Here is a 54,812-nt window from a genome sequence, read left to right on the forward strand (position 1 = left end):
CCGGTGTGAGCGCCGTCGGCTCGCTCGTCGTCACCGTCGTCATGGTCCTGGTCCTCACGTTCTTCTTCATCAAGGATGGGCCGCGGTTCCTGCCGATGGTGCGCCGGGTCGCGGGCCGCAACGCGGGCCGTCACCTCACCGAGGTGCTCACCCGCAGCTGGAACACCCTGGGCGGGTACATCCGTACCCAGGCGATCGTCTCGTTCGTCGACGCGGCGCTCATCGGACTCGCGCTGGTGATCCTCGGCGTGCCGCTGGCGTGGGCGCTGGCGGTCATCACGTTCATCGCCGGCTTCATCCCCATCGTGGGTGCGTTCACGGCCGGCGCGCTCGCGGTGCTCATCGCGCTGGTGGCCAACGGTTTGACCACGGCGATCATCGTGCTCGTCGTGATCATCGCGGTGCAGCAGCTGGAGGGCAACGTGCTCCAGCCGATCCTGCAGTCCCGCGCCATGAACCTGCACCCGGTCGTGGTCCTGCTGGGCGTCGCGGCGGGTGGCACCCTGTTCGGCATCATCGGCGCGTTCCTCGCCGTGCCCGTGCTGGCGGTGGTCGCGGTGATCCTGAGGTACCTCGGCGAGCAGATCGACCTGCGCACGGGCGACGTCACGGCATCGGATCTGGCCTCCGCGACGGATGAGGGCCGACTCACGGCGTGGCTCGGCGAGATGTCCAGCTCGCGGTTCGCTCCGCTGCGCAAGAGCAGCAGCGCGATCATGGCCGGGATGATCGACGAGAAGCCCCACATCGCCGCGACGGGAACCGCGGGCGGGCGCGTCGCCACGGGCACCGGCGAGAGTGTCGGGGACGACGACGACAACGCCGCCACCGCTCCCGGCGGCGACGATCTGGTGCCGACACAGGGTGAGCTTCCCGAGCCCGGCCCGGTCGATCCGGACGCCGTGACCGGTAACCGCCCGTCGCCCGCGGAGCAGAAGCCGAACCCGCTGCGCCGCTTCGGTCGATTCCTCGCTCGCAGGCTCGAGGGTTAGAGTCTTGTCCCGTGAGTAGACGCAGGAGTGGACGGGTGCCGGCGGACGAGAGGTCCGTCGTGTCCTCGATGCGTGGACTGCCCGCATGGACTGCGGTCCTGCTGACGGTGGCCATCTCGCTGACCGGGGTGGCGATCGATTCGCTCTCCGGTGAGCTCGGTGCGGCGTTCACCGTCTTGTTCTTCGTCGGCTGCGTCCTCGCGGTGTTGATGGTCTCGCGCCGTTCGCTGTTCGTCGCCGGCGTGCAGCCGCCGATCGTGATGGCGATCCTGGTGCCGCTCGTCTACGTGATCGCCGGCGTGGGCGGGGGCTCGGGGCTGTTCTCCCGCACCCAGATCATCTCGATCGGTCTGCCCCTGGCCACCCGGTTTCCCCTGATGATCACCACCACCGTCGTGGTGATCGCGCTCGCGCTGATCCGCGCCTACGTCCTGGAGCCACGGAACTCGCGGCCCGTCGCGCGTCCCCAGCGGAGCGCCCCGGCACACGCCCGCCGCTGAGGCCGGGCGCGCCCGGGGCGCGTCGTGTCGGAGAGGCCGATCAACTCCCGCGGGAAAAATCCGATCAGGCCTTGTTCTTCTCGGTGATCCGGAGCTCGCGCGGCAGCGCGAACGTGATCGTCTCCTGCGCGGTACGTACGGTGTCGACGTCGTTGTAGCCGTGCTCGGCGAGCAGGTCCACCACACCGCGCACGAGGATCTCGGGCACCGAGGCGCCTGAGGTGACACCCACGGTGGTCACTCCCTCGAGCCACGACAGGTCGATCTCCTTGGCGTAGTCCACCAGGTGTGCGTCGCGCGCGCCGGCCTGGAGGGCCACCTCGACGAGGCGCACCGAGTTGGAGGAGTTGGTCGACCCCACCACGATCACCAGGTCACAGTCGGGGGCCATCGCCTTGACCGCGCTCTGCCGGTTCTGCGTGGCATAACAGATGTCGTCCGAGGGTGGATCGATGAGCGTGGGGTACTTCGCCTTGAGGCGACGCACCGTCTCCATGGTCTCGTCCACGCTCAGCGTGGTCTGGGAGAGCCAGATGAGCTTCTCCGTGTCGACCGGCACGTCCAGGGCGTCCACGGAATCGGGTCCGTCGACCAGGGTCACCACGTCGGGTGCCTCACCCGCGGTGCCCTCGACCTCCTCGTGCCCCTCGTGGCCCACGAGGAGGATCTGGTAGCCCTCGCGGGCGAAGCGCTTGACCTCGGTGTGCACCTTGGTCACCAGCGGGCAGGTCGCATCGAATGTGCGGAGCTCGAGACTCTTGGCACTATCGCGGACGGCGGGGGAAACGCCGTGTGCGGAGAACACGAGGTTGGCTCCGCGGGGGACCTCATCGGTCTCGTCGACGAAGATCACGCCACGGTCGGTGAACTGCTCCACCACGTACTTGTTGTGGACGATCTCCTTGCGCATGTACAGCGGGGCACCGTGCTTCTCCAGTGCCTTCTCCACGGTCTCGACGGCCCGGTCGACACCGGCACAGTAGCCACGCGGTTCCGCGAGAAGCACTCGCTTGGTTGCCGGTTCGGCGATCATGTCGGTCTGCTCGGTCATGACCCCAGGGTACGGTTCATACTGGATTTCGACCATTACGTCTCCGGGCCTCCCCCGGCAGGAAGGTTCGCATGCTCCGCCCCCTGTTCCTCACCCGTGCCACGATCGGCCTCGCCGCCACCGCGGTGGAGGGTGTCGTGGCGCTGCCAGGTCGTGCGGCGGACGCGGTGTCCACGATTCCCGGCGTCCCGGTCAAGCTCGCCGGCTCCCTCGTCCAGTCGTACCTCCACGCAGGTCAGCGGCTCACCGATCTCGCGGTCAAGGGTGACCGGGTGATCGCGGCAGTGTTTCCCGCGCGCACCGACCAGCCCGAGTGGGCGACGTTCGACGAGGACCTCGTGACCGACGATCCGATGACCGGCGAGGCGGATGCGGGTGGCGCCGACGTCCCGTCCGGCCGCGTCTCCCCCCGGCACCCGTGAGCGGCTCGGCACCCGGGGCCAAGAGCAGCCCGGAACAGCCGTGGCCGGTGCGGGTCGTCTCCGACCAGATCGCCGCGTGGATCCACCGGCTGGGCGCGGTCTGGGTCGAGGGCCAGATCACCCAGTTGAGTCTGCGCCCGGGCACACGCACCGCGTTCCTGACGCTCCGGGACCCGTCGGTCGACAACTCGTTGACCCTCACCTGCCCGCCTCGCCTCATCTCCGAGGCGCCGGTGCCGGTCACCGAGGGCAGCCGGGTCGTGATCCGCGGCACCCCGCGCTTCTACACTGGTCGCGGCTCATTCTCGTTGCAGGTCTCGGAGATCCGTCCGGTCGGCGTGGGCGAGCTGCTCGCCCGGATCGAGCGGCTCAAGCAGGCCCTGTCCGCCGAGGGGCTGTTCGATCCGCGTCTGAAGCGCCCGCTGCCGTTCCTGCCCGCCTGCGTGGGTCTGATCACCGGACGCGCGAGTGCCGCCGAGCGCGATGTCGTGGAGGTGGCCCGGGGTCGCTGGCCCGACGTCCGGTTCGCGGTCCGCAACACCGCCGTCCAGGGCGTCTCGGCGGTGCCCCAGATCCTCGATGCGCTGGCGGAGCTCGATGCCGACCCCGTCGTCGACGTCATCATCCTCGCGCGCGGCGGCGGCTCCGTCGAGGACCTCCTGCCGTTCTCCGACGAGGCGCTGATCCGTGCCATCTCCACGTGCCGCACGCCGGTGGTCAGCGCGATCGGCCACGAGCCGGACTCCCCCCTGTCCGATCTGGTGGCCGACCTGCGCGCCGCCACGCCCACCGACGCGGCCAAGCGGGTCGTTCCCGACGTGGTCGAGGAGCGGCGCCGCATCGCCGAGGCGCGCGCCCGTACCGCGCGGGCCCTGCGCGCCTGGGTGGACCGCGAGCAGCACCAGCTCACCGCGGTGCGTTCCCGCCCCTGCATGGCCAACCCGCACGGACTCGTGGACTCGCGAGCCGAGATCGTGGCCGAGGCACTACGCGCCGCCCGCCGCGACATCACCCGCATCATCGACTCGGAGTCCACGTCGCTGGGCCACCTGTCAGCGCGACTGACCACCCTGGGCCCGGCGGCCACGCTCGCCCGGGGCTACGCGGTAGTGCAGTCCGTGGCGGGCCCGAACGACGGCCGAGTGGTCTCGTCCATCGCCGACGCCCCGCCCGGCTCGCAGCTGCGCATCCGGGTCTCCGACGGCGCACTCTCCGCCGCGGTGCTCGGCGCCACCCCGGCCGCCGGCCGTCCCACCCGGGCACCGGATCCCGACCCCACCTCGCCCACCTCCCCCACCTCCGAGGAGCAGTCCTGATGTCCGACGAACAGATCCCCGTCTCCGAACTCGGATACGAGAAGGCCCGCGACGAACTGATCGAGGTGGTGCGGATCCTCGAGGCCGGCGGACAGGACCTCGACTCGTCGCTGGCGCTGTGGGAGCGGGGCGAGGAGCTCGCCGCGCGGTGCACCGAGCACCTGGACGGCGCGCGCAAGCGCATCGACGCGGTTCTGGGCGAGGACGACGGAGCCGACGCCGACCGCGGCTGAAGCTGGCGGCCCCGACCGGGTGCCGCTAGCCGGTAGGCAGCGGCTCGGAGTCCTGCACCGCGGTGGCCATGGTCTCGAAATCGGAGTTCGGCGCGGAGCCGGTCACGGCGACCCGCGTGTCTCCGGTGTCGAGCACCCAGACAGGACGCACGTCGTCCCCGTTGTAGACGGACCACTCGCGGCCCGAGATCGGCACCATGGTGCGGCTCGGACGCGGCTCGCCGTCGACCATCCGGACCACGTCCTCCGGCGCGTCGGTCTGGACGAGCTCGATGTAGCTGCGCTCCCCCGTCACCCAGCCGACGTGGCTGGAGGTGAATCCGCCCAGCGACTGGACGCGACCGGAGTTCGACGTCCATCCCTCGGGGACCTCGGGCGAACGGATCGGGAAGTCGAGGGTGCGGGCGTCCTCGGCGAGCGACGCCGCGGCGTCGAACTCGCGGATCGGGCCCTGCTCCGGCCCGGACGGCGAGAAGGCGCATTGTCCGGCGACGCCGGCGAAGACGCCGACGATCACCATGAGCACCACCACCGACCAGAACATGTCGCGGTTGCCCTGCAGGATTCTCGGTTTCGCCTCGGCCACGACCGCCAGTATCCCACCTCGCCGCCGCGCGACCGACGGTCGGTCTACGGCACTGCCCCCGACGTGGAACAATGAGTGTCGACCACCACAGCCGAGCCGCGCCCGTCATCGCCCGCGCGCGGAGCCAATCCGAGGAGCCCGACGATACATGTCTGACGCCAAGCGCCCTGATCGAAATCTCGCCATGGAGTTGGTCCGCGTGACCGAGGCCGCCGCGCTGGCGGCCGGCCGCTGGGTCGGGCGGGGTGACAAGAACGGTGGCGACGGCGCCGCGGTCGACGCGATGCGCGAGCTCATCTCGACGGTCGAGATGGACGGCGTCGTGGTGATCGGCGAGGGCGAGAAGGACGAGGCGCCCATGCTCTACAACGGCGAGCGGGTCGGCACCGGCTCCGGGCCCGCCGTCGACGTGGCCGTGGACCCGATCGACGGCACGCGCCTCATGGCCGAGGGGCGCCCCAACTCGATCGCCGTGATCGCGGTGGCCGAGCGCGGCGCGATGTTCGATCCGTCGGCGGTGTTCTACATGCGCAAGATCGCCGTGGGCCCCGAGGCCGTCGGCAAGATCGACCTGGCCGAGTCCACGGAGTGGAACATCCGCTCGGTCGCCGAGGCCAAGAACATCGATGTGGGCGACCTGACGGTCTGCGTCCTGGACCGCCCCCGCCACGCGGAGCTGATCGCCGAGATCCGCGCCGCCGGCGCCAAGGTCCGTCTGATCATGGATGGTGACGTCGCGGGTGCGGTCGCCACCGCCACCGACGGCAGCTCGGTCGACATGCTCATGGGCGTCGGCGGTACCCCGGAGGGCATCATCGTGGCCTGCGCCATGAAGTGCATGGGCGGCGAGATCCAGGGCCAGCTGTGGCCCCAGGACGACGCCGAGCGTCAGAAGGCCGTCGACGCCGGTCTGGATGTCGACGCCATCCTCACCACCGACGACCTGGTCAAGGGCGACAACTGCTTCTTCGCCGCCACCGGCATCACCAACGGCGACATGGTGCGCGGCGTCAGCTACCGCGCCAACGGCGCCATCACCCGCTCTCTCGTCATGCGCTCTAAGTCGGGCACGGTCCGCCACGTCGAGGGTCGCCACAAGATGGAGAAGCTTCGCGAGTTCTCGGCGGTCGACTACGGCCAGGACGCCTGACACCACCGGCTGACGGTTCCGTCCATAAGAGCGTTCCGCACACGTCGTCCAAGAAGGCGTGTGCGGAAAGCTCTTTTCGTGGCGGGCGCGCGCAAGAGCGCGCCGCTCCCCTGCGGAGAGCGCCGGGCGCGCCTACTCTGGCGAACATGGCCGATCAGAGTGGATTCCGAATCGAACACGACACGATGGGCGAGGTGCGGGTGCCCGTCGACGCCTTGTGGCGGGCGCAGACCCAGCGCGCCGTGGAGAACTTCCCCGTCTCGGGCCGGGGCCTGGAGCGCGCCCAGATCCGCGCGCTCGGTCTGCTCAAGTCCGCGTGCGCGGCCGTCAACGGCCAACTCGGTCTGCTCGACCGGGCAAAAGTCGATGCGATCGTGGCGGCCGCCGACCGGATCGCCGAGGGCGAGGTGGACGAGCACTTCCCGGTGGACGTGTTCCAGACCGGCTCGGGAACCAGTTCCAACATGAACACCAACGAGGTCATCGCCTCACTGTGCGCCGACGCGGGCGTGACGGTCCATCCGAACGACGACGTGAACATGTCGCAGTCGTCGAACGACACGTTCCCCACGGCAACCCATGTCGCGGCGACCGAGGTCGTGATCGGCGATCTCATCCCGGCGCTGACCGTGCTGGCCGAGTCCTTCGAGGCCAGGTCGGAGCAGTGGCGCGAGGTCGTCAAGGCCGGCCGCACCCATCTCATGGACGCGGTCCCGGTGACGCTGGGCCAGGAGTTCGGCGGGTACGCCCGTCAGATCCGGGCCGGGATCGAACGGGTCTGCGCGACACTGCCCCGCGTGGGCGAGTTACCGATCGGCGGCACCGCGGCCGGCACCGGACTCAACGCCCCTGACGGCTTCGGTTCGGCGGTCGTCGAGGAGCTGCGCTCCCTCACCGGGCTGGAGGAGCTGCGGTTGGCCGTGGACCCCTTCGAGGCGCAGTCCGCCCGCGACGGGCTGGTCGAGCTGTCGGGCGCACTCCGCACCGTCGCGGTGTCGCTGACCAAGATCGCGAACGACATCCGATGGATGGGCTCCGGCCCCATGACCGGCCTGTCCGAGGTGCATCTCCCCGACCTGCAGCCCGGATCCTCCATCATGCCAGGCAAGGTCAACCCTGTCCTGTGTGAGACGGTCGCGCAGGTCGCCGCACAGGTGGTGGGCAACGACGCCGCGGTCGCCTGGGCCGGTGCCAGCGGAGCGTTCGAGCTCAACACCGCCATCCCGCTGATGGCCCGCAATGTTCTCGAGTCGGTGCGGATCCTATCGACCTCGTCCGAGTTGTTCGCGCAGCGGTGCATCGACGGGATCGAGCCGGATGCCGACCGGATGCGCCGGCTGGCCGAATCCTCCCCGTCGATCGTCACCCCGCTCAACTCAGCGATCGGCTACGAGGAGGCCGCGCGTGTGGCCAAGCACGCCCTCGCCGAGGGGATGACGATCCGCGAGGCCGTCATCGCGCTCGGTTTCGTGCCGGATCCGTTGAGCGAGGAGGAGCTCGACCGTCGGCTCGACGTGCTGGGGATGACCGGGCTCGACCGCGAGCGCTGAGACGACGACCTCCGGGTGTCAGCCCCCTGCCCGGCCCTCTCTCCCGGCCGGGTGGGGTGCTGACGCGTGGGTCAGGCCGCGCGGATGCGCCGCAGCTCCCCCGGGGTGCCGTCGGGATGGAACTCCTCGAGCATCGTGGTGACGAGCTCGGCTATCGCCGACCGCTCCGACCGGCTCAGCGTGACGTGGGCGAACAGCGGGTGCCCCTTGAGCTTCTCGACCACCGCCTGGATCCCGTCATGCCTGCCGACGCGCAGGTTGTCGCGCTGGGCGACGTCGTGGGTGAGAACGACCCGGGACCCGCTACCGAGGCGGGACAGCACGGTGAGCAGGACGTTGCGCTCGAGTGACTGCGCCTCGTCGACGATCACGAACGAATCGTGCAGACTCCGCCCGCGGATATGGGTCAGGGGAAGCACCTCGAGGATGTCGCGGTCCATGACCTCGTCGATGACGTTCTCGCTGACCAGGCCCTCGAGCGTGTCGAACACGGCCTGCGACCAGGGTGACATCTTCTCCGACTCGCTGCCGGGCAGGTAGCCGAGTTCCTGACCGCCGACCGCGTAGAGGGGCCGGAACACGACGATCTTGCGGTGCCGGCGCCGCTCGAGAACCGACTCCAGTCCGGCACACAGGGCGAGTGCCGACTTGCCCGTGCCCGCGCGACCACCGAGGGACACGATCCCGATCGACTCGTCCAACAGGCAGTCGATCGCGATGCGCTGCTCTGCGGAGCGCCCGCGCAGGCCGAATACCTCGACGTCGCCGCGGACGAGCCGGAGCCCACCGTCGTCGGTCACCCGCGCCAGTGCCGACGAGGATTCGGTCTGCACGCGTACGCCGCAGTGCACGGGCGTGGCGGCGTCGAGTCCGGCGGCGCGGGCCGCCAGGGGGCTCACCCGTCCGTCGGCGAACAATCCGTCGACGAGCTCCTGGGCGGTGGGCAGATCGTCGACGCCGCGGTACCCGGTGAGCACGACGTCCTGGGCGTGGTACTCATCCGCCGGCAGCCCCACGGACCCGGCCTTGACGCGCAGCGGGATGTCCTTGGACACCAGGACGGTCTCGGCGCCCTCGGCCCGCAGGTTGAGCGCGCACGCCAGGATGCGGGAGTCGTTCCCGGTGTTGCGGAAGCCCGAGGGCAGGACGGACTGGTCGGTGTGGTTGAGCTCGACGCGCAGGGTGCCGCCGACATCGGTGACGATGAGGTCGCCGTCGAGTCGGCCGTTGCGCAGCCGCAGGTCCTCCAGCAGACGTAGCGCCTCGCGGGCGTAGTAGCCCAGCTCGGGGTGGTGACGCTTGGCCTCGAGTTCCCCGATCACCGCGATGGGCAGCACCACGTGGTGCTCGGCGAAGCGGGTGACGGCCCACGGATCGGACAGCAGAACCGAGGTGTCGAGGACGTAGGTACGTACGGTGTCGGTCACGGCGCGCTCCTGACCCGCGGCACCCGCAGGCGGTTCGGGATGGACCGGTCGGGCCAGGTCACCGGGTGGTGACGGGGCCGGGTGCCGGCCCCCTCCCGATCGCGTTCGTCGATCATCGGCTGGGACCTCCCGACGGTCGGCTTCCCCACCGACCGTTGGGCCTGACGCTACGCCGGAATCACATCCCTGTAGTTAAGTTGAGGTGAACTCCGCACTCCTGCCAGTCCGCTGTCGTCACTCGACCATCAGGCGGACGGTCTCGGCGACGAGCGCGGGGCGGTCCGCGCCGTCGATCTCGACGGTGACGAGGCTGTTGAGCTGGACGCCGGAGGTCTTGCGCTGCAACGAGGTGAGTTCGATGCCGGCCCGGATCCGGGACCCGACGGGCACGGCAGCAGGAAAGCGGACCTTGTCGAGCCCGTAATTGATCATCATCCCGAAGCCCCGGATCTCCATGACCTCGGCGCCGAGCAGCGGCACCAACGACAGGGTGAGATAGCCGTGCGCGATGGTCGCGCCGTAGGGGCCCTCGGCCGCGCGGACCGGGTCGACGTGGATCCACTGGTGATCACCGGTGGCATCGGCGAAGGCGTCCACCCGCTCCTGCGTGATCTCCATCCAGGAGCTGTAGCCGACGTGCTCCCCTATCGCGGCCTCGATTCCCGCGATCCCCTCGAACACCCGGGGTGCTGTGGTCATTCCAGTCCTCCTCGTGCGACGAGTTGTGCCGCGATGACGTTGCGTTGGATCTCGTTGGTGCCCTCGCCGACGATCATCAGCGGGGCGTCGCGGAAGTAGCGTTCGACGTCGAACTCGGTGGAGTAGCCGTAGCCGCCGTGGATACGGACCGCGTCCAGCGCGATCTCCATCCCCACCTCGGAGGCGAACAGTTTGGCCATGCCCGCCTCCATGTCGCAGCGCTGGCCCGCATCGAACTTCCTCGCGGCCGACAGGGTCAGCTGCCGGGCGGCGGTGAGCTTGGTGGCCATATCTGCCAGGTGGTGTCCCACGGCCTGGTGTTTCCAGATGGGCTGGCCGAACGACTCGCGCTCCTGCGCGTAGTCCAGTGAGTCCTCGAGCGCGGCCGCCGCCACGCCGAGGGCCCGGCTCGCCACCTGGATCCGTCCGGTCTCCAGCCCCGTCATCATCTGCCCGACGCCCCTGCCCCGCTCTCCGCCGAGGATCCGGGTGGCCGGGGTACGGTAGCCGTCGAACGAGAGCTCGCAGGTCTCCACACCCTTGTAGCCGAGTTTGGGCAGATCGCGGGAGACGGTCAACCCGGGCCCGTGCTCGACCAGCACGATCGACATCCCGCGGTGCCGGGGAGTCGCCTCCGGGTCGGTCTTGCACAGCAGCGCGATGAGCCCGGACCGGCGGGCATTGGTGATGAACATCTTGGCCCCGGTGATCACAAGGTCGTCGCCGTCCCGCCGGGCGACGGTGGTCATGGCCTGCAGATCGGAACCCCCGGCGGGCTCGGTGAGCGCCATCGTCGCGCGCATCTCGCCGGTCGCCAACAGAGGTAGATAGGTTCTCTTCTGCTCCTCGGTCCCGAACCGGGTCAGCAGTGTCGCGACGACCGTGTGTCCACCCAGCGCGCCCGCCAGGGTCATCCAACCGCGCGCGAGTTCCTCGGTCACCTTCACGTAGCACGGCATGGACACCGGGGTACCGTCGTACTCCTCGGAGACGGCCAGACCATAGATGCCGATCTGCTTCATCTGCTCGATCCAGCGCTCCGGGTACCGATCCGCCTGCTCCATCCCGCGGACGGACGGCTTGACCTCCCGGTCGATGAAGTCGCGGACGGTGGCGATCAGATAGGTCTCTTCGTCGCTCAGCTCCGACACGCGCGCCCCGCTCCACTCGTCTGGCCTCTGCCCGTCCGGGACCAATGTACGACATAATCATTCGCATGGTTACAGCCCGAGACGATGAACCGGGAAGGAGTCCCGTCCGCTTCGGCGGCCCGTTCTTCGACGACCTGCGGAAGGGGCAGATGTTCCACAGTCCGTCGCTGACCCTCACCGACGGACTCGCCGCCGCCCACCAGGCTGTTCTGGGCGACCGCCTCCGGCTCCCCCTCGATCGCGTGCTGGCCACCGCGGTCACCGGTGGACCGCTCGCCCACCCGGGCCTGGTCACCGATGTCGCGATCGGTCAGTCCACCGTCGTCACGCACCGGGTCAGAGCCAACCTGTTCTACCGCGGGCTACGCTTCCACCGCTTCGCCCGCATCGGCGACACCCTGACGACCCGCACCGAGGTGGTGGGACTGAAGCCCAACCGCAACAGGGACGATCGCCCGCCCACCGGATTGGCGGTCCTGCGTATGACGACGACCGACCAGCACGAGCAGACGGTCCTGGATTTCCACCGCTGCGCGATGCTGCCCCGACGGTCCGGCACGGGCGAGGGAGATCCTGGCACAGCCGACCAGCCCGACGACCCGGCCTCGTTCGGCCACGAGCCCCGCTCCACCTGGTCGGTCCCGGACGACTGGGATCTCACCGCGTATCCCGCTCTCGTCCCGGGTACGGACGAAGGAGCCCCGACCGCCGGCACGGTCCTGCGATCGGGCGCCGATGTGGTCTCGAGCGCGCCGGAACTCGCCCGTCTCACACTCAATCTGGCCGAGGTACACCACGATCACCGCGCGGCCGGCGGGCGCAGACTGGTCTACGGAGGGCACACCATAGGACTGGCCCTGGCCCAGGCGACACGCATGCTGCCGTCGATGCTCACCGTCCTGGGCTGGCAGTCGTGCGACCACACCGGACCGGTCTACGAGGGGGACACGGTGTCCAGCGATGTGATCATCGGCGAGAGCACGCGGTTGGACGGGGGCGGCGCCGCACTCGAACTGCGATCGCTCGTGCGCGCCCACCGAAGCGACGGGGATGTCGACGTCCTGGATTGGGCGTACACCGTCCTGATGCCCTCATGACCTCCTCCCCCGGTACGCCCCGGAGAGCCGGCGGCGTCACGCGCCCGCAGAAGACGGCTCTGCTGGTGGCCAAGCAGATCATCGAGGACATCGCCCGGCGCGGCAACACCGTCGGCGACCGCCTGCCGCCGGAGCACCTCATGCTCGAGGAGTACGGCGTCGGCCGCGGAACGCTACGCGAATCGTTGCGTTACCTGGAACTCCAGGGCGCGATCACCCTCAAGCCCGGGCCCGGTGGCGGCCCGATCGTCCAGCAACCCGACGCCGGGACCCTCGCCGCCTCCCTGAGCCTGCTCCTGCAGTTCGAGAACGCGCCGTTCGCCACGATCATGGAGGCGCGCTCGGTCATGGAACCCTCCATCGCGCGACTCGCGGCGCAGCGGATGAGCCCCGAGGCCCTCGAGGAACTCGGCGCCAACGTCGACGCTCTTCGTGCCGGGAGCGCGGACACCGCCTCCTTCACCGCCGAGTCGGAGCGCTTCCACGCCCTCATCGCGTGGGGCTCGGGCAACACCTTGTTCGGGTACCTCTTCGACGCGATGGTCGGCATCCTCGCCGGGGCCACGATGGGGATCCGGTACCCGAGGCGGCAACGCGACCACACATGTGCGATCCACGAGGAGATCTACACCGCGATAGCCGCCCGCGACGCCGACGCCGCCTCCGAGCTCATGTCCAGACACATCACCGACCACACGGTCTACCTGGAGAAGCGGTACCGCTCGGCGCTCGAGCAGCCGATCCGCTGGGACCTGGGCGGCTGAGCCGCCAGCGGCGGCCTCAGATGTGTCGGCCGCCGGTGACCTCGAGGACCGTGCCGGTCATATAGCTGGACATGTCGCTGGCCAGGAACAGCACCACCCGGGCCACTTCCGCCGGCTCGGCGGCGCGGCCCATCGGGATCTCCTTCATCTTCTCGTCCCATATGTGTTCGGGCATCGCCAGCGTCATGGCGGTCCGGATGAGCCCGGGCTGCACGGCGTTGACCCGCACTCCGGCGAACGCGACCTCCTTGGCCGCGGCCTTGGTCAGCCCCACGATCCCCGCCTTGGCGGCGGAGTAGTTGGTCTGGCCGACCAGTCCGACCTTGCCGGAGATCGACGAGATGTTGACGATCGCGCCGGACCCGTGGGCTCGCATGCGGCCGGCGGCGGCGCGGGTGCCGTTCCAGGTCCCCTTGAGGTGGATCGCGATGATGTCGTCGAACTGCTCCTCGGTCATCTTGCGCATCGTCGCATCCCGGGTCACCCCGGCGTTGTTGACGAAGACCCCGAGGGGGCCGAACGCGTCCTCCGCGGCGTCGATCATCGCCTCGACTGCGACCCCGTCCCGAACATCACAACGGATGTAGCGGGCCACGCCGTCACCGCCGAGCTCGGCGACGGCCGCGGCGCCGGCGTCGTCGTCGATATCGCCGAGGACCACCCGCGCGCCCTCCTCGATGAAGGTGCGCGCGATCTCCAGCCCGATTCCACGGGCGCCGCCCGTGACCACCGCGGTTCTGCCCTCGAGAAGTCCCGTCATGTCCCCTCTTTCCCGTCGGGTCCCAGCTCCGCCAGGACCGCCTCTGTGTGTTCCCCGAGCGCCGGAACCGCGCCCATCGGCAGCTCTACGTCCGCAAACGTCCGAGGGTGTACGGCCCGGCGCCGCCGTAGCCGGAGATGGTGACGACGACGAGACCGTCCCTGCGCGCACGGAGTACGTCCGCCCAGTGGCAGGCCGCTCATCCGGGTCCCGCCGCTCTGACCGCGGCGCGCACCAGACCGCCTCCGATGATGAGCTTCTGGATCTCGCTCGTGCCCTCGTAGAGGCGCAGCAACCGGATGTCGCGGTAGATCCGTTCGACGGTCACGCCGCGCATGTAGCCGGTCCCGCCGTGGACCTGGACACCGAGATCGGCGACCGTGCCGGCCATCTCGGTGCAGTACAGCTTCGCCACGGACGGCGCGATCCGGCGATCCTCCCCGGTCACCCATTTGTCGGCTGCGTCGCGGACCAGCGCCCGTCCGGCCATGACGCCTGTCTGCATCTCCGCGAGCATCGCCTGGACCAGCTGGAATTCGCCGATCGGCCGGCCGCCCTGGGTGGTCGCGGCGGCGTAGGCGACGGATTCGTCCAGAACGCGCTGCGCGGAGCCCACGGCCACGGCGGCGATATGAACCCGGCCGCGGGCGAGCGAGGTCATGGCCGCACGGTAGCCGGCATCCACGTCGCCACCGACCACCGCGGAGTCCGGCACCCGCACACCCCGGAACACGACCTCGGCGGTCCAGGCGCCCTCCTGGCCCATCTTGACGTCCTTCGGCCCCACCGAGACGCCCGGTGCTTCCGCGGGGACGAGGAACACGGCGATCCCCGTGCCCGCCGCGTCAGCGGGCCGCGTGCGGGCGAACACCACGAACAGCCCGGCCGAGGGGGCGTTGGTGATGAATCTCTTGGTCCCGTCGATCACCCAGTCGTCGCCGTCCCGGACCGCCCTGGTCGCCAACCCGGCGGGGTTGGACCCGGCGCCGTCCTCGGTCAGGGCGAAGGACGCGATCACCTCGCCGGAGGCGATCCGGCCGAGCCACTGTCGCTTCTGCTCGTCGGTGCCGAAGTCGACCAGCACCTGGCCGGCGATGCCGTTGTTGGTCCCGAACTGCGACCGGACGGCCAGGCTGGTGTAGCCGAACTCCATCGCCAGTTCCACGTCCTGCCGCAGGTCCAGCCCCAGCCCGCCCCACTGCTGCGGGATCGCGTAGCCGAACAGTCCCATGTCGGCCAGAGCGGCCCGGGTGGCCTCGTCGATCGCATCGGCGTCGGCGAACTCCTGCTCGCGGGGGACCAGTTCCGTCCGGATGAAGTCCCGCGTCGCCGCGAGGATGTCCGCGAAGTCCTCGGCCCCGACCTCCATCGTGCCCTCCGCCCGTTCGTCCTACTCGAGACCGATTCGCCCCGGCCCGAATGTACGCTAGCAACTATTATCATCGTTTGTGATCCGCCGACAGCTCCGCGGCAACTGAGTAGTGTCGCCACCATGAAGGCCGCCGTATGTGTCGAGACCGGATCGCCGCTGGTGATCGAGGACATCCCCATCCCCTCCCCCCGCGCGGGCGAGGTGCTGGTACACAACCATGCCTGCGGGGTCTGCCACACGGACCTGCACGTGATGAAGGGCGAGGTCGGCTTCCCACTGCCGGGCGTGTTGGGCCATGAGATCTCCGGCATCGTCGCCGAGGTCGGCGCCGGGGTGACCAACGTCGGGCCGGGTGACCGGGTGGTGGGCTCGTTCATCATGCCGTGCGGGACCTGCGAGAACTGCGCGCGCGGGATGGAGGACCTGTGCTCGACGTTCTTCGCGTACAACCGCCTGCGCGGCACGCTGTACGACGGCGAGACCCGCCTGCACCGCCCCTCCGGCGAGCCGCTGTCGATGTACTCGATGGGCGGGATGGCCGAGTACAGCGTCACCCCCGCCACGAGCGTGTTCCGCCTGCCGGACGAGCTCGACCTCACCGACACCGCGATTCTGGGGTGCTCGCTGTTCACCGCCTATGGTGCGGTTCGCAACGTGGGTGAGGTGCGGACCGGTGAGTCGGTGGCGGTGATCGCCGTGGGAGGGGTCGGACAGAACATCGTGCAATTGTCGGCCGCCAGTGGCGCCGAGGCGGTCGTCGCCATCGATGTCGACGACGACAAGCTGGCTCTCGCCCGTCGAATGGGCGCAACACACACCGTTAATTCGTCCCACACCGATGCCGCCGAGGCGGTCGCGGAGATCACCGGCGGCCGCGGGGTCGACGTGGCGTTCGAGGCCCTGGGCTCGGCGAGCACCACCACTCTGGCCGTGGACATCACCCGGGAGGGCGGCCGCGCCGTCGTCGTCGGCATCCCTCCGGCGGGAACCACCCTCGACGTGGACCTCGCCCGCATCGTCCGGCGCAAGATCCAGATCAAGGGCTCCTACGGGGCCCGCGCCCGGCGCGATGTACCCGACCTCATCCGCATGCTCGCGGCGGGCAAGCTCGACCTGAGCGGCGTCATCTCACGGCGCGTGGGCCTCGATGAGGCGCCCGACACCTACGAGGCGCTGGACCGCGGCGAGATCCTCGGCCGCGCGGTGGTCCTCACCGGCGGTGTCGGGTAGCCGTACCCGCCTGACGCCCGCGTCCTTGACCCCGGCGCTCCTGACTCGCACCGTCGATCCATCGCGTCCTCACCGCATCCCTACCGCATTTTTTCCGCATCCCTACTGGCATCTCCACCGCATTCCCGCGGCCTGCCCACGGCACAAGCTCATCCGGCAGAGGGTTTGGCACAAAGTCACTCGAGCTATGTGAGCCGAATCCACTTCTCGATGAGGGGCGGCACCGAACGCCGGCGTCTGACGCCGCGACCCCGGCCGCCGTTGACGGGCGACCGGGGTCGAAATGTGATGCTGCCGGCTCGTGCAGCGAGGCTCAGAGCAGCTCGATGATGGTGGCGTTGGCCTGGCCGCCGCCCTCACACATCGTCTGCAGGCCGTACTTGATGCCCTGGTTACGCATATGCGCGATCATGTCGGACATCAGGCGGCCGCCCGAGCCACCGAGCGGGTGACCGAGCGCGATCGCGCCGCCGTTGGGGTTGAGCTTGGCCGGGTCGGCGCCGGTCTCGACGAGCCACGCCATGGGCACGGACGCGAACGCCTCGTTGACCTCGAACACCCCGATGTCGTCAATCGACAGACCCGACTTCTGCAGGGCCTTGGCGGTCGCCGGGATCGGGGCGGTCAGCATGATGACCGGGTCGTCGCCGGCCAGCGTCGCGGTGTGCACCCGCGCGATGGGCGTGCACCCGTACTTGGCGGCGGCCTCCTCGCTCATCACCAGCACGGCCGAGGCGCCGTCCGAGATCTGCGAGGCGTTGCCCGCGTGGATGACACCGTCCTCCTTGAACGGGGTCTTGAGCCCGGCCAGGCCCTCCACGGTGCTGCCGCGGCGGATGCCCTGGTCGGTGTCGAACATCCCGTCGGGGGTCTGAACCGGGATGATGTGACCGGCGAAGAAGCCGGCATCCTGCGCGGCGGCGGCCTTCTCGTGCGAGGCCACCGCGAACTCGTCGAGCAGGGTGCGCGAGAAGCCCCAGCGCTCGGCGATCATCTCGGCACCGACGCCCTGGTTGGGGGCTATGCCGTTGTAGCGGGTCATGAACTTCTCGCCGTACGGGAACGACTCGGCCGAGACGTGCGACCCCATCGGGACGCGGGTCATCGACTCGACGCCACCGGCGACAACGACGTCCTGGTAACCCGACTCGATCACCGCGACGGCGAAGCTCACTGCCTGCTGCGACGAGCCGCACTGGCGGTCGATCGTCACACCGTTGACCGTCTCCGGCCAGCCGGCCGACAGAGCAGCGGTCCGGGCGATGTCGCCGGCCTGCTCACCGGCCTGGGTGACACAACCCCAGATGACGTCCTCGACCGCGGCCGGGTCCAGGCCCGCGCGCTCGACGAGCCCGCTCAGCACCGTGCCCGACAGGTCGGCGGGATGAACGCCGGCCAGACCGCCCTTACGCTTACCAACCGCACTGCGCACGGCCTCCACAATCACTGCACCCATATGGTGTTCTCCTTGTCCGAAATGGCCCCGGCACGGGCCGCGGCCCCGTTAGTGGGACATCCTAGTAGTGGCCGTGTGTCGGCGGTGGGCTGTTCTCAGCCGATGTACGGCGGGGTCCTGCGCAGCTCACCGCGCGCGATGGTGCGGCGATGCACGGCGTCCGGGCCGTCGACGATCCGCAGCGCCCGCGCCCACGCATAGAAGTACGCGAGCGGCGTGTCGTCCGAGACCCCGGCGCCACCGAAGATCTCGATCGCCCGGTCGATCACCGCGCAGGCGACCTGCGGGGCGATCACCTTGATGGCGGAGATCTCGAAGCGCGCGTCCTTGGCACCCACGGTGTCGATCATCCAGGCGCAGTGCTGCACCTGAAGACGCGCCTGGTCGATCTCGATGCGCGAATTGGCGATGTGCTCCTGCACCACACCCTGATCGGACAGGTAGCCGCCGAACGCGTGACGCGACTTGGCACGATCCACCATCAGGGCCAGAGCCCGCTCGGCCATGCCGATCGCCCGCATCGCGTGGTGGATACGGCCCGGCCCGAGCCGCGCCTGGGCGATCGCGAACCCCGCGCCCTCCTCACCCAGTAGATTCTCGACCGGCACGCGGACGTCCTTGAACACCAGTTCGCAGTGGCCGTGCTGGTCCTGGTAGCCGAACAGCGGCAGGTTGCGCTCGATGGTCAGGCCCGGAGTGTCCCGCGGCACGAGCACCATCGACTGCTGGCGGTGGGTGTCCGCCTCCGGGTCGGTCTTGCCCATGACGATGAGGATCTCGCAGCGGGTGTCGGCCACGCCGGTGATCCACCACTTGCGGCCGTTGATCACGTACTCGTCGCCTTCGCGGCGGATGACGGTCTGCACGTTGGTGGCATCGGAGGAGGCCACGTCCGGCTCGGTCATGACGTACGCCGAGCGCATGGTGCCGGCCTTGAGCGGCTCCAGGTAGGCGGCCTTCTGCTCATCGGTGCCGAACAGGTGGAAGGTCTCCATGTTCCCGGTATCCGGGGCCTGCGAGTTGATGGCCTCGGGGGCGATGACCGGCGACCAGCCGGTGATCTCGGAGACGGCGGCGAACTCAAGATTGGAGATCCCCGACCACTCGGGCAGGAAGAGGTTCCACAGCCCGCGCCGGCGGGCCTCGGTCTTGAGGTCCTCCATGACAGGCGGGTAGGCGTTGTCACCATGCTCGCGCAGGTATTCCTTCCACACGGGCTCGGCCGGGAAGACATGCTCGCGCATGAACTCCCACATGTTCTCCTGCAGCTCGAGGCTGCGCTGGCTGTGTGCGAATTCCATTGGCACTACTCCTGTTTCAGGTGGCTGGTTCAATGCAGAGTCGGTTCAGTGCATAGTCATGCCGCCGTCCACCACGAGCGTGGTGCCCGTGACGAACGATGCGGCATCGGAGGCGAGGAAGAGCAGGGCGGCGTCCAGCTCGGGCTGGAGGCCGAGACGGCCGAAGATCGTGCTGCCTGTGATGTCGGCGAGCATCTGCTCGGGGATCTCGTCGGTCATCTCTGACGCGAAGTAGCCGGGTGCGAGCGAGTTGACCCGGATGCCGCGACGGCCGCCCCACTGCGAGGCCAGGTCCCGGGTCAGGCCCATGACGGCGGCCTTGGTGGCCGAGTAGGCGGCCTGCGGTGCGAAGCCGGCGGTCAAGCCCAGCACGCTGGCCACGTTGACGATGCTCGAGCCCGGGCCCATGACCGCGGCGCACTCCTTGGCAGCCCAGAACGCCCCGCCCAGGTTGACGTCCACAACCGAGCGGAACTGCTCGGGGCTCTCCTTGAGCGCGGGCACGGCCGTGCCGAGGCCGGCATTGTTGACCAGCACGTCGATCCGACCGTGCTCGGCCATAGCGGCGCGGACCATCTCGGCGCACGAATCGGGGTCGGCCACGTCGCAGGCCACGGTGGAGGCCACCGCGCCGCGCGAGCGCAGTTCCTCGGCCAGCGCCTCGAGCCGTTCCTTGCGGCGGGCGGCCAGCACGACGGTGGCCCCCGCCGAGGACAGCGCGCGGGCGAACCCGGCACCGAGTCCGGACGAGGCCCCGGTGACCACCACGACGCGACCGTCCATCCGGAACCGGTCCAGCACGGGCACCGCGGTCTGCGGCCCGGTGCGGGGATCGACAGGTGCGGGCACTGCGGGTGAACTCGCGGTGTCGGAGTCGGTCATCAGTTGGTCCCCTTCCGGGAGTCGAGGATCGAGTGGCCGTGGTCGACCAGGTCGCGGATCTGCGGACCGATGTCGCCGAAGTCCTGACCGGCCATGTCGCCGGCCAGCGAACGGGTGGCCACGCCCTGGGCGATCGCCGCGAACTTGAACGTGGCGAACGCGAGGTACCAGGGCATGTACGACGGGTCGGTGCCGGTGGCCGCGCAGTAGCGGTCGAGCAACCGCTGCGGCCCCGGCCACCCGGGCTCGGTGGTGATGCTGGGGATCAGCGGCACCTCGGGCCCGTCCGGGTCGCCCCAGTACAGGACCGTCTGCGCGAGGTCGGCGACGGGATCGCCTAGCGTGGACAGCTCCCAGTCCAGGATCGCGAGGATACGGCCCGGGTCGTCGGGCGCCACGACGTAGTTGTCCAGGCGGTAGTCGCCGTGGATGATCCGCGACGACGGCGAGGTGGGCATGCTCTCCCCGAGCCGGGCCGCCAGCTCGGGCAGCCGATCGGCCCGGACGGAGTCGACCGCCTTCTCGGACTGCCCGAGCCACCGGCGCAGTTGCCGCTCGAGGTAGCCGTCCGGGCGACCGAGATCGGCCAGGCCCACTGCGTTCTGATCCACCGCGTGGAGCGCGATCAGAGCGTCGATCTGCGCGTCGGCCATGGCCGCCTTGTCGTCGTCGGACTCGGCGAAGCCCGGCGGCAACGCGTCGCGGATGACGTGGCCGACCACCTTCTCCATCACGTAGTACGGCACGCCCAGGTCCTCGCCGGTGGTCTCGTTGAGCACCACCTGCGCGACCGGGACGTCGGTGTCGCCCAACCCGATCTGGATCCGCGCCTCGCGACCCATGTCATGGGCGCTGGGCAGCAGCTCGCCGGTGGGCGGCCTGCGCAGGATGAGTTCGCCGGCGTCCGAACGCAGGGTGAAGGTGAGGTTGGACTTGCCACCGGCGATGAGCTCGGCCTCGAACTCGGTCCAGGCCTTCTCACCGGTCGCCTCCGCGATCTTGGGGCCCACCACGTCGGGCCGGAGCAACTCGTCGACGGGCAGCCCCTCGGACTCTGTGTCTGTCTGGGAAGTGGTCATGAACTACGATCCTCGCGGTCGATGGACGGATGTGTGGCCGGTTCGGGCGCGACTAGCCGCGGCCGACCGTGTGCAGGTTGTCGCCCCGCGTCTCCTTCATGATGGCCGTGGCGATGATGGTGCAGACACAGAGCACGATGATGTACGCGCTGATCAGCCAGTACAGGTCCCACTGGATGAACTGGGCGTTGAGATAGGGAGCGCTTCCGCCGAACACCGCGACGGACAGCGAGTACGCGAACCCGATCCCGGCCGTGCGCATCTTGGTGGGGAACGCCTCGGACATGAACGAGGACAGGATCGACCCGGCCGCGGCGACCAGGGTCATGGCGATGAGCGAGGCCACGAACAGGGTCCACGGGCGGTCGTCGATCATGCCCATGAGGAAGGGGGTCGTGACGATGGTGCCCACCGCGAAGATGAAGATCACCGGACGGCGGCCGATGTGGTCCGACAGCAGGCCCCACAGCGGCAGGGTGCACAGCGCGATGAGCTGGCTGGCGAAGATCATCCAGAAGGCGGAGCCGGAGTCCATGTCGCGCTGGGTGATGGCGAACGTGGACGCGTACGAACTCCAGGTGTAGTGGGCGACCGTGATGCCCGAGACCATGGTCACGACGAGGGCGATGGCGCGAGCGAGGCGACCGCGGGAGAACGTGGTGACGACGGCGGAACCGGCGTCGGACCCGGCTCCCGTGGCCGCGGCGGCGCTGTCGGCGGCCTCGGCGGCCTCGGCGGTGTCGAACACCTCGGACTCCTCCATGCCGGACCGCAGGTACAGCACGAACAGAGCGAACACGGCGCCCAGCAGGAACGGCACGCGCCAGCCCCACGAGCCGACGGCCGACTCGCTGAGCAGCTCGGTGATGCCGCCGCCGATGCCGTAGGCGATCACGGTGCCGCCCATGATGGCCACAAAGACGAGACTGCCCCACATCCCGCGGCGGTGCGGCGGCGCGATCTCGGCGACGTAGCTGTACGCCGTGGCGGACTCACCGCCGTGCGCGAAGCCCTGGACCATGCGGCAGAGCAGCAGGAGGGCGGATGCGAAGACACCGATCGTCCCGTAGGTGGGCAGCAGTCCGATCAGCAGGCTCGCCGCGGCCATCATCAGCATGGTGACGATCAGGACGTGCTTGCGTCCCTTGACGTCGGCGATACGGCCGAAGACGATGCCGCCCAACGGACGCATGAGGAACCCGACGGCGAAGACGGCCAGGGTGGCGAGCAGCGCCGAGACCGGGTTGTCATTGTTGAACATCGCGGCGGCGATGAACGGGGCGAACACCGCGTAGGCGGTCCACTCGTACCACTCGAACAGCTGGCCGGTGGTACTCGCGGCCAGCGACTTGAGGGCGCCGGGGCTCTTGGTGGCCGTCACGGGCGCGGTGGGCTGCCCGGGGACTTCTGGACGGACTGTGGCATCAGCCATGTCGGTTCCCTTCGATGGGGTGAGGGTGGGTGAGGGTTCGGGGCGGGACATCAGGGCGTGTGTGCGTCGCGGAGTTCGCGACGCCGGATCTTTCCGGTCTGGGTCTTGGGCAACTCGCCCACGACGTGGACCTCGGCGGGCCGCTTGTAGGCCGCGAGCCGCTCGCCCGCGAAGGCGGCCAACTCGTCGGAGGTCGCGGTGCAGCCCGCCTTGAGGGAGACGAACGCGACGACCTTCTCGCCGCGGTACTCGTCGGCGAGCCCGACCACCGCCGCCTCGAAAACCGCGTCGTGCTCGTAGAGCGCGTCCTCGACCTCACGAGGCCACACCTTGTAGCCGGAGGAGTTGATCTGGTCCTTGAGCCGGTCCACGAGGTAGACCCAGCCGTCGGCGTCCATGACGGCGACGTCGCCGGTGTGCAGACGACCCCCGGGCATGGTGGACGCGGTGGCCTCCTCGTTGCGCCAGTACCCGGAGACGATCTGCGGGCCGGCGAGCACCAGTTCGCCCTGGTCGCCCGGCGGGACCGGGCGGTCGTCCGGTCCGACGACCTCGGCGGCGATGCCGGGCAGGGGAACGCCGATCGAGAGGGTCCCGCTGGCTGGGTCCACGGGTGCGCGCCGACCCGGCGGCACCGCGATGACACCGGAGGTCGTCTCGGTCATCCCGTAACCGTTGTGGATGTAGTGGCCGAACCGTTCCGCGAAGCGGTCGACCGTCGACGGCGGGATGGGAGCACCGCCGCTGTAGAGGGTCTTGACCGCGGCGAAGTGCTCGGGCCCGGCCTCGTCCAGTCGCATGAGCGCGTTGTAGGCGGTGATCGAGCCGATGGTGAACGTCACCCCGTGCTCGCGGAAGGCGTCGAGGACGATCTCGGGACGGAAACGCCCGGCGAAGACCAGGGTGGTGTCCGTGATCAGCCCGAGGGTCGCGTTGATCACCGCGCCGGTGATGTGGAACAGCGGGGCGATCGCGAGGACCACGTCCCCAGGGGCCACGTCCACGAAGTCGGCGAAGCTGCGCGCCACCGCCACGACGTTGGCGTGCGAGTTCATCGCCCCCTTGGGAGGGCCGGTGGTTCCGGAGGTATAGGTGAGCAGCGCCAGGTCATCGGGCACGACCTCGACCGGCGCCGGGGCCCTGCCCGCGAACCGCGTCATCAGCTCGACCAGGTCGCCGTCCGCGGACGCCGGGGCCCGATCCCCGTCGGTGAACATCCGGGGATCGTCACGGCTCTGCAGGTCGCGCTCGCTCGTGCCGAGAATCCAGCCGACCTCGGTTCCGACGACGGCCTCGCGGATCGCCGGCACGTCACGGTCGGTGGCGATCACCCCGATCGCGCCGGAGTCCTCGACCGGCAGCCTGAGCTCGCGGCCGAAGTACATCGGGTTGAGGACCACCGCCGCCGCCCCGATCTTCCATAGCGCGAGCATCGCCAGTGCGTACTGCGGGATGTTCTGCAGGTGGATGCCGACACGGTCCCCGGCGCCCACACCGCGATCCTGGAGACCGGCGGCCAGGGCGTCCGCCCTGGCGTCGACCTCGCGTGCGGTGAGGGCGGTGTCGAAGTAGGCGATCGCGCCCCCCTCCGGGTGAGCGTCGACCCGCTCGGCCCACGCGTCGATCAACGTCGTGGGTCGGGTGACCACTCCCTCGTCGAGCCCCGGGCGGTACATCTTCTGCCACGGGCGCGAGTCCGTACGGCTCATCCTCGACCTCCGTTTTCGTTTCCGACTCTGCACTATCCCGACCGATCGATCGCTCGGTGTGAGATAGTGTTACCCACACCACATCCGGTGTCAAGCGCGGGGGCCGGGACGTCCCGAGGATCGAGGAGAATGAACTTATGGACAACTGGCGCGAGTTCGGAACCGACGAGCTGACACCACCGTTGCGGGCCGCCCTCGGCGTCTTCGCCCGGCACGGTTATCACGGCGCCTCCATCAGGACGATCGCCGAGGCCGCCGGTCTGTCCGTTCCCGGGCTATACCACCACTACAGGTCCAAGCAGGCGATCCTCGCAGCCCTGGTCGATGCGGCGATGGCCGAGATGCTGACGCACACCGCCGCGGCGGCCGAGGACGCCGGCGACTCCCCCGCCAACCGGTTCGCCAACATCGTGGAATGCCTCGCCCGCTTCCACATGGCCCGGCGCGATCACGCCTTCGTGGCGTCCACCGAGATGCGCAGCATGGATCCGGACGTCCGGGCTCATCACATCTCGCAGCGAGACGCTCAACAGACGATGATCGAGGACGCGATCCGCGCGGGAGTGGACGCCGGCGACTTCACCTGTCGCCACCCCGAGGACGCGGCGCGCGCGATCGCCTCCCTGTGCGTCTCGATCGCCTCCTGGTATCGGCCCGGCGGGCCCCTGACGGCCGATGACGTGGTGGCCCGGCACCTCGGCTACGCGCGGGCGATGGTCGGCGCGACGGAGGCCTGAACCGCGTCCGGCCAGGGCCGATCAGCGGCTGCGACGCCCCTTGGCCCGACCCGGCTGACCCGCGCGGCCGGACTCGCCGCCCCGGCCGGCACGCTCCGCCCGCCCCCGAGCCTTGGCCGCGGACTTCTCGCGGGCCGAACGCTTCTCCCGCGGCGGTTCCGCCCCGCCGCGCGAACTCGCCGCGGAACGCCCGCGGACGATCCCCACGAACTCGTCGATGAGCTCGTCCCCTTCCCGCGTCGCGGACCACGCCACCCCCATCCGGGTAGCCGGGACGCCGTCGAGTGGACGGACCACCACGTCCCGCCGGCTCAACGCTCGGGCATACGGCAGGGGCAGGACGAGCAGACCCACGTTCGCCGCCACGAGGTCGACGGCAGCGGAAACCTCATCCAGGGTCGCGGTGGTCGTGTCGAGGGGATCGAGCCACCGCTCCCCCGCCAGGTCGTCGGCGTTCAGTGAGTCGAACGCACCGATCTCGTGTTCCTGCTCCGCGAGCACCGACATCGTCTCGGTGTACAGCGGCACACGCAGCATCCCGGGCGGCGCCGACCGGGGCGCGTCGGCGGGCTCACGGAAGAAGATCACGTCGAACCCCTCGGCGCCCGCCGCCGCGGCGAGTGTCGCCCGCGGATCACCCACGCGCCTCGCGGTGGCCGGCACGTCGCCCCGGCGCTCGCGCCAACGGGTCAGCCACTTGTCGGGCTGTACCCCCGGGACATAGCCGACCGACAGGGCCCCTCGCGCCGGATCGCGCTCCTCGTTCACCCCAACACGGTAGCGTGCGCGATATTGAACCGAATTCAGTATTCAACCGCGACCGCCGAGGAGAAGCCTGTGACCATCACCTTCAGGACCGTTGAGGAGTACAGGAACTCCGCCGGCACCGACCTCGGCGTCGGCGACTGGTTCACCATCACCCAGGAACGGATCAACGACTTCGCGGACGTGTCCGAGGACCACCAGTGGATCCACGTCGACACCGACCGGGCAGCCTCATCGGGGATCGGCTCCACCGTGGCGCACGGCTATCTCACCCTGTCGCTCATCCCCCGGCTCAGCGCCGACCTGTTCACCTTCGACGCCGCGGGACGAGCGATCAACTACGGACTCGACAGGGTCCGGTTCCCCTCGTTCGTCCGACCCGGCGACCGCCTCCGGGCCCGCGGACGAGTGGAGTGGACCCGAGGGATAGACGCCGGCGGGGTCCTCGGTTGCGTGCGCTACACGATCGACATCGAGGGCCGGGACGCCCCCGCGTGCGTCGCCGACGCACTGATGGTGGCGTTTCCCGCCTGACGCCGACGCGCGACGCCCTTTACTGAACCGAGTTCGGTTTATACGACGCGTGGCGAGCCGACCGCCGACACACACCACCGAGAGGGCACCACATGGAACGCTTCACCGACCGGATCGTCCTGATCACCGGCGCCACCGGAGGAATCGGCTGGGAGATCTGCAAACGCCTTGCGGGTGAGGGCGCCGTCGTCGTCGCCGCCGATCTCGCCGGCTCCCTGGTGACGGACCTGGTCACCTCGCTCCCCACCCGCCCCCATCTCGCACTCGAGCTCGACGTCTCCTCCGAGGACGACTGGGCCGCGGCGGTGCAGCGCACCCTCGACGCCCACGGCCGGATCGACGCCCTGGTGAACAACGCCGCGATCGGCAGCATCAAGACGGTCGAGGACGAGACCCCCGAGCACTGGCAGCGCGTGATCGACGTGGACCAGACCGGCGTGTGGCTCGGCATGAAGCACGCCGGTGGCGCGATCAAACGCACCGGCGGCGGGGCGATCGTCAATGTCTGCTCGATCCTCGGCAGCGTCGGCGGATTCGGCAACAGCTTTGCCTACCACGCGGCCAAGGGCGCGGTGCAGACCATGACGAAGAACGCCGCCCTCCACTGGGCCACGAAGGGCGTACGGGTGAACTCGCTGCACCCGGGGTTCATCGAGACCCCGCAGCTGCTGGAGCGATTCGAGGGTTCTGAGCGCCACCGGGGAATGCTGGCCAACACCCCCATGGGCCGGCTCGGGACGCCCGCCGAGATCGCCGGCAGTGTCGCGTTCCTCGCCTCAGACGATGCCGGGTTCATGACCGGCGCGGAGGTCTACGCGGACGGCGGCTGGACCGCGCGCTGACACGGGCCCCACGGCACGAACGGCCCGCGGGCCCCTCCCGCGGGCCACCGGGGTCAGTTCGCGATGAAGTGCTTCACCTCGTGCTGCACGTGATCCACCACCGCGTCACCGCGCGCGACCAGCACGTCCAGGTGCGCCATCGTCTCGCAGGTCGCGATCATCTTGTTGAAGTCGTCCAACTCCGCGAACATCCGCTCGCGGCGGGTCCACGGAAGCGAGGCGGCCACCTCGAGTCCGGTGACACCGGGGGCCGCGAGAAGGACCCGTCGGGTCGCGTCGAGTCGGGCATCGTGGTGATCCAGCAGCTCACGGACCCTCAGGTGGACGCTCCCGCCGGTGGCGCCGTGCGCCGGCAACATAAGCGAGTCGGGCCTGGCGAGCATGTCCTCGAGCGAGGTCAGGTAGTCCTCGAGGGGGTTGTCCCACCCACCCAGCTCGAAGCCGATCGACGGGGAGATCCGGGGAAGCACATGGTCGCCGGTGAAGGTCACCCCGAGACCGGGATCGTCGAACACCAGGTGCCCCTTGGTGTGGCCGGCCGTCACCGTGGCCCGCATGGCGCGTCCCGCCACCGACACGGGCCCGGGCTCGGTCCACTCGTCCGGCAACTCCCAGTCGCGCTCGAACCATTCCTCGGTGCGACTCTGCGCGAGCGCGGCCTCGGCGACCCCCGGCGCCCCGGCACGCCGCAGCTGCTCGAGCGAGTCCGCCGGGACCGTGTTGGCCAGCGCCCGGAGCGCGGTGAGGCCCGACTGCTCGAGCCGGCCCAGATGAACCCGGGTCCCGACCTGCCTGCGCAACTCGGGACCCATCGTGTAGTGGTCGCGGTGGATGTGGGTCACGTGGACGTCGGTGACCTCGCCCAGCCCCACGTCGATCGACCGGAGGCCCTCCGTCAGGATGTCGAGATTGCCAGGCACGTTCCACCCGGCGTCGATCAGAGAGACCCCGTCGGAGCCCTCCACCACGTACACGTTGATCGCGCGCAGGCCGTCGTGCGGCATGGGCAGGGGGATACGGTGAACCGAGTCGGCCACCCTGTAGCACCCGACCTCGGCCCAGTCCACCCCCTGCACGGTCACTCCCCCGAGACCATGAGCTGCTCGTCGCCCATCACCATGATGGCCCGTCCGCCCATGGAGCCGACGTGCTCGGCCGCCTTGGCCCACTCCGGGCTGGAGAGCATCTTCTCGTAGGCCTCCTTCGAGTCGAAGGACAGGACCGAGACGCCGTCCCAGCCCTGCGAATGTCGGTTGGGACCGGTGTCCCCGACCGCGGTGTGGGACCAGCGGCGCAGTCCCGGCAGCGGGTAGGTCACGTCGGCGTGCTCGCCGCGCCACCACTCGATGAACTGCTCGTGTGTCCACTCACCTGGCTTTGACGCCATGACGATCAGGTTGTACATTTCATCCTCCGGATTTGAATTCACTTCAGGCTGTGAGTCCAAGGTACCACCCGGACAGAGCCGTCGAGGTGGAAGCGCCTCAGTGCACCAATCGGACGCAGGCGTCGGTGACCGACTCCGCGATCTCGGACAGCTGACGGCCGCCGCCCGGGCGATACCAACTCCACACGGAGTTGATGAGACCAAGGACGAAGCGGCCGAGCTCCTTCTCGTCGCGCTGCGGGAACTCCCCGGAGTCCATTCCGCGCCGGAGCAGGTCCGTCCAGTCGTTCTCGACCACACGTACCATCTCACGCGCCCGGATCCGCTCGTCCTCCTCGCGCTCCGACGACCTGGGGGACGCCAGCATGTCGATGTGGTTGAGCAGGATGCGTGCCGAGAGCGCCTCGGTCTCGGTGATGTCGTAGGCGCTCGCGATCACGGCCCGAAACGCCGACCCCGCGTCGGCCGAGCCCTCGACCGCGGCCTCGAACCTCTCGTGGTAGCGCGTCAGCTCCATCCTCATGATGGTCAGCAGGCAGTGCGCCTTGGACTCGAAGTAGTGGTACAGCGCCGTCTGGCCGATGCCGACCTCTTTGGCGACCGTGGCCCATTTCGTGTGCTCGTAGCCGACGCTGCCGAAGTTGGCCACGGCTGCATCCAGAATGACATTGCGCTTGGAGCGCGGACTCTCGGTTCTCCTTGTGGCCGCCATGTGGCACTCCCCCCAAACTCGGTGTATTCCTTAAGGTTAGGTGAAATTGAGTTCAACTCAAACACTATCGGCCGGAAACGTGCTCCCGGGGCGTCAATGCGGAGCATCTTCGGCGAACGACGCCGCGAGGTTCGCAGCACCGGCACGATCCAGCTTCCCGACCCGCGACTGCGGCAGTGACTCCACCGAGATCACGAACTCCGGCCACTTGAATTTGGGGAAGTCCGCCGCGTCGAGTTCCCGCCGGATCTCCTCCAGCCCCGGGGCCTGACCGTCCGGCACCACAAGCGCCGCGGCCCTCTCCCCCAGAACGGGATCCGGGACGGGGACCACGCACACCTGATGGACCCCCGGGATCCCGGCCAACGCCGCCTCGACCTCGTTGATGTCGATGTTGCGGCCGCCGCGGATGATGAGATCCTTCTCCCGACCGCGGATGCTCACGCAGCCGTCGTCGAAGATCACGGCGCGGTCGCCCGTCGCGAGGAAGCCGTCGGGGGTGACGTCCGGTGCGACGGGCAGACCTCCGCGCGCATAGCCGAGGAAGACCGACGGCCCCTTGACCTGGAGCGAGCCGACCTCACCCGGGCCGAGCACGCGGCCGTCCCCGTCGACCACCCTGGAGACGGTCCCGGGGAACGGCCGGCCGTCGCGCGCGAGACGCACCTCCACGCCGTCGTCCAGGAGCGGGGTGGTGTGCCCGAGCGCCTCGGACATCCCGAACACCCGCAGGAACGTGGTGCCGAGCCTGAGTTCCGCCGACCGCAGGGAGTTCTCGTTCATGGGTCCGCCGCCGACTGTCATGGCCTTCATCGCCGACAGGGCGCCGTCGGCCCCGTCGACGAGCGTGAGCTGCAGTGCCATGGTCGGCACGAGCATCGTCCACGCGACCGCGTTGTCGCGCAGCACGGCGACGGCGCGCTCGGGGTTCCACTTCGCGTCGGCCACCATGGCCCCACCGAGCATCGTGGGCAGGTACATCCCGAAGCAGATGGCGGCGGCTGACGACAGCGGCACGAGCGCACCGATCGCGTCACCCGGCTCCAGTCCCACCGCGTCGATCGTCGACTGACCGGCGTACCGCAGTGCGTCCTCGGTCTGGATGACGCACTTGGGGCGACCGGTCGAGCCGGAGGTCATGGCGGCCACCACGCCGCCCTTCCAGTGTTCGACGCCCCGGGTCCGCCCGTCCGCCGGTCCGTGGACCTCCCAGCCGGCCAGGGCCTGACCCGAGAGGACGAACCCGTGCCCTTCCAGACCCCACACCTGTCCGAGCGGTCCGTCGGCCACCACGACGTCGGGCCGGAGGTCCGCCATCGCGATGTCGAACTCCGACCTGGTGGCGTGCCCGCTCATCACCGCGAGCAGTCCGCCGGTCAGTCCTACCGCGACGGCCGCGGCGACGGTGCGCCACGAGTTGTCCGCGCGGACCAGCACCGTGGCGGGGCCGTCGGTCGCCGCCTCCAGTACCGTCGCGAGCTCGCGGGCGGCCCGGACCACCTCGGTGATCGTGTGCGTGCCCTCGCCGTCGACCACAGCGATGGCGTCCGGGGTTCGGGTTGCACGTTCGGTGACGTCCCTGGCCAGCTGCTTCATGGTCGCGTTCTCCTTGGGTGTGTGAAAGGTGTGGGTGGGGTGTGAGGCCGGCGATCGGGTCCGAGTGGGCGGGGGTGACCTCTCAGGGGACGACGACGAGGCGGCCGTCCGCCCGGCCGTGGCGCAGATCCTCGTAGGCGTCCAGGACCTCATCCAGGCTCCGCGTCTCCACGACGGCGGACAGCGTCCCGGCCGCGGCGAGGTCCACGACGTCCTGCAGGTGCCGGTGCGGGCCCCAGAAGGGGGCCTCGACGCGCCACCCGCGGGGCAGTGAGCCCTTCTTGTCGACGTTCAGGTGCCCGCCGGCCGAGCCCACCACGACCAGGGTGGCCCCGCTGGCCATGAGTCCGTCGGCGGCATCCAGAGTCTGTCCCGCGCCGACGAAGTCCAGGACGAGGTCGGCGCCGGTGTCGCCGGACACCTCGGACACCAGTGCCGCGGCCTCGGCGACCGAGGCCACCGCGTGGTCCGCGCCGAGGCGCAGCCCGAGTTCCCGGGCGGTCCCGCGGGGGACCACGCCGATGATCACCGCGGGCGCGCGGTCGGCGAGCACCTGCACCGCGAGGTGGCCGAGGCCCCCGATCCCGACACCCCGGCTGCGGCCGCCGATCCCATCCCCTTCATCGCGCCGTCCACCCGCCGTCGACCGTGAGGACGTGCCCGGTGACGTAGCTCGAGGCGTCGGAGGCGAGGAACAGCACCGCGCCGTCCACCTCACCCGCCCGGCCGCCCCGGCCGAGCATCGAGTTGCGTCGCACCCAGCCGGCCGACTTGTCGTTGGTGAACAGGCCGTCGGTCATCTCCGTGTCGAACCAACCCGGCACCACGGCGTTGACCCGGACACCCCGCCGGCCCCACTGGCCCGCGAGCTCGCGGGTGGTGCCGATGACCGCGGATTTGCTCGCCGCGTACCCGGCGCCACCGATCGGGGCGGTCGAGACCAGGCCGACCACCGAGGAGATGTTGACGATCGACATGCCCCGGTCCTCGGGCAGGGCGTTGACCGCGGCCACCGAGAGATGGAATCCGGAGGTGAGGTTGACCCGGAGGATGTCGTCGAACTCCTCGGCGCTCTCGGTCAGTGCGTCCGGGGGCCCGGGGCGTCCGGCGTTGTTCACCAGGATGTCGACACCGCCGTCGATCTCGGTGGCGACCGCGATCAGTCGCTCTCGATCGGCGGGCACGGTGATGTCGCACTCGACCGGGACGAGGCCCGGCAGATCGGCCGCGAGCGAGGCCAGCCGGTCAGCCCGCCGGGCCGCCGCCACGACGGTCGCGCCCGCGGCGGCGAGGGTGCGGGCGAACCCGTCCCCCAGTCCGGAGGACGCTCCCGTCACCACGGCCACGCGTCCGGACAGGTCGAACATTTCCGCGGGCGTGGGCATCAGTAGACCGCCGTCCGTCCGCCGTCGACGGGGATGATCGCGCCGGTCGTGTACCCCGCCTGATCCGAGGCCAGGTGGACGACCATACCCGCGAGCTCCCGCGGATCGCCGAGCCGCCCGGCGGGCAGCCGGTTCACGACCAGTCCCAGGAACTCCTCGTCCCAGTCCGCCGCCATGTCCGAGGCGAATGCACCGGGCATGATGCAGTTGACCCGGACGGTCGGTGCGTATTCCTGGGCGAACGCCCGGGTCAGGGCGTTGAGTCCGTTCTTGGCGGCCGCGTACGTGGCCTCCTGCGGGCTCGGACGCTCGGCGCCGATGCTCGAGATGTTTATGATCGAGCCGCCGCCGCCCTTGACCATCCGGTCGCCGGCTACGGCCATCAGTCGGAACGGTCCCTTGAGATTGACGTCGAGGGTCTTGGCGAACAGGCCCTCGGAGACCTCGAGCGAGGTCGGGGCCAGCGGCGCGATGCCGGCGTTGTTCACCACCACGTCGATCGACCCGTGTCGGGCGACGATCGCGTCCACGGCGCGCTCGATCGCGTCCCAGTCACCCACGTGCAGGGCGAGTGGGTGGGCCGGGATCCCGGTGGCCTCGGTGATCTCCTCGGCGACCGCCGCACACTGGTCCGCCTTACGGCTCGAGACGATGACCGTCGCGCCGGCCTCCGAGAGGGCCAGCGCCGTGGCCTTCCCCAGCCCACGGGTGGCACCGGTGACCAGGGCCACCTTGCCGTCGAGTAGTCGGGGTGAGGTGCTCATCGCTCGCTCTCCTTCGAGGGGGTGTACTTCTTCAACTCCAGCCGGGCCATCGTGCGCAGGTGGACCTCGGACGGGCCGTCCGCGATCTGCAACGCCCGGGTCAGGGAGTAGAAGCGCCCGAGAACGTTGTCGTCGCTGACACCGGCGGCACCGTAGGTCTGCACCGCGCGGTCGACGACCCGGTGGGCGGTCTCCATCGCGCTGATCTTGATCGCGGCCACATCCGACCGGGCCGCGGCGTTGCCTTGGGTGTCCATGAGCCAGGCGGCCTTGAAGGTGATGAGCCGGATCTGGTCGATCTCGATACGGCTGCGGGCGATCCACTCACGGATGACACCGCGCCTGGCGAGCGGCTCGCCGAAGGCGACCCGGTCGGTGGCGCGCTGGCACAGCATCTCCAGTGCCCGCTCGGCGATACCGATGGCGCGCATCGCGTAGTGCATCCGGCCGGGGCCGAGCCGGCCCTGGGCGATGGCGAACCCGCCGCCCTCCTCACCGAGCATGTTCGTCACCGGGACGCGGACGTTCTCGAAGAGGACCTCGCCGTGGCCGAGGCGGTCGTGGTAGCCGAGCATCGGCAGGTCGCGCACGACGGTCACGCCTTCGGCGCCCATCGGGACGAGGATCATCGACTGCTGGCGGTAGGTGGACTCGTTCGGGTCCGATTTGCCCATCACGATCATGAGTTTGCAGTCGGGGTCCAGCACTCCGGAGGCGTACCACTTGCGTCCGTTGATCACGTACTCGTCGCCGTCACGGATGATGCTGGTGGAGATGTTCGTGGCGTCCGAACTGGCGACGTCCGGCTCGGTCATGGCGAACGCCGACCTGATCTCGCAGCGCAGCAGTGGTTCGAGCCACTGCTTCTTCTGCTCCTCCGTGCCGTACAGCGCGAGGATCTCCATGTTCCCGGTGTCGGGGGCGGAACAGTTGATCGCCTCGTTGCCGATGAGCGAACGGCCGACGATCTCGGCCAGCGGGGCGTACTCGAGATTCGTCAGCCCGGCCCCGAGGTCGCCGTGCGCCATGAAGAGGTTCCACAGGCCCTGCTCGCGGGCAGTCTTCTGGAGGTCCCGCATCACTCGGGGCTGCTCGTGGGGGTTGTCGTTCTCGGCGATCTGCCGGTCGTACACCTGTTCGGCCGGGTACACGTGTTCATCCATGAACACCTGAAGCTTCTCGGCGAGCTCCGCCGTGCGCGGGGAAAACGCGAAGTCCATGATCTGTCTCGTTTCTGAAGGTGTCGCGTCAGGCCAGGCGTTCGATGCCGGTGACGATGAGTCGGTTGATCGTGTCAGGCAGCTGCTCTTGGGCCGGATCGTGATGCCGACCCTCGCGGTGACGTCGCAGGTTGTGGCCCATGATCGCGGCCATCTTGAACCGGCCGAGCGCGTCGAACCAGGTGAAGTCGGTGAGCGGGCCGGCCGCGGTGCTGTAGATGTCGATCAGTTCCTCGGCGGTGGGCAGGCCCTCCACCACCCGGCCGACTCCCGGGAAGTTGGTCCCGTCGGCGAACACCAGGAACCATCCGAGTTCGACGCGGGGGTCGCCCGGGCTCCAGATCTCCCAGTCGATGAGGGCTGCAGGCTCGGTGCCGTCGGACAGGATGTTGCCCAGGCGGAAGTCCCCGTGCACGAGGACGGGATCCACCGCGTCGGGGACCCGGGCGGCCAGCAGCGACTCGAACCGCTCGGCGTCGGGCACCAGCTCCGGCGGGACCGCCGCCATCGTGCGCGCCCAGCGCTTGAGCTCAGCCGTCGGCGAGAGCACCTCACCGTCGACGGGCAGCGAGTCCAGCGCCACGCCGTGCAGGACCGGGAGGATCTCGGCGGCACGTCCCATCCGCGCGGCGGCCAACGAGGGCTCGACCGCGGGGTCGTCCAGGACCGGCTCGAGTGACTCGCCGCGGACCAGGTCCATGGCAAACCAGGCCGGTTCGGACTCGTCGGTCGCGCGGATGCCGGGAACGGGTACGTCCGTGTCCGCGAGGGCGGTCATGATGCGGGCCTGGCGCAGCATGTCGTGGCGCCCGATCGCCTTCTGGCCCGGGGGCACGGATTTGACGACGAACTCCTCGTCGGCGCCGGCGATCCGATAGGTCAGCCCCGAGTGCCCGCCGAGCATCGGCTCAAGGGTGCCGAACGGCCCGGCCACGCCGGCCGCCCCGAGTCCGGCGACGACGCGCTCACGCAGCAGTGCCTCGTGGGTAGTGTCGGCGGTGGTCATGTCCTCGGCTCCCTGGGTAGGCCGAGCACACGCTCGGCGAGGATATTTCGTTGGATCTCGTCGGTGCCACCGGCGATTCGGTAGCCGGGGGCGCCGAGCACGTGCTCGGTCCACGCCCAGGTCCCCCACCTGTCCCCCCGAAGGGTGAGCTCGGGGCCGAGCAGGGCGCGCACGGTCTCCGAGGTGCGGGCCATGGTGTCGGTCGCGAGCAGCTTGCCGACGGATGCCTCCGGCCCGGGCTCGCGCCCCGCGACGACCGCGGCCGCCACGCGCATCCCCACCAGCCTCTGCACGAAGCTTCGGCAGACGAGGTCGGCGACCTGGTCCCGCTCGAGTGCGTCGAGATCTCGCCCGAGGTTCCTCGCGAGCTCGACGGCCCGGTCGGCGTTGTCGAGTCCGAGATTGCCCGAGTCGAGACGCTCGGCCGCCAGTACGGTGAGCGCGACGTTCCAGCCCTCACCCACCGGACCGAGGCGGTACCGGTCATCCAGCTCGACCCCGTCGATCATCACCTCGTTGAAAGAGGAGCCACCGGTCATCTGGCGGATGGGCCGCACCGTGATCCCCGGGGTGTCCAGCGGGATGATGAAGACCGTCAGCCCCTGGTGTTTGGGCACGTCCGGGTCGGTCCGGCACACGGCCACGCCGTAGTCGGACACCGGCGCTCCCGACGTCCACACCTTGGCACCGTTGAGGATCCACTTGTCGCCGGACCTCACGGCCCGGGTGCGTACCGCCGCGAGGTCCGAGCCGGCCTCGGTCTCAGAGAACAGCTGGCAGGCGATGAGGTCGGTGCGCAGCATCGCACGCACGTACCCGGCGCGCTGCTCCTCGGTCCCCCACTGTGCGATGGTCGGGGCGATGAGCTGCTGCGTGACCGGGAACATCTCGGTGCGCTGCGGCAGGTCGTACTCGGCCTCGAGCCGGCGGAACGCCAGGTCGAACGCGATCGGCAGGTCCCGGCCGCCGTACTCGGCGCCCCAGGTCAGCGCTCCATACCCGGCATCGAACTTGGCCTTCTCGTAGTCTCGGCGTCGATCGGTCTCGACCCGCTCCTGCTCCGGGGTCCAGTTCTCGAACACCACCACGGCGTCGGATCCCTCACCCCACGGGCGGGACTGCCGCGGGGAGGCCACGGTCTCCAGCCACCCGCGGGCCGAGTCGATGAAGTCCGCCAGCCCGGCGGGCTGCTGCGGGTTCTGCTCGGTCATCGCCGGCCCCCTTCCAGGACGGTGCAGGCGCTGATCCCGGGCGCGCCGTAGACGTGGGTGAACCCGAGTCGAGGGTCACCGGGGACCTGCCGGTCACCGGCCTCGCCGCGGAGTTGCGTGACGATCTCGTGGACCTGTCGCAGCCCCGAGGCGCCGATCGGCTCACCGTTGGCCAGACAGCCACCGTCGGTGTTGACGGGCAGCCGTCCCCCGATCTCGGTGTCGCCGCGCTCGAGCATGAACTCCTGTTCGCCGTCCTCGCAGAAGCCGCACTCCGACATGTGCATAATCTCCGCGCCCGACTCTGTGTCCTGGAGTTGGGCCACATCGATGTCCGCCGGGGCGACGCCCGCGGTCTCGAAGGCCCGGCGCGCGACCTCGGTGCTGACGCTGCTCGGCTCGCCCTCGCCCTGCACTGCCGGGGAGAACACCTCGAACGACCCGAACGGGCGGGTCCCGGTAGACACGGCACGCACGGCGACGGCGCGGCCGCCCATGCGGGCCGCCACGGCCTCGGAGGCCAGCAGGATCGCCGCGCCGCCCTCGCCGGGGTTGCAGAACATGAACTGGGTCAGAGGATCGTTGACCATCGGCGAACCGCCGATCTCCTCGATGGTTTTGGGGTCGCGACGCCACGCGTTTGGGTTGAGCTGGCCGTTGCGGTAGGCCTTCTCCGCGACCCGGGCCAGCGTCGTATCGGAGATCCCATGCGCGGCCATGTAGCGGGTGATCTTCATCGCGAAGAACTGTGTGGTGACCATCAGACCGTGGGTGCCGTACCCCTCGGACAGTCCCCACTCCTCGGCCCGGGGGTCGAAGGCGCCGCGCGGGTGCTTGTCGAAGCCCACGGCCAGCGCCACCTCGGCCGCGCCGGAGCGGATCGCGTTGATCGCGGAGACCAGGGCACTGCCACCGGTGGCGCACCCGTTCTTGACGTTGGTGAACGGAATCCCGGTCAGACCCAGGTCGGCAACGAGGGTGTCCGCCAGTCCCGATCCGTCGCTACCACCGAACGCGATCTGCACGTCGGACCACGTCAGGTCCGCGTCCGCGAGGGCGGTCCGGATCGCGGTGACGGCCATCTGTCGGCCGGTGACCCCGTCCTGGCGTCCGAACCTCGACAGTCCGGCACCGACGATGAACACATCCGACATCAGTTCTCCTCGGGGGTGGCCGCCGACATCGCAAAGCGCGGCACAGGATGGGACTCGACCAGCACGACCTCGCTGCCGATGAGTTCGGCCGGCGAGTCGCCGTCGAGGAGGGCCTCGACCTTGACGCCCTCGGGGAGTTCGACATATCCCACGGCGAACGGGTGGAACCCGTCGGCCGGCGGGACATAGGGGGGCGATTTGGGCGGGAACCGCTGGATCGTGGCGGTCCACACCGTGCCGGTGCTGGAGAGCGGGATCTCGGTCGTGTCGGATCCGCCGCAGCGCTGACAGCTCACGGACGCGGGAAACGCCACGGTCCCACAGTGATCGCACCGGCTCCCCCGCAACCGCGGCGAGAGGGTCTGGTCCTGGTTCATCCGTAGCACTCCTTGTTCTGTGGGGTTTCCCGCTCCGTCAACCGTCAGATCACTTGCCGATCCACTTCGGCTCGCGCTTCTCGAGGAATGCCTGGACGCCTTCCTTGCCGTCAGCTGACTGCAGCGAGTTGCCCACCGCGAAATGCTCCATGATCATGAGCGACTTGATGTCGGCGTCCAGACCCTGGTTCACTGCCATCTTGGTCAGCTTCATCATGAACGGGCTCTTGTCCGTGAGCTCCGCGATGAAGTCCTCGACGCACTCGTCCAGCTTGTCGGCCGGGGCCGAGTCGTTGATGAGGTCGAAGTCCTTGGCCTCCTTGCCCGACAGCAGCTTGCCGGTGAGCATGAGCTCCTTGGTCTTGCGCAGGCCGATCATCCGCGGGAGGCGGTAGATCGGGCCGGCGCCGCCGAACAGGGCGCGACGGATGTGGAAGTCGCCGATCTTCGCGTCGTCCGCGGCGATCGCGAAGTCGCACGAGATCATGAGCTCGAAGCCACCGGCGGTGACGAAGCCCTCGAGAACGGCGACGGACGGGGTGTTCATCGAGTAGAGGCGGTCACACACCTGGGCCGAGAGCACGCCGACGTCCATGGCGTTGGTGGTGCCGACGAAGTCGCCGAGCAGCTCGTTGAGGTCGAAGCCCGAGCAGAACTGGTTCTGCACGCCGCGGAGCACGAGGACCCGGAGGTCGGGGTCTGCGTCGACCTCCTTGATGATCTCGTCCAGGCGGTGGAGGAGCTCCACCGTCACAGCGTTCTTGACGTGCGGGCGGTTCAGCCAGACGCGGGCGACAGGGCCGTCCTTCTCCAACAGCACGTGATCGGTCTGCACCATGATCGTTCCTTTCGATGTTTCTTGAATTGGATTCAGTTCATGTCTACAGGGCCAAGAATGGTTGGTCAACCCCGATCTTGAACTTGGTTCGATTAAGTCTGCAGACAGGCCGGACGCCCGGCTCAGGACGCGACCAGGACCCTGTCCAGCGAGTAGGCCCTGAAGCTCTCCGACCGGAAGCTGATGACCACCCCTCGCCCACCTGAGCGCGTCGCAGCCACCCCCTACACGATGGAGGAGCAGTCGCTGCGCAACCCCGTAACCTTGGCGCCGTTCGCGTTGGTACGCGCGGCGGCGGTGGGCCCGGCCATTCCGGCCCCGCGAACGAGCAGGTCGGCAGTGTTGTCCATAGACACTCCCAGATTCGGATCGGCGACGTCCCCCAATCGAGTTATGCGATTCACGCTAGCACCGATTTGAACTCGGTTCGGGCAAATGTGGCGAAGGATCTTGCGGATTCGACGGCATCCCGGCGTCGGCACGGGCCCGCACCGGGTCACCGCCTGACAACGGCCCGGAACTCTGGACCGCTGACGCTCGTGGCACACCCATGGACGCGTTCCCGCAGAGCTGATTCCGGCACAGTCAGTCGCCCGCGCTCCTGCTCCAGGAACTCGGCCACGTCGGCCACCCGGTAGGTCTCGGTGTACTCCCCCGGCAGGTCGACCGAGGATTCCAACCGCCAGTCGCGACCGCCCAGGCGCAACCGTGAGCGCCTGAGATCCCTCATCGCGAGATGGAACTGGGCGCGGTCGTCGTCGTCGACCCGATAGATGTAGCGCACCTCCACGGGACCACCACCCGCGGCGCCACCCCCACCGACCTCGGCCACATCGGCGGTGAGCACGGGCTCGATCCCGGACTCCGCACCGAGTCCAATGAACCTCAGGGACAGCGCGCTGACCGCGAGCATCATCGCGGCGATCGCGAGCGCCCCCTGCAGCCCGATCTCATCGGTGAGCGCGCCCCACACCAGTGCGCCCACCGCCTGCGTCCCCTGGAATGCCAGGAGGATCACGGCGATGAGACGCGGGCGGATCCAGTCCGGGAAGAACTGGTGCCCCATGCTCATCCACGTGCTCTGCACGCTCACCCAGGCCGAGCCGGCGAAGAACACCGCCACCCCCACCACGACGGGCGAGGTGGAGGTGGCCAGGATGAGCAACGCGAGGCCGTACGTCGTCGCGCCGAGTGCCGCGAAGGTCCGGACCCGCAGGCGCCGCCGGAGTCCACCCAGGGCGAACGCCGCGACGACGGCGCCCGCCCCGACCAACGCCATGAGCACGCCGAACCCGTCGGAGTTCATGGCCAAGCGGTCGTAGGCCACGAGCGAGATCAGGGCCCACAGTGCGCTGGACGGTATGCCGAAGAGCACGAGCTGGACCAGCAGCCGGGTGGTCCAGGCGGAGTAGGCGACGAACCGCAGCGCCCCGACCAGCTCGGGCAGGATCGGCCGACGTGGGTTCGTGCGATCGGGCGAGCTGCGCTCCGACCGGACCAGCAACACCGCGCAGACCGTCGCGAGGGAGGACACGAGTGCGAAGGTCCACGCCGCGCCGACCAGGCCCAGACCGATGCCGGCGATGAGCGGGCCGAGGGCGCGCGCGACGTTGAACACGGCGCCGTCCACCACCGCGGCCGCGGGGATGTCCTCCCTCTCGACAGTCTCCGGCAGCAGCGACTGCCACGGGACACCCACCAGTACAAGGGCAGAGCCGACCAGCAGCACGGACAGCACCATGGCGAACGCCTGGTCGCGGCCGACGGCGGTGAGCACGCACGCCGCGGCGGCCGCGATGGCCGATGTGGTGGTGGCCCCCGCCATGAGTTTCTTGCGGGAGGCGTAACCGGCGACCACCCCGGCGGGCATCGACAGAAGGATGAACGGCACGGCCATCGCGGCGGGCGCCAACGAGATCACCAGCGCGGACTCACCGCGCTCGGTGAGCACCCACTGGACCGCCACGACGTGGATCCACACCGCGATCGCGTTGATCAACTGCACGGTGACCAGGGCCCGGAACACGCGGTTGCGGAGCACGGAGTTCGACCCCGACCCGCCGCCGGACGCCCGCCCGGGCCCGGCGTTCACCAGGTGTCCCAGTGGATGAACTCCGCGGCGGGCGGTCGCCACGCCGGCTTGAACCTCTCGCCGGTGTGGTGGGCGACGGGGATCATGCAGACCTGCTCGACGGCCTCCGGATCGATGCCCACGATCTCGGCGACGTCGGCCTCGCGTCCCAGCGTCATTCCCGTCCAGCAGGTTCCGAGCCCCCGCAGCCGTGCCGCGAGCATGAAGTTCCAGACTGTGGGATACACGGTGGCCAGGCGGTGTTCGGCGGCGAGCAGGTCCCCGTCCGCGAGCCGCGGCGTCAGGCACGGGATGACGATCGCCGGCACCCGGTCCATCACCCCGGCCAGGTGCTCTGCCGAGTCGCGGGTGCGCCGACTCTGTGCGGCGTGCTTGCCGTCGGAATCGACGCGTTTGAAGAGCCCGACCTCGCTGCCGCGGTAGAAGCCGTCGAATTCCTCGCGGTAGATCGTGCCGAGCCGCGCGTTCTTCTCGCGGTCGCGCACCACCATGAACTCGGTGCGCATGAGGTTCGAGCCCTGCGGCGCCTGCAGTGCGTCGGCGACGCACGCCTCGAGGAGCTCAGGCGCGACCGGACGCTCGAGGTCCAGGCGCAGTCGCACCGCACGAGTGGTGGTGATGAGCTCGTGCGCCGAGACCTCCGGTCGCACGGAAGTGGGGTCGCCGACAGTGGACACGTCAGACCCCCGCCAGCTGGGCGATCTCTTGGCGTGCGGCACGCCCGCCGCCGAATGCGCCCTCGTCGCCGAGCATGCGACGCAGGTAGAAATGCGCGGAGTGCTCCCAGGTGAAGCCGATGCCGCCGTGGAGCTGGATGGCCTCATAGGCACTGCGGGTGGCGGCGTCCGCGCAGACGGCGGACGCCACGGCAACTGCCATCTCGGCGTCCTCCGCGCCCTCCTCGTCGAGGATGGCCATCGCGTACAGGGCGGCGGCGCGGGCGCGCTCGCGGTCCACGAGCATGTCGGACAGGCGGTGTTTGATGGCCTGGAACGAGCCGATCGCCCGACCGAATTGCTGACGCTGTCGCACGTACTCGACGGTGGCCTCGACCAGCCGCGATGCGATGCCCGCGTGCTCGGCGGCGAGCGAGGCGCCCTGGATCCGACGGAGCTCGGCGAGTACCTGCGCGGACCGGCCGGGGCCCACGAGGATTCGGGCGGGCGCGCCGTCGAGCGCCAGGTCCGCGCGCCGGCGGGTGAGGTCCACGACCTCACGGGGCGTGGCGGGCACCTGGGCGAGATCGATCACCGCGAGCACGGTGTCGGTGCCGGAGGTGGCGACGACGACGAGGTGGTCCGCCGCCGTTCCCCACAGCACTCCCTCGGCGAACCCCCGGGCGACCGTCGTCCCGTCGGCGGTCTCCAGTGCCACGGTCTGGTCCAGCGCCGTCGCCACCACGGATCCACCGGCCAGGACGCCCGCGAGCAGATCGGCCACGGCAGTCGCGTCGTCAGCGCGGGCCAGCGCCTGGCACCCCACGACGCCGCTGGCCAGGATGGGCTCCGGCAACAGGGCGGCGCCGGTCTCCTCCAGGATCACCCCGAGGTCCCCGAAGCCGAAACCGTGGCCACCGAGCGCCTCGGGGACTGCGAGCGCGGCGATCTGAAGCTCGTCGTTCAGGGTGGCCCAGCGTGCGGTCGAGTAGCCCGGGTCCGCCTCGACTGACTCGCGGATCGCCTCGTGCGAGGCGTGGCGGTCCACGAAGCCGACGATGACGGAGCGGAGCTCCTCCCGCTCCTCGGAGGGCAGGATGATCGAGGGGTCGGCTTCCGGCTGGATCGTTCGAACCTGCTGTGTCACGGAGACCTCCACCAACGCTAGTTATTGAGCTGAGTTCAGTTCATACCATCTGAACACGGCGGGGCAGATCACGCAAGGCTATTGAGAACGTGCCGGTTGCTGAACTAAGTTCGATTCATGTCCCTGAACGAATCAACTCTCGTGACCTACTACGAGCGCATCGACTCGGGCGATCTCGACGGCGGCCTGGAACTCCTGGCCGACGGAGTCGCGTTCGCCATCATCCTCCCCGGCACCGCTGTTCGCGGCGAGGACCGGCAAGGGGTACGCGAATACCTCGAGGGCCGCGGCCCCGTGGACCGCCGCCACGTCCCCACCCACGCGACGCGCGAGGGCGAGCTGGAGTTCGTCTACGGCGCCGTGGTCGAGGACGGCGTGACGATCACCGGACACTTCCTCGCCTCGGCACGGATCGGCGAGGGCGGCCTGATCACCGGCTACCAGGTCGCGTTCGACCCCGAGCTCGGCCTGGCCTCCCCCACGCTCGCCGCCTGACCCCACCTGCCCGGTTCCCGCCTGACCACTGAACGGAGCACCCCCGTGCCCAATCCCACCCGCTGCTGCACGCCTGGTTCGAGATCATGGACTCGGACGACCCCGACCGGGTCCTGAACCACCTCACCGACGACTTCGAGCTGTCCATCCAGTTCTCGAAGGGTGATTCCGCGGCCGAGTTCTACGGGGGCCGCGCCGGCCTGGTGGTCTACCTCGAGCAGCGAGAGAAGAGCGCGCTGACGCACCACATCCTCTCGGGCGCCCGCGTCGGCTATACCGAGCTCTGTCTCGGCGAGACCCGCCGAGACGGCGAGTTCGAGGCCAGCTTCAACGCCACCGCCAAGCTGGATTCAGACGACAAGGTCCGCCGGCTCCTCATCTGCCGCACGCCCAGGATCCGGTTCACCGAGTAGACAGCGGACCCGCGCAGGCCCCCAGAAGACGGAAGAAACCCCCGCAGCCTCCAGCTGCGGGGGTTTCTTCCTGACGACTCGAAGGTGGCGGAAGGTGAGTGCCTCAGCCCAGGATCTTCCAGTCCTCCAGGCCCTCGTAGAGCGGCGTGGCGGCGGCCAGAGCGCTCACGCGCTCGCGCAGGGCAGCGACGTCGGCACCCTTGCCGGACGCCAGGGCGGTTCCGATGACGTCGGCGACCTCGCGGAACTCCTCCGCGGTAAAGCCTCGGGTGGCCAGCGCCGGGGTGCCGATCCGCAGGCCGGAGGTGACCATCGGCGGGCGCGGGTCGAACGGCACGGCGTTGCGGTTGACGGTGATGCCGACCTCGTGGAGAAGGTCCTCGGCCTGCTGGCCGTCGAGCTCGGAGTCGCGCAGGTCCACCAGCACGAGGTGGACGTCGGTGCCGCCCGTGAGGACCGAGACGCCGGCGTCCTTGCAGTCCTGCCGGGTGAGCCGCTCGGCGAGGATCTGGGCGCCCTCGATGGTGCGCTGCTGACGCTCCCGGAACTGCTCGGTGCCGGCGATCTTCATGGCCGTGGCCTTGGCGGCGATCGCGTGCATGAGCGGGCCGCCCTGCTGGCCCGGGAACACGGTGGAGTTGAGCTTCTTGAACAGCTCGAGATCGTTGGTGAGGATCATGCCCGAGCGCGGCCCGCCCAGCGTCTTGTGCACTGTCGTGGACACGACGTCGGCGTGCGGCACCGGGCTCGGGTGCAGGCCCGCGGCCACCAGACCGGCGAAGTGCGCCATGTCGACCCACAGCTTGGCGCCCACCTCGTCGGCGATCTCACGGAACTTCGCGAAATCCAGCGTGCGCGGGTACGCCGACCAGCCGGCGATGATCACGTCCGGCTTCTCCGCCAACGCCATCTCGCGGACGGTGTCCATGTTTACCTGCATGGTCTCCGGGTCGACCTCGTAGGCGGCGACCTCGTAGAGCTGGCCGGAGAAATTCAGCTTCATGCCGTGGGTGAGGTGCCCGCCGTGCGCGAGCGACAGGCCCATGATCTTGGATCCCGGGGCGGCCAGGGCCATGAGCACGGCAGCGTTGGCCTGCGCGCCGGCGTGCGGCTGCACGTTGGCGTACTTCGCGCCGAAGACCTCCTTGGCGCGGTCCCGCGCGAGGTTCTCGACCACGTCGACGTGCTCGCAGCCGCCGTAGTAGCGGCGCCCCGGGTAGCCTTCGGCGTACTTGTTGGTCAGGACCGATCCCTGCGCCTGCAGTACGGAACGCGGGACGAAGTTCTCCGACGCGATCATCTCGAGCGTGTCCCGCTGACGGGCCAGCTCCCCGGCCATCGCCTCGGCGACCTCCGGATCCAGTTCGGACAGGGAGGCGGAGAACACGTCGGTGTTCGGGTCGGTCATGTTTGCTCCTCGCGCGTCGGCGTACACCGTGGACGAAATCGTGGCGGGTGACGGACCGTGTGGTCGTCGTCATCGTCGTCGTCCACCTTAGTGCCATCGACCCTCACGCCTCCTACCACGTACAGACCTGCCACAATCACGAGTTGTGAGCAGACATGCCGGCGACTACACGCCGTACGTGGAGTTCGACCGCCGAAGCTGGCGGCGGTTGCGTCGCGCCATGCCGATGGTGCTCACCGAACAGGACCTCGAAGGGCTGCGCGGCCTGGGTGAGCATCTCGACCTGGACGAGATCGCGGAGATCTACCTGCCTCTCAGCCGGCTCATCCACCTGCAGGTTTCGGCCCGGCAGCGACTGTTCCAGTCCACCAACCTGTTCCTCGGCGAGGCCTCCGACGCACCGATGCCGTTCGTGATCGGCGTGGCCGGCTCCGTCGCGGTGGGCAAGTCCACCTCCGCGCGTGTTCTGCGCGCGCTGCTCACCCGCTGGGACTCCCACCCGCGCGTCGACCTCATCACCACCGACGGCTTCCTCCACCCCAACCGCGAGCTCGAACGCCGCGGCCTCATGCACCGCAAGGGCTACCCCGAGTCCTACGACCGGCGGGCGCTGCTGCGGTTCGTCACCGAGGTCAAGTCCGGTGCGCCGCTGGTGCGTGCGCCGGTCTACTCGCACACCAAGTACGACATCGTGCCGGGCGAGCACATCGAGGTGAAGCGGCCGGACATCCTCATCGTCGAGGGTCTCAACGTGCTGCAGACCGGGCCGCGGCTCATGGTCTCTGACCTGTTCGACTTCTCGCTGTACGTCGACGCGCGTATCGAGGACATCGAGCAGTGGTACATCGAGCGCTTCCTCGAACTGCGGAGCACGTCGTTCTCCAACCCGAACTCGCATTTCGCGCATTACGCGGACCTGTCCGACCAGGCGGCCCGGCTCGCCGCGCGGGAGATCTGGACCTCGATCAACCGGCCGAACCTGGTCGAGAACATTCTGCCCACGCGGCCGCGGGCGACCCTCGTGCTGCGCAAGAACTCGGATCACTCGATTCAGCGACTGCGCCTGCGCAAGATCTGACCCTCTGCGCCGCTCCCCGACCTGACCCCACGTCGGCCCGCTCCGGCTCGAACCGACCATTGACCCAGCATTGGTCAAATGGTCCACTAGTTGAGTAACTAACCCACCAACCCGGGGAGGGCGACGCCCGTGGACGACGGCAAACCGCTCTTCGTGCAGATCGCCATACAGGTCGAGGCATCGGTCTTGGACGGCTCACTCGCGGAGGGCGAACGCGCCCCGTCGACCAACGAGCTCGCGAGCTTCCACCGCATCAACCCGGCGACCGCCGCCAGAGGCGTCAACCTCCTGGCGGACCGCGGCATCCTCGTCAAACGTAGAGGCCTCGGCATGTTTGTCGCGGACGGCGCGAGGGAGCTCCTGCGAGCCGAACGACAGCAGCGCTTCGCGGATCACTTCATCTCCCCCATGCTCGACGAGGCTCGCGCCATCGGACTGAGCCCAGAGGACGTCGTGGACCTGATCCGAAACACCTCTGACCACAGCCAGCTGAAGGAGAAGGCGTAAATGAACAACGCCATCGAAGTCCGCGACCTCACCCGCAGGCACAAGTCGGCCACGGCACTCGACTCGGTCACCGTGTCGTTCGAAGCCGGCGTCATCCACGGACTGCTGGGCCGCAACGGCGCCGGCAAGACCTCGCTCATGTCGATCGCCTCCGGGCAGGACTGGCCCACCAGCGGCTCGGTCACCGTCTTCGGTGCGCACCCACACGAGAACGAGCAGGTCCTGCCTCGAATCTGCTTTGTCCGCGAGGACCAGCGCTACATCGAGGACTCGTACGCTCGTCACGCGTTCGCCGCCGCGGCCATGGCCTTCCCGCGCTGGGACCAGCAGCTGGCCGACCGGCTGAGCAGAGAGCTCGGAGTCCCGGCCAGGACGCGGATCAAGAAGATGTCGCGAGGCCAACGTTCGGCGGTCGCGGTGATCATCGGTATCGCCTCCCGCGCCGACCTGACCTTCTTCGACGAGCCCTACATGGGCCTGGACGCCGTGGCGCGGCAACTGTTCTACGACCGGCTCCTCGAGGACTACGCCGAGCATCCGCGCACGATCGTGCTGTCCTCGCACCTGATCGACGAGATCGCCCACCTCATCGAGAACGTGGTCCTCATCGACCGGGGACGCATCATGCTCGACGAGCAGGTCGACGCGCTCCGCGGCCGGGCCGTGACGCTGATCGGCGCCGCCGACACCGTCCGGGAGCTGACCGACTTCCGCCAGGTCCTCCACACCGAGTCGTTGGGGCGCCTTACCAGGTCGACGGTGTTGGGGGCGCTCGAGGAGCACGAGGAGCAGCGGGCCCGCGCCCGGGGCGTCGAGGTGCTTCCGGTGTCACTGCAACAGCTCATCGTCCACCTGACCTCGGGAGACGTCGGTGGAAGGCGCGACGAGGGTCCGGCTACCGCCCCGGATCCGACGACGACAACCTCACCCCGCAACCGGAACTCGGAGGTCGCATCATGACCGCCCTCTCTGTCGACGCAAGCGTTGTCGCCCGACACCGGCCCACCACGTGGGCGACACGCATCCCGGCCGCGTTCCGGCTGCAGTTCATCGTCCCCACCAATCTGATCATCGTGCCGGCGATGGTGTTCCTGCTGGTCTGGGCGGTGTCCATCGGGATCACCGTGTGGATCCACGCGGCGGCCGGTGACCGTGTCGCCTCTGCGGAACCGATGTACGGCGGCGCGTCGCAGGCGGCGGTGTGGACGCTGGGCTTCATGGCCGCCTACACCGTCACCCAGACGTTGCCGTTCGCGATGGCGCTGAGCTTCAGCCGCCGGACATTCGTAGTGGGCTCCTACCTGGCATTCATGGCGGTCTCGGTCGGATTCGGTGCGGCCTACACGCTGGCCGCCTGGATCGAGAGGGTGACGAACGGCTTCGGCATCCACGCCTACCAGTTTGACACCCCGTTCATGACGAGCACCAACGGCCTCGTCGGCGGGGGCGCCCTGGCCGCGGCGATCGCACTGACGGTGATGACCGTGACCTTCATGTTCGCCGCGGTGTTCCGCCGCATCTCGGTTCTGACCTTCTGGACCCTCCTGGTCGCCCTCGCCGCGGTGCTCGGCGTGCTGATCTTGTTGATCGTGCAGAACGTCGGGTGGTCCGGCCTCGGCGGCTGGTTCCTGCGGCAGACCGCTCTTACCGGGTCGGCGTACCTACTCGGAGTCTCCCTGGTGGCCGGGGCGTTCGGGTACCTGGTCCTACGCAGGGACACGCCCGTCAGTTGACGGCCCACTCCGGGGCGACGTGGGCCGCCCGCCTCCGCCGCTGCAGAGGCGGGCGGACCATCTCATCGTCAGCACGCCGCCCGGCGATACTTACTAAACTGAATTCATGACAGTTCTGTGCACGATCCTTACGCCGGCTCCCGGGATGTCGACGGCGATTCCGAGCACTCCACGAACAGGCTCGCCGACCAGTTCTGGTGGCCCAGATGCCTCGAGTTCTCGTCACGGTCGGCGTGGACCGACGTGATCGCCTCGGATCACGTCGATCGCGCCGTCCTCGCATCGTGTGAACGACTGCGCTGATCCACCAGCGACAACAGCGGGGCGACCCGGACCATGTTCAGGTCCGGGTCGCCCCTCGCGGATGACGCTCACGCGGATCCGGTCACCCCGGCAGCGTCCGTTCGGGCCAGAGGAACTCGAGCTTCACGCGGGAGATGAGCCATCTCCCGTCGACCTTCTTGTACTCATCCTGGTAGATGCCCAGGTAGAACAGCGGGTTCGCGTGACCGCCCCCGGAGGTCATCACACCCTGGCGGGTGAGGTACTCGATCAGGTACCAGCGGCCCTTCGCCGTGTTCTCACCGATCAGTTCGATCCACGGGTTGGTGACCGCATGGATAGCGCTGTATGGCGCTCCGACCTGCTCGGCCACCGCCGCATAGTTCGCGCGGATGGTCTCCCGGCCCACCCAGTCACCGCCGTACTCCTGACTGAACTCGCAGACCGCGTCCTCGGCGAAGATCGAGGCGAGCCCGTCCAGGTCCTGGGAGTCGAAGTAGGCCGAATACGCCAGCCGCAGGTTCTTGATCTCTTCGATCGCGAGCAGCTCGTCGAGCTTGCCGAGGCGACGATCGTTGTCGTCGTCAGACATCGTCGTCACGCCCCCTTACGTGCGCCGGTCGTGACCACGTCGGCCTGCTCGACCACGGAATCCGGGATCGACATCGACGGGTCGACCGAGATGGTCTTGGGGATCAGGTAGCCCTCGAGGCCGGCCACCCCGTGCTCACGGCCGATCCCCGATTCCTTGAACCCACCGAACGGCGAGTTGAAATCCGCCGAGAACGAGTTGACCGAGAACGTGCCGGTCCGCACCCGACGCGCGAGCCGGAAACCGCGCTCTACATCCGTGGTGTAGACCGAGCCGGCGAGACCGTATCGACTGTCGTTGGCGATCCGGACCGCGTCGTCCTCATCGGTGTACCTGAGCACCGCGACGACCGGGCCGAACACCTCCTCCTGGGCGATCTCCATGTCGGGGGTGACATCGACCAGGAGGGTCGGCTCCACGTACCACCCCTTGTCCAACCCCTCCGGGATGCGGCCGCCGAACGCCACCTTCGCGCCCTGTTCCACGGCCCGGTGGATCATCCCCAGTACGTGCTCACGATGGGCTTCGGTGATCAGCGGGCCCATGTCGGTGCCCTCGGCGTGCGGGTCACCGACCTTGATGTCCGCCATGGCTGTCACCAGCCGCTCCACCAGCTCGTCGTGACGCGCCTCCGAGACGAGGAAGCGGCTCTGGCACACGCAGCTCTGGCCGCTGCTCGGGATCACGCTGACACCCAGGAGCGTCGGGACGGTGGTCTCGAGGTCGGCGTCGTCGAGGACGATCGCGGCGGACTTCCCACCGAGTTCTAGGACGACCGGGCGGATGAGCGATCCGCACTCGCGACCGATGTGGGAGCCGACTGTCGTGGACCCGGTGAAGCTCACCATGTCCACGTCCGGGTGCGAGACCAGATACGCGGACTCCTCGGGCCCAGCTGCGACGACGTTGATGACGCCGGGCGGGAACCCGACGTCGTGGACCAGCTGCGCCAGGGCGAACACCGCGAGCGGGTCGGGCTCAGGCACCTTGACCACCACGGTGCAGCCTGCCACGATCGCCGGCGCGACCTTCTGCGAGGTCCCGGGCATGGTGAAGTTGTACGCGACCATTGTTGCCACCACACCGACGGGCTCCTTGACCACGAGCGCCTGCGTCTCGTAGGGCATGATCATGCCGCCGGCGGACCCCCCGGCGAGCGGGCCGAGATCAGCCGTACGGACCTCCTCAAACGGGTAGTTACGGCCGACTTCCGCGTTGTAGTTCCAATGCAGGGTCGGCGCGACGGCCTGGTACACGTCGGCGAGCATCCGGGTGCAACCCAGCTCGTCGACGAGCAGTTCCGCCATCTCGTCCTTGACCTCGTAGAGACGCGACGCGAGGGCTTCACACAATTCCGCGCGTTCCGCAACCGGGCGAGTGGCCCAGTCGGTCTCGTAGAACGCGCGATGGGCCGCCTCGACAGCGGCATCGATGTCCGTCCGGGTCGCGCGCGGAACCTCGCCGATCGGCTCACCCGTGGACGGGGACACGACAGTGAACTTCTCGGTCGACTCCGTCGGCCGCCACTGCCCGTCGATGTAGAACTCGCTATAGCTCCTGGGGAGCATCGATCCTCCTGAATACGTGTGTACTTGGGTGAAGCCGGGGCGATGACCGCTCACGCCTCTACAGATCCAGCACCAGCCGGGGGCAGGCAGCGCGGGAGACGCAGATCATCATGGTTTCCTGCGACTCCTGCTCCTCGGGGGACAGCACGACATCGCGGTGCTCAGCGGTGCCCTCGAGGATCGGCGTCTCACATGAGCCGCACGTTCCCTCGGTGCATGAGGTCGGCACGTAGACGCCGGCCTCGGTGACCACCTCGAGGATCGTCTGGTCCTTCGAGACCTGGACCGTGACCCCGGTCTGGGCGAGCTCCACCTCGAACCCGGTGTCCTCGGACGTGTCGACCTCGATCGCGGTGAACCGCTCGATGTTCAGTGCGCCGGCCGGCCAGGACTCACAGTGCGCCTCGACCGCGGCCAGGAGCGGCTCGGGGCCACAGCTGTAGATCAGCGTTCCCTCCTCGACGGTACCGAGGAGTCCGTCGAGGTCGATCAACCCGTTGGTTTCCTGCGGCCAGATCGTGACCCGGTCCCCCAGGTCACGCAACTCGTCGACGTAGCCCATGGTCGACTCGCTCCGGCCACCGTAGATGAAACGCCATTCGGCACCGGCAGCCTCCACCGCGCGCATCATGGGGATCAGCGGGGTGACGCCGATCCCGCCCGCGATGAACAGGTAACGCGGCGACTCGTGCAGCGGGAAGTGGTTACGCGGCCCCTTCAACTCGACCGCGGAACCGGCCCGGAGCTCGGAGTGGATGCGGCGAGACCCGCCCCTGCCCTCCTGCTCGCGGAGCACCGCGACCCGGAGCGTCTTCCGGTCGGACGGGTCTCCGCACAGTGAGTACTGCCGTATCGCGCCGTCGTCGAGGACGATGTCCACGTGGGCGCCCGGTTCCCACCGGGGCAGGTCGCCGCCGTCGGCCGCGCGGAAGACCAGCTCGATGACGCCGTCCGCGATCTCGCGCCGGCTGTCGACGATCGCGTTGATCGTCTCGTCACCGGTTGCGTTCTCGCCCAGGTCGACGATCTCTGTACGCAGGGGATCGGAAACCATGGTCATTGCTTCCTCAGGATTCCCGCACGATCGAGATGGCGGATTCCGGGCACGCCCGGACCAGCCGACGTGCGGTTTCAGGGGACATCTCGGGAGCGTCGTCGCGGACCACGCCGCGTCCCCGGTCGTCCTCAGCGATGTACTCGGGTTCCAGCGTGTAACAACGCGCATGGCCCACACAGAATTCGTGATCGATCTTGACCTTCATGGTGTGTCCTTTCTGAGGATGCGTCGTCCGGCCTCAGCGGGCAGCCGCGGCAGGGGTGATCTCGTCGACGGTGACCACGAACTCGGTGAGACCGCGGGTCGGCATCGAGTGGGTGTCGATCGTCTGATCCGGCGCGAGGGCGATGCCCGGCATCCGGGTCAGCACCGAGGTGAACGCCACCCGGAGGAAGATCCGGGCCAGGTTGGACCCGAGGCAACGGTGAATTCCTGCACCGAAGGAGACGTGACGCTTGTTCTCCCGGTGCACGTCCCAGGAATCGGCGTTGGGGAATACCGCCTCGTCACGGTTGGCCGAACCCGGGAGGTTCCAGATCTTGTCGCCGGGCTCGAGGTCGTAGCCGTTGAGGGTCGTCTCCTTGGTGACGGTCCGCTGCATGAGCGTCACGTTGACGAACAGGCGCAGCGCCTCCTCGATGGCCTCGTCGAGCAGGGACATGTCGTCCTGCAGCTCCTTGAGGTCGTCGGGGTGGGTGGCCATGTGGTGGATCGTCCCGCTCAACACGGTGCCGGTGGACTCGAGGCCACCCAGAGTCAGGGCGATCATGATCTTAATGAGATCCGCATCCTCGGGAACCTCGCCCCCGGGCCGGCAATTGGCCAACACTGTGACGATGTCGTCGTCCCCCCGGGGATTCTCCCGGCGCTCCTGGAGGATCTCCAGGAGGGCGGCACTGAGGCTTGCGAAGGCGTCGACCGCCCGCTCGGGGACGATGAGTGCGTCCTGCGCCCACTCCGAGAACTGGAGGATCCTGTCGCTGTCGGCGGGAACGCCGAGAATCGCCGCGAAGATCGCACGGGCCTGCATGGGCCGGACGAACTCATCCATGACCTTGAAGCTCGTACGGCCTTCGAGTCCGCTGAGCAGGTCGTCGGCGATGCCCTCGATCAACTCGGAGTGCGCTTCCATCTTCTTGAGCGTCATCAGCGGCTCGATGATCTGGCGCCACTCGCTGTGCACCGGTGGGTCGGTGTCGAGCGGGATGAACACAGGGGTGTCATTGGGATCGTCGTAGCGACGGTCGGCCAGATGTGACGCCGCGCGCCCGGACTGGAAGGTCCGCCAATCACGCTGGATCTTCCACAGATCCTTGTATCGGGTCACCAGCGGCACCGTGGTGTTGCCCTGCTTGTGGAACGCGAGATCGTGTTCCTCGCGGAGGTGCTTGAGGATCTCGAGGTTGTTCTCGTTGTACTCATCGGACCACATGTCGACGAAGGGGCACTTCGGCTGGTCGGCTACAACCGAGTTCGGATCGGGCATTTTCTTACCCATGGGGGTCTCCTGGTGCGTGAGGGGTGACGTTGCCAGTGCTCTCGGGCTCTGCAGAGTGTCAGGACTTGAGCCCCGCGGGGAGCAGGTCGGACTCGCCGGCCTCCACCAGGGAGCCGCCGAGAGCGGTGAAGAGCTTGATCGAGTCGTAGTACTCGACGAAACGGGCCACCTTGCCGTCGCGGATGACGAATCGGGAGATGTACTCATTGGCATACCGGGCACCGCTGCGAAGCGTCATGTCGCTCTTGTAGGTGGCGATCACGACGTCCGGGTCGCTAGCGAGCGTGTCCAGGGTCATGTCGTGCAGGTTCTCGGACCCGTCGATCATGTGGTCTCGCGCCTGGCCCAGGACCTCCATGTAGGCGTCCCGGCCGGCGGTCTCGCGCTCGAACGTCGGCGGACGGAACGGGAGCTCGAAGACGACGTCCTCGGTCGACAGCTCGCGCATGGTCTCGATGTCCCACTTGTTCAGTGCATCGGTGTAGGCACGCACCAGGTCCAGGTTCCTGCTCCGCTGATCATCGGTCATCGTGCACCCCTCCTAGGGCTTGAACTGAAGTCGATTAGGGATCACTGTAACCACTGTCACACAGTGGCGCAAGCCACATGGGCCAAATACTTGGAAATCCTCGCAACCGTATTCGGCCGGACCGTTTCCGCTGGCCAGCGGAACCCACGCCGATACGCAGACGGGGCCCGGGAGAACCCCCGGACCCCGCCGCACCCCTCCGATCGCGCGACAGCTAAACCTCTGGCCGCCCTTCCGACACCAGCTGCACGCGAGAGACCTCATAAACGTCGATGTGTTGCACGAATCCGGTGTTGTCACCGTTTGCGGCAGCCCACCCCTCGCTCTCGGGAGCCTTCTTCAGCGCCTCCTCCGACTCGAACGCCATGATCGAGAACGCATCTGGCTTGGGAGCCCCTTCCGGGATCCCCCAGTTCATCATCGGGTTGTTGTTAAGGAATGTGTGCCACCAGGCGACACCGGGGATCGACTTACCGATGTCCGCATGTTTGCTCAGATAGTGGTCGCGGAACTCCTCGGGCGAGGTGCCCGCCCAGCGGTAGAGAGCGAACAGATACACGGGCTGGTTCTCGATGGAGACCATGGAATGAGACCTTTCTGTTGTGGGCGCCGACGACACGACCACCGGCGCCGAGGGAGATCGATGGGTGCGCCCGCGCGGCCTAGTCGACGAAACGAACCGGCAGTGCGGCGGGCCCGTAGAAGTTGAAGCTCTTCTTGGCGGCCGGATCCTGATCCACCAGCTCGACGCCGGAGAACCGGGTGATGATCTTCTCCAGCACCATCCGCAACTCCATCCGCGTGAGCGATGTGCCCGGGCAGACGTGCGGTCCCCCACCGAACGCGACGTGATTGGCCGCGAGCTGCTTCCGGTCAATGTCCATCCGGTCAGGGTCGTCGAACACCTTGGGATCCCGGTTCGACGTGCCCATCCCCACCCAGAGCATGTCGCCGGCCTTGAGCTGCTGCCCGCCCAGCTCGATATCCTCGGTGACAGCACGGAAGGATCCCTGCACCGGGGAGTACATGCGCAGCATCTCCTCCATGAACTGCGGGATCCGATCGGTTTC

General features: G+C 68.9%; 60 protein-coding genes (2 of these 60 cut by a window edge). 20 read left to right on the top strand and 40 right to left on the bottom strand.

Annotation, left to right across the window (positions count from 1 at the left end):
* Positions 1-992: the 3' portion of an AI-2E family transporter gene (locus ACWIFB_RS04995; RefSeq protein WP_454057517.1), read on the top strand. 508 nt of this gene lie to the left of the window's left edge; only the last 992 of its 1,500 coding nucleotides appear in the window; its start codon lies beyond the left edge, outside the window; its stop codon occupies positions 990-992.
* Between the two features lie 11 nt (positions 993-1,003).
* Positions 1,004-1,492 carry a DUF6542 domain-containing protein gene (locus ACWIFB_RS05000; protein WP_452100275.1) on the top strand — a complete coding sequence of 163 codons (489 nt, stop codon included), beginning with the start codon at positions 1,004-1,006 and terminating at the stop codon, positions 1,490-1,492.
* Between the two features lie 64 nt (positions 1,493-1,556).
* Here ACWIFB_RS05000 and ACWIFB_RS05005 read toward each other — a convergent pair whose 3' ends face one another.
* Positions 1,557-2,543 carry a 4-hydroxy-3-methylbut-2-enyl diphosphate reductase gene (locus tag ACWIFB_RS05005; protein WP_230930621.1) on the bottom strand — a complete coding sequence of 329 codons (987 nt, stop codon included), beginning with the start codon at positions 2,541-2,543 and terminating at the stop codon, positions 1,557-1,559.
* Positions 2,544-2,614: 71 nt separating this feature from the next.
* Between ACWIFB_RS05005 and ACWIFB_RS05010 the strand changes: the two genes are divergently transcribed.
* The 3 genes from ACWIFB_RS05010 to ACWIFB_RS05020 are packed head-to-tail and all read left to right on the top strand — an operon-like array spanning position 2,615 to position 4,514.
* Positions 2,615-2,965 (top strand): hypothetical protein, encoded by a 351-nt coding sequence (locus ACWIFB_RS05010; protein WP_452100276.1) that lies wholly within the window; start codon positions 2,615-2,617, stop codon positions 2,963-2,965.
* Entirely contained in the window at positions 2,962-4,281 is a 1,320-nt protein-coding gene (gene xseA, locus ACWIFB_RS05015; RefSeq protein WP_454057518.1) for an exodeoxyribonuclease VII large subunit, read from the top strand. The genes ACWIFB_RS05010 and xseA overlap by 4 nt, the downstream gene beginning before the upstream one ends.
* Positions 4,281-4,514 carry an exodeoxyribonuclease VII small subunit gene (locus ACWIFB_RS05020; protein WP_452100278.1) on the top strand — a complete coding sequence of 78 codons (234 nt, stop codon included), beginning with the start codon at positions 4,281-4,283 and terminating at the stop codon, positions 4,512-4,514. The genes xseA and ACWIFB_RS05020 overlap by 1 nt, the downstream gene beginning before the upstream one ends.
* A gap of 25 nt (positions 4,515-4,539) precedes the next feature.
* On the opposite strand, the gene ACWIFB_RS05025 is transcribed toward ACWIFB_RS05020, so the two are convergent.
* Positions 4,540-5,100, bottom strand: coding sequence for a DUF4245 domain-containing protein (locus tag ACWIFB_RS05025; protein WP_230930625.1), 561 nt, complete (start codon positions 5,098-5,100; stop codon positions 4,540-4,542).
* Positions 5,101-5,248: 148 nt separating this feature from the next.
* Between ACWIFB_RS05025 and glpX the strand changes: the two genes are divergently transcribed.
* Positions 5,249-6,250 carry a class II fructose-bisphosphatase gene (gene glpX / locus ACWIFB_RS05030; protein ID WP_452100279.1) on the top strand — a complete coding sequence of 334 codons (1,002 nt, stop codon included), beginning with the start codon at positions 5,249-5,251 and terminating at the stop codon, positions 6,248-6,250.
* A 146-nt stretch (positions 6,251-6,396) separates the two neighbouring features.
* Positions 6,397-7,800 (top strand): class II fumarate hydratase, encoded by a 1,404-nt coding sequence (locus ACWIFB_RS05035; RefSeq protein ID WP_452100280.1) that lies wholly within the window; start codon positions 6,397-6,399, stop codon positions 7,798-7,800.
* A 71-nt stretch (positions 7,801-7,871) separates the two neighbouring features.
* On the opposite strand, the gene ACWIFB_RS05040 is transcribed toward ACWIFB_RS05035, so the two are convergent.
* The 3 genes from ACWIFB_RS05040 to ACWIFB_RS05050 form a co-directional block, all read right to left on the bottom strand.
* Complete coding sequence (locus ACWIFB_RS05040) at positions 7,872-9,227, bottom strand: PhoH family protein (protein WP_454057519.1); 1,356 nt, start codon at positions 9,225-9,227, stop codon at positions 7,872-7,874.
* Between the two features lie 234 nt (positions 9,228-9,461).
* Positions 9,462-9,926, bottom strand: coding sequence for a MaoC family dehydratase (locus ACWIFB_RS05045; protein ID WP_452100282.1), 465 nt, complete (start codon positions 9,924-9,926; stop codon positions 9,462-9,464).
* Positions 9,923-11,077, bottom strand: a complete 1,155-nt coding sequence (locus tag ACWIFB_RS05050) for an acyl-CoA dehydrogenase family protein (RefSeq protein WP_454057520.1) — start codon at positions 11,075-11,077, stop codon at positions 9,923-9,925. Before ACWIFB_RS05050 ends, ACWIFB_RS05045 begins: the two co-directional genes overlap by 4 nt.
* 65 nt (positions 11,078-11,142) lie before the next feature.
* Here ACWIFB_RS05050 and ACWIFB_RS05055 point away from each other — a divergent pair, with 65 nt between their 5' ends.
* Both ACWIFB_RS05055 and ACWIFB_RS05060 read left to right on the top strand, forming a co-directional pair.
* The gene (locus ACWIFB_RS05055; protein WP_454057521.1) at positions 11,143-12,174 is read left to right on the top strand and encodes a MaoC family dehydratase; all 1,032 of its coding nucleotides are present in this window, start codon (positions 11,143-11,145) and stop codon (positions 12,172-12,174) included.
* Positions 12,171-12,938 carry a FadR/GntR family transcriptional regulator gene (locus ACWIFB_RS05060; protein WP_452100285.1) on the top strand — a complete coding sequence of 256 codons (768 nt, stop codon included), beginning with the start codon at positions 12,171-12,173 and terminating at the stop codon, positions 12,936-12,938. The genes ACWIFB_RS05055 and ACWIFB_RS05060 overlap by 4 nt, the downstream gene beginning before the upstream one ends.
* Before the next feature lie 16 nt (positions 12,939-12,954).
* Here the strand turns inward: ACWIFB_RS05060 and fabG are convergent, their stop codons facing one another.
* Together fabG and ACWIFB_RS05070 are read right to left on the bottom strand one after the other, a co-directional pair.
* Entirely contained in the window at positions 12,955-13,698 is a 744-nt protein-coding gene (fabG, locus tag ACWIFB_RS05065; RefSeq protein ID WP_454057522.1) for a 3-oxoacyl-ACP reductase FabG, read from the bottom strand.
* A gap of 199 nt (positions 13,699-13,897) precedes the next feature.
* Positions 13,898-15,067 carry an acyl-CoA dehydrogenase family protein gene (locus ACWIFB_RS05070; RefSeq protein ID WP_454057523.1) on the bottom strand — a complete coding sequence of 390 codons (1,170 nt, stop codon included), beginning with the start codon at positions 15,065-15,067 and terminating at the stop codon, positions 13,898-13,900.
* Positions 15,068-15,190: 123 nt separating this feature from the next.
* Here ACWIFB_RS05070 and ACWIFB_RS05075 point away from each other — a divergent pair, with 123 nt between their 5' ends.
* Entirely contained in the window at positions 15,191-16,300 is a 1,110-nt protein-coding gene (locus ACWIFB_RS05075) for a zinc-binding dehydrogenase (protein WP_454057524.1), read from the top strand.
* Between the two features lie 313 nt (positions 16,301-16,613).
* On the opposite strand, the gene ACWIFB_RS05080 is transcribed toward ACWIFB_RS05075, so the two are convergent.
* The 6 genes from ACWIFB_RS05080 to ACWIFB_RS05105 all read right to left on the bottom strand — a co-directional run bounded on the left by ACWIFB_RS05080 (position 16,614) and on the right by ACWIFB_RS05105 (position 24,159).
* The gene (locus tag ACWIFB_RS05080) at positions 16,614-17,756 is read right to left on the bottom strand and encodes a thiolase family protein (RefSeq protein WP_454057525.1); all 1,143 of its coding nucleotides are present in this window, start codon (positions 17,754-17,756) and stop codon (positions 16,614-16,616) included.
* A gap of 95 nt (positions 17,757-17,851) precedes the next feature.
* The gene (locus ACWIFB_RS05085) at positions 17,852-19,057 is read right to left on the bottom strand and encodes an acyl-CoA dehydrogenase family protein (RefSeq protein WP_344995833.1); all 1,206 of its coding nucleotides are present in this window, start codon (positions 19,055-19,057) and stop codon (positions 17,852-17,854) included.
* 45 nt (positions 19,058-19,102) lie between these two features.
* Entirely contained in the window at positions 19,103-19,864 is a 762-nt protein-coding gene (locus ACWIFB_RS05090) for an SDR family NAD(P)-dependent oxidoreductase (protein WP_452100347.1), read from the bottom strand.
* Between the two features lie 74 nt (positions 19,865-19,938).
* Positions 19,939-21,018, bottom strand: a complete 1,080-nt coding sequence (locus ACWIFB_RS05095) for a phosphotransferase family protein (RefSeq protein WP_454057526.1) — start codon at positions 21,016-21,018, stop codon at positions 19,939-19,941.
* A 52-nt stretch (positions 21,019-21,070) separates the two neighbouring features.
* Positions 21,071-22,450 carry an MFS transporter gene (locus ACWIFB_RS05100; protein ID WP_452100292.1) on the bottom strand — a complete coding sequence of 460 codons (1,380 nt, stop codon included), beginning with the start codon at positions 22,448-22,450 and terminating at the stop codon, positions 21,071-21,073.
* A 50-nt stretch (positions 22,451-22,500) separates the two neighbouring features.
* Complete coding sequence (locus ACWIFB_RS05105) at positions 22,501-24,159, bottom strand: class I adenylate-forming enzyme family protein (RefSeq protein WP_454057527.1); 1,659 nt, start codon at positions 24,157-24,159, stop codon at positions 22,501-22,503.
* 137 nt (positions 24,160-24,296) lie between these two features.
* Between ACWIFB_RS05105 and ACWIFB_RS05110 the strand changes: the two genes are divergently transcribed.
* Entirely contained in the window at positions 24,297-24,896 is a 600-nt protein-coding gene (locus tag ACWIFB_RS05110; protein WP_454057528.1) for a TetR/AcrR family transcriptional regulator, read from the top strand.
* A 21-nt stretch (positions 24,897-24,917) separates the two neighbouring features.
* On the opposite strand, the gene ACWIFB_RS05115 is transcribed toward ACWIFB_RS05110, so the two are convergent.
* Entirely contained in the window at positions 24,918-25,664 is a 747-nt protein-coding gene (locus ACWIFB_RS05115) for a LysR family transcriptional regulator substrate-binding protein (RefSeq protein WP_454057529.1), read from the bottom strand.
* 69 nt (positions 25,665-25,733) lie between these two features.
* Here ACWIFB_RS05115 and ACWIFB_RS05120 point away from each other — a divergent pair, with 69 nt between their 5' ends.
* Together ACWIFB_RS05120 and ACWIFB_RS05125 are read left to right on the top strand one after the other, a co-directional pair.
* Positions 25,734-26,195, top strand: coding sequence for a MaoC family dehydratase (locus ACWIFB_RS05120; protein WP_454057530.1), 462 nt, complete (start codon positions 25,734-25,736; stop codon positions 26,193-26,195).
* A 92-nt stretch (positions 26,196-26,287) separates the two neighbouring features.
* Positions 26,288-27,037, top strand: coding sequence for an SDR family NAD(P)-dependent oxidoreductase (locus tag ACWIFB_RS05125; protein WP_454057531.1), 750 nt, complete (start codon positions 26,288-26,290; stop codon positions 27,035-27,037).
* 53 nt (positions 27,038-27,090) lie between these two features.
* Here ACWIFB_RS05125 and ACWIFB_RS05130 read toward each other — a convergent pair whose 3' ends face one another.
* From ACWIFB_RS05130 to ACWIFB_RS05210, 17 genes are all read right to left on the bottom strand, one after another.
* Entirely contained in the window at positions 27,091-28,119 is a 1,029-nt protein-coding gene (locus ACWIFB_RS05130) for an MBL fold metallo-hydrolase (protein ID WP_454057532.1), read from the bottom strand.
* Positions 28,116-28,442: an EthD domain-containing protein gene (locus ACWIFB_RS05135; RefSeq protein ID WP_454057533.1), complete on the bottom strand. Its 327-nt coding sequence runs from the start codon at positions 28,440-28,442 to the stop codon at positions 28,116-28,118. Before ACWIFB_RS05135 ends, ACWIFB_RS05130 begins: the two co-directional genes overlap by 4 nt.
* Positions 28,443-28,521: 79 nt before the next feature.
* Positions 28,522-29,136: a TetR/AcrR family transcriptional regulator gene (locus ACWIFB_RS05140; RefSeq protein WP_454057534.1), complete on the bottom strand. Its 615-nt coding sequence runs from the start codon at positions 29,134-29,136 to the stop codon at positions 28,522-28,524.
* Positions 29,137-29,229: 93 nt separating this feature from the next.
* On the bottom strand, positions 29,230-30,732 hold the full coding sequence (locus ACWIFB_RS05145) for a class I adenylate-forming enzyme family protein (protein WP_454057535.1): 1,503 nt from the start codon (positions 30,730-30,732) through the stop codon (positions 29,230-29,232).
* A gap of 82 nt (positions 30,733-30,814) precedes the next feature.
* Positions 30,815-31,450 (bottom strand): zinc-binding dehydrogenase, encoded by a 636-nt coding sequence (locus tag ACWIFB_RS05150; protein ID WP_454057536.1) that lies wholly within the window; start codon positions 31,448-31,450, stop codon positions 30,815-30,817.
* Complete coding sequence (locus tag ACWIFB_RS05155; protein WP_454057537.1) at positions 31,353-32,117, bottom strand: SDR family NAD(P)-dependent oxidoreductase; 765 nt, start codon at positions 32,115-32,117, stop codon at positions 31,353-31,355. Before ACWIFB_RS05155 ends, ACWIFB_RS05150 begins: the two co-directional genes overlap by 98 nt.
* Positions 32,117-32,881 carry an SDR family NAD(P)-dependent oxidoreductase gene (locus tag ACWIFB_RS05160; RefSeq protein ID WP_454057538.1) on the bottom strand — a complete coding sequence of 255 codons (765 nt, stop codon included), beginning with the start codon at positions 32,879-32,881 and terminating at the stop codon, positions 32,117-32,119. The genes ACWIFB_RS05155 and ACWIFB_RS05160 overlap by 1 nt, the downstream gene beginning before the upstream one ends.
* The gene (locus tag ACWIFB_RS05165; protein WP_454057539.1) at positions 32,878-34,101 is read right to left on the bottom strand and encodes an acyl-CoA dehydrogenase family protein; all 1,224 of its coding nucleotides are present in this window, start codon (positions 34,099-34,101) and stop codon (positions 32,878-32,880) included. The genes ACWIFB_RS05160 and ACWIFB_RS05165 overlap by 4 nt, the downstream gene beginning before the upstream one ends.
* 28 nt (positions 34,102-34,129) lie before the next feature.
* A complete protein-coding gene (locus ACWIFB_RS05170) occupies positions 34,130-35,107 on the bottom strand; it encodes a phosphotransferase family protein (protein WP_454057540.1) in 978 nt (325 codons plus the stop codon).
* The gene (locus ACWIFB_RS05175; protein WP_454057541.1) at positions 35,104-36,318 is read right to left on the bottom strand and encodes an acyl-CoA dehydrogenase family protein; all 1,215 of its coding nucleotides are present in this window, start codon (positions 36,316-36,318) and stop codon (positions 35,104-35,106) included. Before ACWIFB_RS05175 ends, ACWIFB_RS05170 begins: the two co-directional genes overlap by 4 nt.
* Positions 36,315-37,472, bottom strand: coding sequence for a thiolase family protein (locus ACWIFB_RS05180; RefSeq protein WP_454057542.1), 1,158 nt, complete (start codon positions 37,470-37,472; stop codon positions 36,315-36,317). Before ACWIFB_RS05180 ends, ACWIFB_RS05175 begins: the two co-directional genes overlap by 4 nt.
* Positions 37,472-37,849 carry a Zn-ribbon domain-containing OB-fold protein gene (locus tag ACWIFB_RS05185; RefSeq protein ID WP_454057543.1) on the bottom strand — a complete coding sequence of 126 codons (378 nt, stop codon included), beginning with the start codon at positions 37,847-37,849 and terminating at the stop codon, positions 37,472-37,474. The genes ACWIFB_RS05180 and ACWIFB_RS05185 overlap by 1 nt, the downstream gene beginning before the upstream one ends.
* A 49-nt stretch (positions 37,850-37,898) precedes the next feature.
* The gene (locus ACWIFB_RS05190; protein WP_454057544.1) at positions 37,899-38,687 is read right to left on the bottom strand and encodes an enoyl-CoA hydratase/isomerase family protein; all 789 of its coding nucleotides are present in this window, start codon (positions 38,685-38,687) and stop codon (positions 37,899-37,901) included.
* Between the two features lie 224 nt (positions 38,688-38,911).
* A complete protein-coding gene (locus ACWIFB_RS05195; RefSeq protein WP_454057545.1) occupies positions 38,912-39,037 on the bottom strand; it encodes a hypothetical protein in 126 nt (41 codons plus the stop codon).
* Positions 39,038-39,183: 146 nt separating this feature from the next.
* Positions 39,184-40,779 carry an MFS transporter gene (locus ACWIFB_RS05200; RefSeq protein WP_454057546.1) on the bottom strand — a complete coding sequence of 532 codons (1,596 nt, stop codon included), beginning with the start codon at positions 40,777-40,779 and terminating at the stop codon, positions 39,184-39,186.
* On the bottom strand, positions 40,776-41,456 hold the full coding sequence (locus ACWIFB_RS05205) for a nitroreductase family protein (protein WP_454057547.1): 681 nt from the start codon (positions 41,454-41,456) through the stop codon (positions 40,776-40,778). Before ACWIFB_RS05205 ends, ACWIFB_RS05200 begins: the two co-directional genes overlap by 4 nt.
* A 1-nt stretch (position 41,457) precedes the next feature.
* Positions 41,458-42,582, bottom strand: coding sequence for an acyl-CoA dehydrogenase family protein (locus ACWIFB_RS05210; protein WP_454057548.1), 1,125 nt, complete (start codon positions 42,580-42,582; stop codon positions 41,458-41,460).
* 117 nt (positions 42,583-42,699) lie between these two features.
* On the opposite strand from ACWIFB_RS05210, the gene ACWIFB_RS05215 reads away from it, so the two are divergent.
* Positions 42,700-43,077: a nuclear transport factor 2 family protein gene (locus ACWIFB_RS05215; protein WP_454057549.1), complete on the top strand. Its 378-nt coding sequence runs from the start codon at positions 42,700-42,702 to the stop codon at positions 43,075-43,077.
* A gap of 86 nt (positions 43,078-43,163) precedes the next feature.
* On the top strand, positions 43,164-43,490 hold the full coding sequence (locus ACWIFB_RS05220) for a hypothetical protein (protein ID WP_454057550.1): 327 nt from the start codon (positions 43,164-43,166) through the stop codon (positions 43,488-43,490).
* Between the two features lie 103 nt (positions 43,491-43,593).
* Here the strand turns inward: ACWIFB_RS05220 and glyA are convergent, their stop codons facing one another.
* On the bottom strand, positions 43,594-44,898 hold the full coding sequence (glyA, locus tag ACWIFB_RS05225; RefSeq protein WP_454057551.1) for a serine hydroxymethyltransferase: 1,305 nt from the start codon (positions 44,896-44,898) through the stop codon (positions 43,594-43,596).
* Between the two features lie 145 nt (positions 44,899-45,043).
* Here glyA and coaA point away from each other — a divergent pair, with 145 nt between their 5' ends.
* From coaA to ACWIFB_RS05250, 5 genes are all read left to right on the top strand, one after another.
* Complete coding sequence (gene coaA, locus ACWIFB_RS05230; RefSeq protein WP_230930668.1) at positions 45,044-45,976, top strand: type I pantothenate kinase; 933 nt, start codon at positions 45,044-45,046, stop codon at positions 45,974-45,976.
* A 129-nt stretch (positions 45,977-46,105) separates the two neighbouring features.
* Positions 46,106-46,483 (top strand): GntR family transcriptional regulator, encoded by a 378-nt coding sequence (locus ACWIFB_RS05235; protein ID WP_454057552.1) that lies wholly within the window; start codon positions 46,106-46,108, stop codon positions 46,481-46,483.
* Positions 46,484-47,443 (top strand): ATP-binding cassette domain-containing protein, encoded by a 960-nt coding sequence (locus tag ACWIFB_RS05240; RefSeq protein WP_454057553.1) that lies wholly within the window; start codon positions 46,484-46,486, stop codon positions 47,441-47,443.
* Complete coding sequence (locus tag ACWIFB_RS05245) at positions 47,440-48,216, top strand: hypothetical protein (RefSeq protein ID WP_454057554.1); 777 nt, start codon at positions 47,440-47,442, stop codon at positions 48,214-48,216. Before ACWIFB_RS05240 ends, ACWIFB_RS05245 begins: the two co-directional genes overlap by 4 nt.
* A 117-nt stretch (positions 48,217-48,333) precedes the next feature.
* Positions 48,334-48,519 carry a hypothetical protein gene (locus ACWIFB_RS05250; RefSeq protein WP_454057555.1) on the top strand — a complete coding sequence of 62 codons (186 nt, stop codon included), beginning with the start codon at positions 48,334-48,336 and terminating at the stop codon, positions 48,517-48,519.
* An 82-nt stretch (positions 48,520-48,601) separates the two neighbouring features.
* Here ACWIFB_RS05250 and ACWIFB_RS05255 read toward each other — a convergent pair whose 3' ends face one another.
* The 8 genes from ACWIFB_RS05255 to ACWIFB_RS05290 all read right to left on the bottom strand — a co-directional run.
* The gene (locus ACWIFB_RS05255; RefSeq protein WP_454057592.1) at positions 48,602-49,090 is read right to left on the bottom strand and encodes a nuclear transport factor 2 family protein; all 489 of its coding nucleotides are present in this window, start codon (positions 49,088-49,090) and stop codon (positions 48,602-48,604) included.
* A 5-nt stretch (positions 49,091-49,095) separates the two neighbouring features.
* On the bottom strand, positions 49,096-50,658 hold the full coding sequence (locus ACWIFB_RS05260; protein WP_454057556.1) for an aldehyde dehydrogenase: 1,563 nt from the start codon (positions 50,656-50,658) through the stop codon (positions 49,096-49,098).
* A gap of 58 nt (positions 50,659-50,716) precedes the next feature.
* Positions 50,717-51,712 carry a PDR/VanB family oxidoreductase gene (locus ACWIFB_RS05265; RefSeq protein WP_454057557.1) on the bottom strand — a complete coding sequence of 332 codons (996 nt, stop codon included), beginning with the start codon at positions 51,710-51,712 and terminating at the stop codon, positions 50,717-50,719.
* A gap of 13 nt (positions 51,713-51,725) precedes the next feature.
* Positions 51,726-51,920, bottom strand: coding sequence for a ferredoxin (locus ACWIFB_RS05270; RefSeq protein ID WP_454057558.1), 195 nt, complete (start codon positions 51,918-51,920; stop codon positions 51,726-51,728).
* A 33-nt stretch (positions 51,921-51,953) separates the two neighbouring features.
* Positions 51,954-53,213: a cytochrome P450 gene (locus tag ACWIFB_RS05275; RefSeq protein ID WP_454057559.1), complete on the bottom strand. Its 1,260-nt coding sequence runs from the start codon at positions 53,211-53,213 to the stop codon at positions 51,954-51,956.
* A gap of 58 nt (positions 53,214-53,271) precedes the next feature.
* Positions 53,272-53,742: a nuclear transport factor 2 family protein gene (locus ACWIFB_RS05280; protein ID WP_344995948.1), complete on the bottom strand. Its 471-nt coding sequence runs from the start codon at positions 53,740-53,742 to the stop codon at positions 53,272-53,274.
* A gap of 214 nt (positions 53,743-53,956) precedes the next feature.
* Complete coding sequence (locus ACWIFB_RS05285) at positions 53,957-54,325, bottom strand: EthD family reductase (protein ID WP_454057560.1); 369 nt, start codon at positions 54,323-54,325, stop codon at positions 53,957-53,959.
* Positions 54,326-54,404: 79 nt separating this feature from the next.
* On the bottom strand, positions 54,405-54,812 hold the 3' portion of the coding sequence (locus tag ACWIFB_RS05290) for a cytochrome P450 (protein ID WP_454057561.1). 867 nt of this gene lie beyond the right edge of the window; the window shows 408 of its 1,275 coding nt (coding positions 868-1,275); its start codon lies off the right edge, out of view; it ends in the stop codon at positions 54,405-54,407.

The sequence above is a fragment of the Dietzia sp. NPDC055340 genome (genome assembly GCF_053645335.1).

What these genes read in the sequence shown, in the direction of transcription:
- ACWIFB_RS05265 (WP_454057557.1), bottom strand. Translation starts at nt 51,712, where the DNA reads ATGGTTTCCGATCCCCTGCGTACAGAGATCGTCGACCTGGGCGAGAAC.
- ACWIFB_RS05155 (WP_454057537.1), bottom strand. Translation starts at nt 32,117, where the DNA reads ATGCCCACGCCCGCGGAAATGTTCGACCTGTCCGGACGCGTGGCCGTG.
- ACWIFB_RS05165 (WP_454057539.1), bottom strand. Translation starts at nt 34,101, where the DNA reads ATGGACTTCGCGTTTTCCCCGCGCACGGCGGAGCTCGCCGAGAAGCTT.
- ACWIFB_RS05280 (WP_344995948.1), bottom strand. Translation starts at nt 53,742, where the DNA reads ATGACCGATGATCAGCGGAGCAGGAACCTGGACCTGGTGCGTGCCTAC.
- ACWIFB_RS05245 (WP_454057554.1), top strand. Translation starts at nt 47,440, where the DNA reads ATGACCGCCCTCTCTGTCGACGCAAGCGTTGTCGCCCGACACCGGCCC.
- glpX (WP_452100279.1), top strand. Translation starts at nt 5,249, where the DNA reads ATGTCTGACGCCAAGCGCCCTGATCGAAATCTCGCCATGGAGTTGGTC.
- ACWIFB_RS05010 (WP_452100276.1), top strand. Translation starts at nt 2,615, where the DNA reads ATGCTCCGCCCCCTGTTCCTCACCCGTGCCACGATCGGCCTCGCCGCC.
- ACWIFB_RS05220 (WP_454057550.1), top strand. Translation starts at nt 43,164, where the DNA reads ATGGACTCGGACGACCCCGACCGGGTCCTGAACCACCTCACCGACGAC.
- ACWIFB_RS05285 (WP_454057560.1), bottom strand. Translation starts at nt 54,325, where the DNA reads ATGGTCTCCATCGAGAACCAGCCCGTGTATCTGTTCGCTCTCTACCGC.
- ACWIFB_RS05055 (WP_454057521.1), top strand. Translation starts at nt 11,143, where the DNA reads ATGGTTACAGCCCGAGACGATGAACCGGGAAGGAGTCCCGTCCGCTTC.
- ACWIFB_RS05175 (WP_454057541.1), bottom strand. Translation starts at nt 36,318, where the DNA reads ATGACCGAGCAGAACCCGCAGCAGCCCGCCGGGCTGGCGGACTTCATC.
- ACWIFB_RS05260 (WP_454057556.1), bottom strand. Translation starts at nt 50,658, where the DNA reads ATGCTCCCCAGGAGCTATAGCGAGTTCTACATCGACGGGCAGTGGCGG.
- ACWIFB_RS05270 (WP_454057558.1), bottom strand. Translation starts at nt 51,920, where the DNA reads ATGAAGGTCAAGATCGATCACGAATTCTGTGTGGGCCATGCGCGTTGT.
- fabG (WP_454057522.1), bottom strand. Translation starts at nt 13,698, where the DNA reads ATGACGGGACTTCTCGAGGGCAGAACCGCGGTGGTCACGGGCGGCGCC.
- ACWIFB_RS05170 (WP_454057540.1), bottom strand. Translation starts at nt 35,107, where the DNA reads ATGACCACCGCCGACACTACCCACGAGGCACTGCTGCGTGAGCGCGTC.
- ACWIFB_RS05240 (WP_454057553.1), top strand. Translation starts at nt 46,484, where the DNA reads ATGAACAACGCCATCGAAGTCCGCGACCTCACCCGCAGGCACAAGTCG.
- ACWIFB_RS05160 (WP_454057538.1), bottom strand. Translation starts at nt 32,881, where the DNA reads ATGAGCACCTCACCCCGACTACTCGACGGCAAGGTGGCCCTGGTCACC.
- ACWIFB_RS05100 (WP_452100292.1), bottom strand. Translation starts at nt 22,450, where the DNA reads ATGGCTGATGCCACAGTCCGTCCAGAAGTCCCCGGGCAGCCCACCGCG.
- ACWIFB_RS05095 (WP_454057526.1), bottom strand. Translation starts at nt 21,018, where the DNA reads ATGACCACTTCCCAGACAGACACAGAGTCCGAGGGGCTGCCCGTCGAC.
- glyA (WP_454057551.1), bottom strand. Translation starts at nt 44,898, where the DNA reads ATGACCGACCCGAACACCGACGTGTTCTCCGCCTCCCTGTCCGAACTG.
- ACWIFB_RS05190 (WP_454057544.1), bottom strand. Translation starts at nt 38,687, where the DNA reads ATGGTGCAGACCGATCACGTGCTGTTGGAGAAGGACGGCCCTGTCGCC.
- ACWIFB_RS05080 (WP_454057525.1), bottom strand. Translation starts at nt 17,756, where the DNA reads ATGGGTGCAGTGATTGTGGAGGCCGTGCGCAGTGCGGTTGGTAAGCGT.
- ACWIFB_RS05060 (WP_452100285.1), top strand. Translation starts at nt 12,171, where the DNA reads ATGACCTCCTCCCCCGGTACGCCCCGGAGAGCCGGCGGCGTCACGCGC.
- ACWIFB_RS05110 (WP_454057528.1), top strand. Translation starts at nt 24,297, where the DNA reads ATGGACAACTGGCGCGAGTTCGGAACCGACGAGCTGACACCACCGTTG.
- ACWIFB_RS05255 (WP_454057592.1), bottom strand. Translation starts at nt 49,090, where the DNA reads ATGTCTGACGACGACAACGATCGTCGCCTCGGCAAGCTCGACGAGCTG.
- ACWIFB_RS05180 (WP_454057542.1), bottom strand. Translation starts at nt 37,472, where the DNA reads ATGTCGGATGTGTTCATCGTCGGTGCCGGACTGTCGAGGTTCGGACGC.
- ACWIFB_RS05045 (WP_452100282.1), bottom strand. Translation starts at nt 9,926, where the DNA reads ATGACCACAGCACCCCGGGTGTTCGAGGGGATCGCGGGAATCGAGGCC.
- ACWIFB_RS05020 (WP_452100278.1), top strand. Translation starts at nt 4,281, where the DNA reads ATGTCCGACGAACAGATCCCCGTCTCCGAACTCGGATACGAGAAGGCC.
- ACWIFB_RS05215 (WP_454057549.1), top strand. Translation starts at nt 42,700, where the DNA reads ATGTCCCTGAACGAATCAACTCTCGTGACCTACTACGAGCGCATCGAC.
- ACWIFB_RS05140 (WP_454057534.1), bottom strand. Translation starts at nt 29,136, where the DNA reads ATGGCGGCCACAAGGAGAACCGAGAGTCCGCGCTCCAAGCGCAATGTC.
- ACWIFB_RS05135 (WP_454057533.1), bottom strand. Translation starts at nt 28,442, where the DNA reads ATGTACAACCTGATCGTCATGGCGTCAAAGCCAGGTGAGTGGACACAC.
- ACWIFB_RS05070 (WP_454057523.1), bottom strand. Translation starts at nt 15,067, where the DNA reads ATGGAGGTCGGGGCCGAGGACTTCGCGGACATCCTCGCGGCGACGCGG.
- ACWIFB_RS05275 (WP_454057559.1), bottom strand. Translation starts at nt 53,213, where the DNA reads ATGGGTAAGAAAATGCCCGATCCGAACTCGGTTGTAGCCGACCAGCCG.
- ACWIFB_RS05195 (WP_454057545.1), bottom strand. Translation starts at nt 39,037, where the DNA reads ATGGACAACACTGCCGACCTGCTCGTTCGCGGGGCCGGAATGGCCGGG.
- ACWIFB_RS05075 (WP_454057524.1), top strand. Translation starts at nt 15,191, where the DNA reads ATGAAGGCCGCCGTATGTGTCGAGACCGGATCGCCGCTGGTGATCGAG.
- ACWIFB_RS05085 (WP_344995833.1), bottom strand. Translation starts at nt 19,057, where the DNA reads ATGGAATTCGCACACAGCCAGCGCAGCCTCGAGCTGCAGGAGAACATG.
- ACWIFB_RS05145 (WP_454057535.1), bottom strand. Translation starts at nt 30,732, where the DNA reads ATGAAGCAGCTGGCCAGGGACGTCACCGAACGTGCAACCCGAACCCCG.
- ACWIFB_RS05185 (WP_454057543.1), bottom strand. Translation starts at nt 37,849, where the DNA reads ATGAACCAGGACCAGACCCTCTCGCCGCGGTTGCGGGGGAGCCGGTGC.
- ACWIFB_RS05125 (WP_454057531.1), top strand. Translation starts at nt 26,288, where the DNA reads ATGGAACGCTTCACCGACCGGATCGTCCTGATCACCGGCGCCACCGGA.
- ACWIFB_RS05105 (WP_454057527.1), bottom strand. Translation starts at nt 24,159, where the DNA reads ATGAGCCGTACGGACTCGCGCCCGTGGCAGAAGATGTACCGCCCGGGG.
- ACWIFB_RS05005 (WP_230930621.1), bottom strand. Translation starts at nt 2,543, where the DNA reads ATGACCGAGCAGACCGACATGATCGCCGAACCGGCAACCAAGCGAGTG.
- ACWIFB_RS05035 (WP_452100280.1), top strand. Translation starts at nt 6,397, where the DNA reads ATGGCCGATCAGAGTGGATTCCGAATCGAACACGACACGATGGGCGAG.